The sequence below is a fragment of the Nocardia mexicana NBRC 108244 genome, from assembly GCF_001613165.1.
Classification (GTDB): domain Bacteria; phylum Actinomycetota; class Actinomycetes; order Mycobacteriales; family Mycobacteriaceae; genus Nocardia; species Nocardia mexicana.
In genome coordinates this window covers 1-56,028 of sequence record NZ_BDBV01000073.1, presented here as the reverse complement: position 1 = coordinate 56,028, position 56,028 = coordinate 1, and the positions used below count along the sequence as shown (strand labels likewise).

Genomic DNA, 56,028 nt, shown 5'->3' with positions numbered 1-56,028 from the left:
TGTAGTTGCGGGTCGACGTCGCCGATGCGGACGTCGACGCGGATCGAGAACGGTTCGTACGAGTTCGCCACGCCACCACCCTGGCAGACGGCACCGACAAGTCTCGATCAGCGCAGGTGGGCGGCGAAGGCGTCATAGGCGTCCGCGGAGAACAGCACGAACCGGGCCTCGGTGACGGCGGTGTCGGCCTCGCGCACGGTCTCGATGGCGATCCGGGCGCCGTCGTCGATCGGCCAGCCGTAGATGCCGGTGGATATCGCGGGGAAGGCGACCGTCGCGGCATCCAGCTCGTCGGCCACGCGCAGGGATTCGCGATAGCAGGACGCCAGCAGGTCCGACCGGTCCTCGCGCTTCGCCCACACCGGGCCGACGGTGTGGATCACCCAGCGTGCGGGCAGGTGCCCGCCCGTGGTCGCCACGGCTCGGCCGGTCGGCAAGCCCTCGCTGTACGTCGACGCGCGCAGCTCCCGGCATGCGGCCAGGATCGCGGGGCCGCCCCTCCGATGGATCGCCCCGTCCACGCCGCCTCCCCCGAGCAGTGTCGAGTTCGCCGCGTTCACGACAGCGTCCACGTCCTGCTCGGTGATGTCGCCCCGCACCAACACGATCTCGGCCATCCCGCCATTCTCCGCGCACCGTCCGGGCTGGGTGGGGATGCCGACAGATTGCTCGGGTGTGGTGACGGAGTTGACATTGCCGGGTTGTACCGGGTGTGACAGCTTGGAGGTGAGCCCGGCAAGGGGGCTTCCGGACGAGGGTGCCGTACCCGGTGTGCGACAAGACGGCCTTTCAGGAGGCTGTGATGGCGTGGCTCGTTCTGGTGTTCTCCGGCGTGCTCGAGGCGGTGTGGGCGACCGCGCTGGGAAAGTCCGAGGGTTTCAGTCGGCTGGGCCCGTCGGTGGTCTTCTTCATCGCATTGATCGCGAGCATGGCGGGTTTGGCCTATGCGATGCGCGACCTGCCCGTCGGCACGTCCTACGCGGTCTGGGTCGGCATCGGCGCGGTGCTCACCGTGGTATTCGCCATGGCCACCGGCGAGGAACCGGTCACCGCTCTGAAGGTCGTATTCCTCGCGATGATCGTCGGCGGCGTCACAGGACTCAAGCTCCTGCACTGACCGCACGCGCAAACTCTCGTTCGCGGCACGCGCCAACCTCCCCTATTCCTGGGTGACTACTCCAGCAAGGCAGCGAGGGTGGCGCGAGATCCCTTGGCGTGCAGGGATTCGAGGATCTCGGTGTAGGTGTCGACGAAGCGGGGATGGTCGATCAGGTCGCCGAAGATGTCGTCGGTGAGGAAGGCGGTGGGGTCGGTGCGCTGGCGGTGGGCCAAGGGCTGCAACCGTTCCCGGAGGCGATCCACGACCTCGATCGGGTCGCCGTGTTCGTCGACGCCCTCCGCGTAGCGCGCCCAGCTCGCGACAATCGCGGTCGCACAACGAATCTCGCCGCCCGACGCGAGCTGTTCCCGGATCACCGGCAGCACCCACTTGGGGATCCGGTCGGAGGATTCGGCACACAGGCGGGCGATGGTGTCGCCGATCGCCGGGTTGGCGAAGCGCTCGAGCAAGGTGCGGCGATAGTCGCCGAGGTCGACACCCGGCACCGGGCGCAGCGTGGGCGTGGCCTCATCGACCATGTAGCGCAACAGGAATCGTTCGAACAGCGGATCCGCCGCCGCCTCGTCGACCATCCGGTAACCGCAGAGATGACCGAAGTACGCCAGCGCCTGGTGGCTCGCGTTGAGTAGCCGCAGCTTCATCGACTCGTACGGCGCCACGTCGTCGACCAGCTGCACGCCGACCTCCTCCAGTGCCGGACGACCGAGCCCGAAGGAGTCCTCCAGCACCCATTGCGTGAAGGGCTCCGTCAGCACCGGCCACCAATCCTGAACGCCGTAGCGCCGCTTGATCTCGATGGACGCCTCCGCCGATGTCGCCGGAGTGATCCGATCCACCATGGAGTTCGGGAACCGGACGTGCCGTTCGATCCACTCCCCCAGGCCCGGATCCCGCAGCCGCGCAAAGGAACCGAACGCTCGCCGCGCGACAGTCCCGTTGCCCTCGATGTTGTCGCACGACATCACCGTGAACGGGGGCAGGCCCCGCGCCCGCCGCCGCGCCAGCCCCTCCACCACGAAACCGAAGACCGTGCCGGGCCGGGCGCCCGGCACCAGGTCCGCGGCGATCGCCGGATCTCCCGCATCGAATTCGCCGGTGCCCGGGTCGATGCCGTAACCGCCCTCGGTGATGGTCAGCGAGACGATGCGCGTCGCCGGATCGGCGAGCCGCTCCAGCACGGCCTCCGGATCATCGGGGGCGTACAGATAGTCGACGATGGAGCCGATCATCCGGGTCTCCCAGCGGTCGGGCCGGACCACCGACAGCGTGTACTCGAAGTCCTGCAGCACCAGCACATCTCGCATCGCCCGGTCGCCCGGCAGCACTCCCACGCCGCAGATCGCCCACTCGCGGGAACCACCGCGTTCCAGCAGCCGGTCCAGGTACATGGCCTGGTGCGCGCGATGGAAGCCACCGACGCCGAAATGCACGATCCCGGTGGCCAATCCGGTGCGGTCGTAGCTGGGTCGCGAAAGTGTTGTCTGCGTCACACCGACGATGGTACCGTGATCTGAGCAACAGCTCACACCGTGAGCATATGATCACTCGCCGAGGAGTGCCGTGGCGCCCGAACCATCCCGGCAGCAGCATCCGGACGATGTCCGGCTCGCCCTGCGCGCCGCGCAGCTCTACCACCTCGAGGGCGCGACGCAGGCGGAAATCGCTGGGAAGCTCGGGGTTTCGCGTCCCACCGCGGGCCGGCTCATCGCCCGGGCCCGCGCCCAGGGCCTGGTGCGCATCGAGATCTCCGTCCCCGACGAGCTGAGCGCGGCCGTCCACACCGAGCTCGAGAGCGAGCTGGAGGCGGGCTTCGGGTTGACCGAGGCGGTCGTGCTCGGCGAGGTGCCCGACGGCTCCCCCACCGGTTTGCAGCCGCTCGCGCAGGCGGCGGTCGGCGTGCTGTCGCGCCGGTTGCAGGCCGCGGACACGCTCGGATTCACCTGGGGCCCCGAGACGATCGCGATCGCGCGCGAGCTGCGCCCGAGTTCCGCCCGCTGCGCCACGGTCGTACAGCTCGACGGCTCCATGACCTCCTCCGACTATCAGACCGGCGTCGATTACACCCTGGGCCGCTGCGCCGACCGGCTCCGGGCCACCGCGGTCCGGCTGCATGCCCCGCTGTACGCGGATGCCGCGACAGTCACGGCGCTGGAACAGGATTCGGTGCTGGGCCGGGCCATGGCCGTCGGGCGCGAGGCCCAGGTGATGATGTTCGGCGTCGGCCCGGTCTCCACCGCCACCACGTTGTTCGAGGGCAGCTACCTCGACACCGCGATCCTCGGCGAACTGCGCGGCCTCGGCGCCGTCGGGGAGATCGGCGGCCGGTTCTTCCGCGCCGACGGCGGTGATGTCGCCGGGCCGCTGTCCGACCGCACGGTATCGGTGAGCCTCGACGTCATCCGATCCTGCCGCTCGGCCCTGCTGATCTCGGGCGGACCGGACAAGCACGAGGCCGTCCTGGGCGCGCTGCGCGGCGGGCTGGCCTCGATTCTCGTCACCGACGTCGACTGCGCGCGGTGGCTGCTCGAACAGAAAGAGGGGTAGCGCCCGATGACCGAATACGGCCCCCGATATCGACCGAAGCGCACGAGAACGCTTGCTGCCCTGGCGGTTACCACCATGCTGGCGCTGTCCGGCTGCGCCGGCGCCGGATCGTTCACCTCCGGCGGCGGCGACACGGTGACCATCGCGATGGTGTCCAACTCGCAGATGCAGGACGCCATCGCGCTGTCCGGGGAATTCGAACGCGAGAATCCGGGCACCAAGCTGAAATTCGTCTCCCTGTCGGAGAACGAGGCCCGCGCCAAGATCACCGCGTCGGTGGCCACCGGCGGCGGCGAATTCGACGTGGTGATGATCAGCAACTTCGAGACGCCGCAGTGGGCGGCCAACGGCTGGCTGGTCGACCTGTCCGAGCATGCGCGCCGGACGCCCGGCTACGACACCGAGGATTTCATCCCGTCGCTGCGAAAGTCGCTGTCCTACAACGGGAATATGTACTCGGTGCCGTTCTACGGCGAGTCGTCGTTCCTGATGTATCGCAAGGATCTGTTCGAACAGGCGGGCCTCGCCATGCCCGCCGATCCGACCTGGGAGCAGGTGGCCGACTTCGCCGCGAAGCTCGACGATCCGGCGGACGGCCGATCGGGAATCTGCCTGCGCGGCAAGCCCGGCTGGGGTGAATCGCTCGCCCCGCTCAACACCGTGATCAACACCTTCGGCGGGCGCTGGTTCGACGAGCAGTGGAATGCCCAGCTGACCAGCCCCGAAGTCGTTCGCGCCGTGCAGTTCTACGTCGACCTGGTGCGCGCGCACGGCGAACCCGGCGCCTCCACGAGCGGTTTCAGCGAATGCGCGACGCAGTTGTCGCAGGGGAACACCGCCATGTGGTACGACGCCACCTCGGCGGTGTCGGTGCTGGAGGATCCCGATTCCAGCAAGGTGGTCGGCAAGATCGGCTACGTCCCCGCCCCGGTGGCGCAGAAACCGAATTCGGGCTGGCTCTACACCTGGTCGCTCGGAATCCCGACCTCCAGCGAGAAGCCGGACGCGGCATGGAAATTCATCTCCTGGATGACCGGCAAGCCCTACATCCACATGGTCGGCGAGCGGCTCGGCTGGTCACACGTGCCACCCGGAAGCCGCCTGTCGACGTACGAGATTCCGGAGTACCGCGAGACATCGAAGGCCTACGGGGAGCGCACGCTGTCGGCCATGGCGGGCGCGGATCCGGAACACCCCACGGTGCAGCCGGTTCCGTACACCGGGGTGCAGTTTCTCACCATTCCCGAATTCCAGGATCTCGGCACCCGGGTGAGCCAGCAGATCAGCGCCGCGGTCGCGGGCCGGATCAGCGTGCGCGACGCGCTCGAGCAGGCCCAGCAGTACGCCGACACCGTCGGCAAGTCGTATCGAGGGAAACAGTAGCCATGTCCGAGACAACCGCCGCCCCGGCCGTCCTCGCGACGACCGCCGTCGCATCACCGGTGACGAAAACACACAAGCCACACCGGGTCTCGCGCGGCGAGGCCTGGCGCCGGCGCGGCCCGCTGCTACCGGCCCTGATCTTCCTCATCGTGGTCACGCAGGTGCCGTTCGTGTTCACGCTGTACTACTCGACGCAGTCGTGGAACCTCGTGCGGCCCGGCTCCCGGGAGTTCATCGGCCTGCAGAACTACGCGGATGTGTTCCGCGACAGCCAGTTCCGTCAGGTCACGCTCAATACGGTGATCATGATCGTCGGCACGGTGATCGTCGCGGTCGTGCTCGGGCTGCTGCTGGCGCTGCTGCTCGACCGCGCCTTCCTCGGCCGCGGCATCGTCCGCACCCTGTTGATCACCCCGTTCCTGGTGACACCCGTTGCGGCGGCACTGATCTGGAAGACCACGATGCTCGATCCGGTGTTCGGCCTGATCAACTTCGTCCTGCAGCCGTTCGGGGTGGACCGGATCGACTGGGTGAGCAGGTATCCGCTCCCCGCGGTCATGGCCGACCTGGTGTGGCAGTGGACGCCGTTCATGATGCTGCTGATCCTGGCGGGGCTGCAGTCGATGCCGCGCGATGTCGTCGAGGCCGCCCGCGTGGACGGCGCCAACTCGCTGCAGATCTTCCGCGAGCTCACGCTGCCGCATCTGCGCCGGTTCATCGAGCTCGGCGCCGTACTGGGCGCGATCTACCTGATCAACACCTTCGACGCGGTGTACATGATGACCTCGGGCGGGCCGGGCATCGCCAGCTCGAACCTGCCCTTCTACATCTATCAGCGCGCCTTCCTCGGCTTCGACATCGGCCAGGCCGCCGCCATGGGCGTGGTCACCGTCATCGCCACCACCGTCGTCGCGACCTTCGCGCTGCGACTGCTGTTCAAATCCTTCACCGGGAAAGAGGAGGCGGCCTGATGACAACCACCGCTCCCACCATCGAAACCGCTGCCGCACAGCAGATTCCGGCGCGCAGGCGGCGCTGGGGCGTCGGCATGCTCTGGGGTGTGCTGGCGTGGGTGGTCGGCATCGGGATGTTCTTCCCGGTGCTGTGGATGGTGCTCACGGCGTTCAAACAGGAGGGCGACGCCTACACCGATCCGCCCAAGCTGTTCTTCACGCCCACCCTCGACCAGTTCTCCGCCGTCCTCGACAGCGGCATCGGCACGGCGCTGCTGAACTCCACCTTCGCCACGGCGATGTCCACGATTCTGGTGCTGGCCCTGGGCATTCCGGCCGCGTTCGCGCTGTCCCTGCGCCCGGTGCGCAACACCCGCGACGCCATGATGTTCTTCATCGGCACCAAGATGCTGCCCATCGTGGCCGCCATCGTCCCGCTGTATGTGATCGTCGGCGATATCGGCCTGCTGGACAACATCTGGGCGCTGGTGGTGCTCTACACCGCCATGAACCTGCCGATCGCGGTGTGGATGATGCGCTCGTTCTTCCTGGAGGTCCCGGGTGAGCTGCTGGAGGCCGCGAGTATGGACGGTGCGAGCCTGTGGACCGCGGTGCGCGAGGTGATCCTGCCGCTGATCTCCCCCGGGATCGCCGCGACGGCGCTGATCTGCGTCATCTTCTCCTGGAACGAATTCTTCTTCGCCGTGAACCTGACCGCCGTGCAGGCCCAGACGATGCCGGTGTTCCTCGTCGGCTTCATCACCGGCGAGGGACTGTACTGGGCGCGGCTGTCGGCCGCGGCCGTCCTCGCCGCCCTCCCCGTCGTCCTCGCCGGGTGGCTCGCGCAGAACAAGCTCGTGCGCGGCCTGTCCTTCGGTGCCATCAAGTAAGGAAAAGACCGTGGCCACAATTCATTACGATCAAGCCTCCTGCGTCTACGCCGGTGCCGACACCCTCGCCGTCGACGCGCTCGATCTCGATATCGACGACGGGGAGTTCATCGTCCTGGTCGGTCCCTCCGGTTCGGGCAAGTCCACCGCGCTGCGCATGCTGGCCGGGCTGGAGGAGATCGACGCGGGATCGATCCGCATCGACGGCCGGGACATGGTCGGGGTGCCGTCGAAGGATCGCGATATCGCCATGGTGTTCCAGAACTATGCGCTGTATCCGAACAAGACCGTCGGCGAGAACATGGGTTTCGCGCTGAAGATGATGAAAGTCCCTGTCGCCGAACGCAAGAAGCGGGTCGCCGCGGCCGCCGAGCTACTCGGTCTGACGCCCTTCCTGGACCGCAGGCCGGCGAAACTGTCGGGCGGGCAACGCCAGCGGGTGGCCATGGGCCGCGCCATCGTGCGCGAGCCGCGGGTGTTCTGCATGGACGAGCCGCTGAGCAATCTCGACGCCAAGCTGCGCGTGCAGACCCGCACCCAGATCGCGGCCCTGCAGCGGCGGCTGGGCACCACCACCGTGTACGTCACCCACGACCAGGTCGAGGCCATGACCATGGGCGACCGGGTGGCGGTGCTGCGCGACGGGCGGCTGCAGCAGTTCAGCACACCGGCCGAGCTCTACGATCGGCCCGCCAACGCGTTCGTGGCCGGATTCATCGGGTCGCCGTCGATGAATCTGTGCACGGTGCCGGTCGTCACCGGCGGGGTCGACCTGGCGGGCAGCACGGTGGAGTTGCCGCGGGAGCGGATGACCACGATCGCGGCGGCGGGGCTGGACCGGGTGACCGTCGGTATCCGCCCCGAACATCTCGAGTTGCGCCGCGACGGGACCGGCTTCGCCGTCACCGTGGAACTGGTGGAGGAACTGGGCAGCGAATCGTTCGTCTACAGCCGCCTACCCGAGGCCGCGGGTTCCGCCCTCGACGGCGATTCGCCGACGCTGGTGGCCCGCTCCCCGCACCGCGCCCCGGCCCGGCTCGCCGAAACCGTCACCCTGCGGGTCACCGACCCTGCGGCGGTGCATGTGTTCGACCCCGTGACCGGGGATCGAGTCGGCGGATGAGCCGTCGGGCGCATCGGTGACCGGGAGTGGACCGCGGGCGAGCCAGCGATGAGGGCCGGCCCGCCCGCGGTCTGCGTCCGGCATGGTTGCGTGCGGCCGAGGCTAATGCTCGGCGATGTATCCAAATCCCAGGTGGCGACCATGTAGTCGCCTACGGTGGCTGCCATGACCTGGATTCTGCTCGTCGTATCGGGATTCATGGAAACCGCGTGGGCGATCGCGCTGGAGCGGTCGCACGGGTTCAGCAAACCGCTGCCGACCGTCATCTTCGTGATCACGCTGGCGCTCAGCATGGGCGGACTGGGGCTGGCCCTGCACAAGACTCCGGTGGGCACCGGGTATGCGGTGTGGGTCGGCATCGGCGCGGTCGGCACCGCGCTGGTGGGGATGATCTGGCTCGGGGAATCCACCTCCCTCCCCCGCATCCTGTGCCTGCTGCTGATCATCGCGGGCGTGGTGGGACTGAAGATCTTCCACTGACAGCCTGGCCCACCAGCCATCTCCGACAGCTGCCCCAATCTGTCATTTCCGGCACGCTTTTGGCCGGAATCCACCACTTCCAGCAGATTCCCACCCGATCCACAGCAGATCTCGAGGAAGCGCGTCCACAGTGGCGCCGTGCTCCCTGCGCCGATGGATGTGCCGACCGCACCCGCACCACCCGCCACCGCGCCGCCTCCCCCACCGCTGCCGTCGGCGAATCTCCACCCCTACAACGATTTTCACCACGGAATGTCGCTGCTGCACGGTTGGCTGCCGACGACGATCGAGCTGGTCGCGCTGACGCTGCTGGTTATCGCGGTGATCCGGCGCACCCGGCACTGGTGGCTGATCTGGATGCCCCTGTGCGCCATCGTCGGCGGCGCCGCGGCGCTCGCCGCGTGGTCCTACGTGAACGATCAAGGGCTCGCATCGGATCCGGCACCCGGCCTGCTCTGGGTATGTGTCGGCGCGACCGGGGGCGCACTCGCCGTCGCGGTGTTCGGCTGGCCGGGCGCGCGGTGGTGGCGGCGCGCGGTGGCCGTGGCGGCCGTCCCGCCGGCGCTGCTCAGCACCGGCGTGGTGCTCAACCAGTGGGTCGGCTACTACCCGACCGCGCAGGGGGCGTGGAATGCGCTGACGGCCGGTCCGCTACCCCATCAGACCAGCCTCGACGCGCTGCCCGGAATGCGAAATTCGCACCCCGCGACCGGAGTTGTGGTCCCGGTGCGAATTCCCGACTCCGCCAGCGGCTTCCGGCATCGCACCGAATACGTGTACCTCCCGCCCGCATGGTTCGCCGGTGAGCGTCCGCCGAGCCTGCCGGCGGTCATGATGATCGGCGGCGAATTCAACACCCCCGGCGACTGGTTGCGCAGCGGCCGGATCATGCCGGTGCTGGACCAATTCACCGCCACCCACGACGGACAGGCGCCGATCCTGGTGTTCGCCGATTCCAGCGGCAGTTTCAACAACGACACCGAATGCGTCGACGGCCCGCGCGGCAATGCCGCCGACCACCTCACCGAAGACGTTGTGCCGTATGTGGAGTCGACGTTCGACGCCTCGGCCGATCCGGCGCGCTGGGCCGCGGTCGGGTGGTCGATGGGCGGCACCTGCGCGATCGACCTGACCGTCATGCATCCGGAGCTGTGGCACACCTTCGCCGATATCGCCGGGGACCTCGGCCCGGCCTCCGGCACGAAAGAGCAGACCGTGCAGCGTCTCTACGGCGGGGATCCCGCACGGTGGGACCGGTTCGACCCGCTCACGGTCATGTCCCGGCACGGGCCGTACACCGGTGTGGCGGGACTGTTCGACGACCTCACGCCGCCTCACAGACCGGGCAATCCGGCCCCGCACGAGGGACCGCCCGTGGACGACGACGCGGTCGGTCTGGGCGGGCGCGACGGCGCCGCCGACCCCGGCGAGGTCGGCGCCGCCGAAAAGCTGTGCGCGCGTGGGCGCGAGGTCGGCATCGACTGCACCGTGCACACCACAGAAGGCGGGCATACCTGGCAATTCGCCGCCGCCGCATTCGCCTCGTCGCTTCCGTGGGTGGCGGCGCGGGTCGGCATACCGGCGCCGACCCTCGAGTGAGGAGCGGCCTCGCTGTCGGACGCTCTATTCCGTTGCAGAGGAAGGATCTCGAATCCCGCTGAGCGGGATCAGTTCGAGGTGGTCCGAGACCGGCGCGGATCGCGCGCAGGCGCCGCGGGCCGCGATCACGCTCACCCCGCCTCCGTGCGCGGCCAGCCACCTGCCGCACACACAACGCAGATAACGCACCGAACCGTGCGAGGACACATGCATCGGCGACGGCCAGGAGCAAGACGGGCAAGCGACGGACATACCAGCCCACCCTGCGCACCGAGCGACCGATTTGCAATCACCTCGGCGGCGTGGCGTCCGAAGTCGCAGCGAACGCCCCTGGGCCTGCGGCACATTCACGCGATCTCGGCGAGGGCCGCGCGGAGTTCGTGCGCCAGCTCGTCCGCCTGTTCCTGCGACCATGGCAGCACACCGTTCTCCGCCATCAGCGCCTGGAGTTGCTGCTCCCGGTACGGCACACCCGGCGGCAGCGGGGCGATATGCCAGTGCAGATGCGAATTGCCCTGGTGGCTGCCCAGACTCAGCACGTAGGTCCGTTCGGACGGCACCACCGACTCGACCGCGAGGGCGACGCGGCGGACCAGTGCCATCAAGAACAGGTACTCGTCCTCGGCGAAATCGCGCACCACATGCTCGCGGTGCGACCTCGGCGCTACCAGCACGTGCCCGAGCAGCGTCGGGTACCGGCACAGGAAGGCGAGGTTCTCGCCGTCGTCCGCGATGATCCGCTCGAGTGTGGAGTCGTGCTCACCGGCCACGATCGCGCAGATGAAGCACGGGCTCGACCGCACCCGGCGCTCGTAGTCGTCGACATCGAACGAAATTCGGTCCATTCCGCGATCATGCCGCAGGTCGTCGGCGGCCCGCGCCCGAAAGTGGTTGCCCCTCCGGCAAACCCGTCGCACGCCCGACCCTAGTGTACGTTTGTACATGTACATCTGCACACTAGAGGATGGGCCGTGGGATATCTACTTCTTGCCGGTGCGATCGTGGTCGAGGTGATCGCGACCAGCCTGATGAAGAGCACCGAGGGGTTCACCCGGCTGTGGCCGACGCTGGCGGTCCTGGCCGGTTACACCGTCTCGTTCACGCTGCTCGCGCAGGCGCTGACTCGGGGGCTCCAGGTGGGCGTCGCGTACGCGGTGTGGTCGGCCGTGGGGACCGCGGCGATCGTCGCGGTGGGCGTGATGTTTCTGCGAGAGCCGTTGTCGGCGGCCAAGATTGCGGGTGTCGCGCTGGTCGTGGCGGGGGTCGTGACATTGAATCTGGCGGGTGCCCATTGACCCGCGCACGGCGGGCCGCCCGCGATCCGGAGGGACGTCGGCGCGCCATTATCGAGGCCGCGGTGCAGGTCATCGCCGAGCGAGGCGTCGCCGGGGTCACCCACCGGCGGGTCGCCGAGGTAGCCCAGGTGCCGGTCGGGTCGACCACCTACTACTTCAAGGATCTGGACGAACTCGTCCGGCTCGGCCTGCGGCACGCCGCGTTCGCCTCGGTTCGCGCACTGCAGCAATGGGATCAAGCCCTCGCCACGAGCGACGACCTCTCGGCCACGCTGGCCGGATTCGTCTCCGAAACCGTCGCCGAGGTCGACCGCGGCCGCAGCCTCAACGAGCTCTACGCCGCGGCGGCGCACCGCCCCGAACTGCGGCCGATGGCGCGGGAGTGGTCCGACGGCCTGGTCGACATCCTGACTCCTCGGATCGGCCCCCGCGCGGCGCGTGCGGTCACCGTCTACCTGGACGGCATCCTGTTGCACGCCTTGATCAACGACGAGCCGGTGGACGTCCACACGCTGTCTGCCGGTGTGTCGGCACTGACCGCCCTGAGCGACTGATCGGCACCGCCCCCTCGGGACGGCACGCGCGCACCGGCAGGTTCGGTGAAACCGGCAGTGACCCGCCGGACACATCTTCGCAAGCCGGTCGGTGCCGACGCCTCGCGGTGTCTTGACCTGGCGTGGATCGGCTCAGCAGCCCAGCAGATCGGCTAGCTCGAAGAAGCTCGCGGCGGTCAGATCGCTGCGGGTTTCCTCCGGGCGGTCGGCCTTGCGGTGCGGGCCCTTCTCGTCCGGGCGTTCGAGGAAAGCGGTGCGCAGGCCGGCGGCGCGGGCGCCGTCGATATCCCAGGTGTGCGCCGCGACCATCAGCACCCGGCCGGGATCGACATCGAGCAGGCTCGCGGCGGTGCGGTATACCTCCGGCGCCGGTTTGTAGGTGCGCGCGAGTTCCGCGGAGACGAGGCAGTCGAAGGGCAAACCCTCGTTCTTGATCATGCGGGTGAGCAGTGCGAACCCGCCGTTGGACAGCGCGGCCAGAGTGTAGCGCTCGCGCAGGCGGCCCAGACCCGCGAACGCGTCGGGCCAGGCGGGCAGCAGGTGCCAGGCGAGCACCAGCCGGGCGCGCGCGGCCTCGTCCAGTACCACCCCGTGACGGTCGAGCAGGACGTCCAGCGATTCGCGATGCAGGGTGTCGAGGTAGGCCCACGATCGCTCGCCGTCCCGAACTCGTTGCATCGCAGGCAGATACATGTCCCGCCACTCGTTGGCGAAGACACCCGCGTCCAGATCGACACCCGCCGAACGGAATTCGGCAGCCGCCTGCTCGCTGACGCCGGTGAACCAGTCCACCGTCGTTCCGAAGATGTCACAGGCCACCACTTGGACGCTGTCGCTGTCGAATTCGGTCATGGAGCATCTCCTTCGAATCGTCCGGCACGTCGGCGAGCGGACCCGAGGCAGCCGTGCGAACGGGACACGCCCACCAACGATTCTGCGCCCCCGCACCCGGCACCCACCACCCCCGCGATCGAGACGGCACGCGCGGCGGGTCCGGGGCACTTTCTCCCGCGGTGGAACGTTGATACTGGTAGGACGATGCGCCCCGGGCCATGGGGCCGGTTGGGAAGGTGACGGCATGAGTCTCATCGGGACCCTGCTCGGCTGGATCTTGACGATTTTTCTGCTCCTGCTCATCGCTCGGCTGGTCGTGGACTGGGCGGAGATGCTGGGCAACAGCCCCAGGTGGCTGTGGAAGGTCCGCAGGTTCACCCACGCGGCGACCGAGCCCGTGATCGCGCCGGTGCGGCGCGTGCTGAAACCGGTCCGGATCGGAAATGTCGGGCTCGACCTGGCCTTCACCGCGGTGTTCATCGCCGTCCTGATCCTGCGATCGATCGCCTTCAGCCTCTGATACGACCGGTGGGACCGCCCGCGACGGAACTACAGGCCCGCGGGCGGCGACCCGACTCTGGACAAACGCGTAACTAGGTCGTTACGCTTTCCGTGTGGACGATGTGGCGGGCGCGATCGCCGATCCGGTCCGGCGAGAGATCCTCGAGATGTTGCGCGGGGCGCAGCTCACCGCGGGCGCGATCGCTGCGGAGTTCAGCATCAGCAGACCCGCCGTCAGCCGGCACCTGCGCGTGCTCCGTGAGAGCGGGTTGGTGCGGGACGAGCTCGTGGGAAGACAGCGGTACTACCGCCTGAACATCGAGCCCCTGCGCGAAATCGCCTCGTGGCTGGCGCTGTTCGACCGCGCCGACACCTGGGAGCACCACCTCGACGCCTTGGCGACCGAGGTCTACCGGACGCGTCGCGAACGTCGCGCCCCGGATCCGCACAGCACAAGGGAGAACACGGCATGACCACCCCACCCACCGGCCGCCTCACCACCACCGCCACCGGCCGCGACCTCACCCTCAGCAGGACCTTCCGGGCACCGATCGACGACGTCTGGGCCAGCGTCACCGAATCCGACCGCACCGCACGCTGGTTCGGTCCGTGGGAAGGCGAGGGCGGACCGGGCCGGAACATCAAGATCCAGTTGGCCCTGGAGGACGGCATGCCCTGGACCGAGGCGCATATCGACGCCTGTGAGCCGCCGCGGCACCTGGCCATCACGACCATCGACGAGCACGGCACCTGGCGGCTGGAGCTGCACCTGTCCGAGCGGGCCGGAACCACGGAGCTACTGCTCACCCACCACCTGGAACCGGGCGACGACATGTCCGGCGTCGGCCCCGGCTGGGAGTACTACCTCGACGCACTGGTGGCCGCACGGACCGACAGCGAACTCCCGGACTTCGACGACTACTACCCGGCGATGAAGGCGTACTACGAGGAGCTGGCGGCGCAGTAGGGATGGATCCCGAAACAACGAAGGGCCGCCCCTGTCCGAGGCGGCCCTTCGTTGCGTGGACTATGCGTCGAGCTCGGCGAGGATCTCGTCGGAGACGTCTACGTTGGTGTACACGTTCTGCACGTCGTCGCTGTCTTCCAGCGCGTCGACCAGCTTGAACACCTTGCGGGCGCCGTCGGCGTCGACCGCGACAGTGGTCGAGGGCTGGAAGCCGGAGTCGGCCGACTCGTAGTCGATCCCGGCGGACTGCAGCGCGGTGCGCACCGCGACGAGATCGCCCGGCTCGCTGATGATCTCGAACGACTCGCCGAGATCGTTGACCTCTTCGGCACCGGCGTCGAGCACCGCGACCAGCACGTCGTCCTCGGACAGACCGTTCTTCTCGAGGATGACCACGCCCTTGCGGCTGAACAGGTAGGACACCGATCCCGGATCGGCCATGTTCCCGCCGTTGCGCGTCATCGCGACGCGCACCTCGCCCGCGGCCCGGTTCCGGTTGTCGGTGAGGCATTCGACCAGCACCGCGACGCCGTTGGGCCCGTAGCCCTCGTACATGATGGTCTGCCAGTCGGCGCCACCGGCCTCTTCACCGCCGCCGCGCTTGCGGGCCCGCTCGATATTGTCCAGCGGCACCGAGTTCTTCTTCGCCTTGGTGATGGCGTCGTACAGCGTCGGGTTGCCTTCCGGGTCACCACCGCCGGTCCGGGCCGCCACCTCGATGTTCTTGATCAGCTTCGCGAACAGTTTGCCGCGCTTGGCATCGAGGGCGGCTTTCTTGTGCTTGGTGGTGGCCCATTTGGAGTGGCCGCTCATTCCCTACTTCCTTCAGGTCGATGTGCTCGGGTCGAGGCAGTAAAACTGCATCAGTCTACTGCCCCGCCCGCCTGTCTCAACTGGACGGTTGCGGCGTCTGTGCGCCACGGACCGGTCACACTGTGGCGCGCTCCCGCACCGAGTCGACGAACATCCGGTGCACCCGCAGATCGCCGGTCACCTCCGGGTGGAACGAGGTCGCCACGACGCCGCCCTGACGCACCGCGACGATCCGTCCTTGCGCCGGACCAGACGGTACCTGCGCCAGCACCTCGACGCCGTCGCCGACACGCTCGACCCACGGGGCGCGGATGAACACCGCGCGCATCGGGCCGTCGTCGATACCGGCGAAATCCAGATCGGTCTCGAAGGAGTCGACCTGCCGCCCGAAAGCATTGCGCCGCACGGTCATATCGATGCCCGACAGCGACCGGGCGTCGGGCCGGGTGTCGAGCACCTCGGCGGCCAGCAGGATCATCCCCGCGCACGAACCGAATGCGGGCATGCCGTCGCGCAGCCGCTGCCGCAGCGGTTCCAGCAGGCCGAACACCTCCAGCAGCTTGCTGATGGCGGTGGACTCGCCGCCGGGCAGCACCAGCGCGTCGACGGCGGCCAGCTCGGACTCCCGGCGCACGTTCACCGGATCGGCGCCGCAGGCCTCGAGCGCGTGGAAATGCTCGCGGACATCGCCCTGCAACGCCAGCACACCAATCGTCGGTCTCACGACTCGAGCATACGTTTCCGCGGCTACCGCCCTGTTCGCGGCCGCCGCGGGTGTGGGCCTGCTCACCCGCCCGTCAAGGTTCCGCAAGGAAGCTGTTCGGTCGTCCAGCACGAGGGGAACACTCGCGCTGTGACTGAAGTACTGCCGAAACCCGAGCCCGCGCCCGCGGCCACTCGCCCCGCGGCCCCGCGGCGCGGGCTCACTGTTTCCACCGGCCTGGCCGGACTGTCCCTCGACGCGATGGCGTCGGTGTCCTACGGTCCCGAGGCGATCGTGCTCGTGCTGGCCGCCGCGGGCAGCGCGGGTCTCGGCATGACGCTGCCGGTGACCCTGGCGATCGTCGTGCTGCTCGCCGTCCTCATCGCCTCCTATCGCCAGGTGATCGCCGCCTTCCCCGACGGCGGCGGCGCCTACGCGGTGGCGAAGAAGCACCTCGGGCATCGCACCAGCCTGGTGGCCGCGGCCTCGCTGATCGTGGACTACGTGCTCAATGTCGCGGTGTCGCTCGCGGCCGGCACCGCCGCACTGACCTCGGCATTCCCGCAACTGCTGCCGTACACGGTGTGGATCTGCCTGGCGGTGCTGGCCGGTGTCACGGCGTTGAATCTGGCCGGGATCCGGGAGAGCGCGCGGGCGTTCATGGCCCCGACCATGCTGTTCGTGGTCGGCATCCTGGTCGTGATCGTGGCCGGACTGCTGCGGTCGGAGCCCGCGCTCACCGAGACCGGGGCGGCCGTCGCCACCGACAGCCGCACCATCGGAATCCTGTTGCTGCTCAAGGCCTTTTCCAGCGGGTGCGCCGCGCTGACCGGCGTGGAGGCGATCGCGAACGCGGTCCCCAGCTTCGAGCAGCCGCGGGTGCGCCGGGCGCAGCGCGCCGAGGTGGCGCTGGGTGCGCTGCTGGGCGTGATGCTCATCGGCCTGGCGACGCTGATCGGCAAGTTCTCCGTGCACCCGATCGAGGGCACCACGGTGCTGTCGCAGCTGACCGAGGCGGCCCTCGGCCACGGAATCGGTTACTACGTCGTGCAATTCGCCACCGTGGCGCTGCTGGCGCTGGCGGCCAACACCTCCTACGGCGGCCTGCCGACGCTGACCAAGATCCTCGCCGACGACAACTGCCTGCCGCACCGGTTCGCCGTCGCCACCCCGCGGCAGGTGTACCGCTACGGCGTTCTGACACTGGGCATTTCGGCGGCCGTGCTGCTGATCGCCTCGGGCGGCAATATGAACGCGCTGGTGCCGCTGTTCGCGATCGGCGTCTTCGTCGGGTTCACCATCGCCCAGGTCGGCATGGTGGTGCACTGGCGCCGGAACGGTGTCGGCGGTTGGCGATTGGCGCTCAACGGATTCGGTGCGCTGCTGACCTTCGTCGCGGCGATCGTGACCACCGCGATGAAATTCACCGAGGGCGCCTGGCTGATCGTGCTGGTGCTGCCGCTGCTGGTGCTGGGCATGGAACGGATTCGGCGCACCTATCGCAAGATCGATAATCGGCGCGGTACCGGCTGCGTGCCCGCCCGGCCGCAGCCGACCGGGACCGTGATCGTGGTGCCGGTGTCGGAGGTGTCCGAGCTCAGCCGCGAGGCGCTGTCGGCGGCCCTGTCGCTGGGCCACGACGTGGTCGCGGTGCACGTATGCCTGCCCGAGGAGAACACCACGGTATTCACCAAGGCCTGGGAGGCCTGGCATCCGGAGGTGCCGCTGGAGATCATCGACGCCGGTGACTGCGAGGTCGGCGGCCCGGTGGCCCGCTACGTGCGCGACAACTTCGACGGGCGGCGCAAGGTGGTGCTGATCGCCGAGGTGGATCCCCCGACCGGCTGGGACCGGCTGCTGCCCAGTCATCGCAGCGACGAACTCGAGCGGCAGCTGCGGCGCCTGCCCGATACGGTGGTGTGCCACTTGCGCGTTCAGACGGCGTAAGCGCCTGCGGGGCCGGGCCCACCGGCCCCGGTTTTCGGGACCTTCCTCCCACTGCCGTCCGGCAACTGTCCAGGCAATCTGACGGAGGCAGATACATTTCGATATGGAAGGACCCGCCGACGCATGGCCCGCACCCGGCCTGACGCCGACACCATCGAGGTCGCCCTCGGCATGGCTGTCCGCGCGCCCTCGGTACACAACACCCAGCCGTGGCGATGGCGGGTCACCGGCGACCACATCGAGCTCTGGGCCGATGTGGACAGGCATCTGCCGTGCACCGATCCGCAGCAGCGCGCGCTGGTGGTGAGCTGTGGCGCGGCCCTGCATCACCTGCGCGTGGCCCTCGCCGGTCTGGGCTGGGCGCCGACGGTGACCCGGCTGCCCGATCCGGAGCGCCCCGACCTGCTGGCGGTCGTCGAGACGACACCGCACCAGCCGACGGACACCGATATCGAGATGACCGCCGCGATCCTGCTGCGGCAGAGCGATCGCCGCCGATACGCCGACTGGCAGGTGCCGCCGGGTTACCTCCGGACGGTGTCCGCCCAGGCCAACCGATTCGGCGCCGCAGTCCGGCATGTGCCCCGCGGCCTGCGGACGCTGCTGGCCGGACCGATGCGTTGCGCCACGGACCGCCACGCCGACGATCCGGACTATCTCCGGGAACTCACGGCGTGGAGCGGACGGCACGGCACACCGGACGGTGTACCGGCCCGCAATACGCCGCCACCGCGTCTCTCCGACGAGATCCCGAGCCGCCCGTTCGCCGACCCGATCCTGCACGACGCCGATGCCACCTCCGACGGGGCGGAATGGCTGGTGGTGTGCACCGCCGCCGACGGTCGGCGCTTCCAGCTCTCCGCGGGCGAGGCGACCAGCGCACTGCTGCTCACCGCGACCGATCTCGGCCTGTCCACGTGCGTTCAAACCGAACCACTCGGTATGCAGGATCTCCGGCACGAGATCCGGCGCGCGGTCCTGCACGATTGTGCGTTCGCGCAGACGATGGTGCGGATCGGCTGGGTTCCGGCCAACACTCCCCCGCTGCCCACCACTCCGCGCCGGGCGATCGGCGAGATCCTCGACGAGGGCTGAACTCACCCGTTGCGGGTATGCACCAGCCCCATCCGGGCGGCGAGCACGGCCGCCTCGGTGCGGCCCTGCACGTCGAGCTTGCGCAGCACCCTCGACACGTAATTCTTGACCGTCTTCTCGGACAGGTACATTCGCTGCGCGATCTGGCGGTTGGTCATGCCGCGGCCCAGCAGTCCCAGCACGGTCCGCTCGCGGTCGGTGAGTTCGGCGAGCGGGCCGCCGTGCCATTCGGCCTGCGCGCGCAGCGCCGCCATCACCGCGGCCGTCGCGCGGGAGTCCAGCAGCGAGCGCCCGGCCGCGACCTGCCGGATGGCGTCCACGAGTTCCGGCCCGCGCACGTCCTTGACCAGGTATCCGGAGGCGCCCGCGAGCACCGCGCCGATCATCGACGGCTCGTCCGCGAACGCGGTCAGCATCAGGCAGCGCACACCCGGCACGGCCGCCAGCAGTTCCCGGCACAGCTCGTCGCCGCTACCGTCAGGCAATCGGACATCGAGCAGAACGACGTCCGGCCGGGCCGCGGGCACGCGCGCACGGGCCTGGGCACAGGTTCCGGCCTCCCCCACCAGCGTGAGATCCGCCGCCTCGTCGATGAGATTGCGCAGTCCGCGCCGGACGATTTCGTGATCGTCGACGATGAACACGTCGACCATCGCAGCCTCCTCCCGTCGAGGGTCCGCCGATTCCTGCCCGGATCCGCGGCAAACGGACAGCAGGAACCGGCCTGGCGGCTATCGATCGGCTACCCGCCGCACCGGCGCTCAAACTGTCGCCCGGCCGCGGGGCGGCTGTCAGGCCTCGCGCAACGTGCGGATGAGCCCCTCCTGGACCACGGCCGCCACCAGCTGACCCTCCTGGTTGAAGATCCGCCCGCCGGTCAGCGCGCGGCCGAATCCCGCCGAGGGCGAGGCCTGGTCGTAGAGCAGCCAGTCGTCGGCGCGGAACGGGCGCAGGAACCACATGGCATGGTCGAGCGAGGCGTTCTGTGTCGGCTCGTCGGGGTGGATGACCTTCGACGATCCGAGCAGCGTCATATCGCTCATATAGGCGAGCGTGCAGACGTGGAACAGCGGATCGTCCGGCAGCGGGTGGCGATAGCGGAACCACACCTGCTGCTGGGCGGCGAGGCCGCTCTTGCGGGCCACCTGCTCCTGCGGGATGGTGCGGATATCCCAGTGCTCCCACTCCCGCATGGCCCACAGGCGCTCCGGGCTCATGGAGGTGCGGGCGTCCGGAAGTTCGTGCGGCGGCGGCACTTTCGGCATCTCGTCCTGATGCTCCGGGCCCTCGTCGCCGACGTGGAACGAGGCCGACATCGTGAAGATCGCCTCGCCGTTCTGCACGCCGGTCACCCGGCGGGTGCAGAACGACCGGCCGTCGCGGATGCGCTCGACCAGGTACACCGTGCGCTCCTGCGGGTTACCCGGCCGCAGGAAGTAACCGTGCAGGGAATGCACCTGGTAGTTCGGCTCCACCGTGCGCACCGCCGATACCAGCGCCTGCCCGGCAACCTGCCCGCCGAACGTGCGCGGCAGCTGGGTCTTCGTGGACGCGCCACGGAAGATGTCCCGCTCGAGCCGCTCGATCTCGAGGGCCTCTTCGATCGTCGCCATCAACCGTCCTTCCGGAATTGAACCAGCTCAGGTTAAACAATGGCGAACGGTGGACGACCTCCGGCTCACCGGGGCGGCGCCCTCGAATCAGCGAACGGTGCTGGTGGCGAGGATTCCGGCGAGTACGACGCGGAGACCGTGGTCGAATTCGGCGTCGAAGTCCGAGGGGAACAGCCCGGCCATCATCTGCGCGGTGCGCGGATACCGGTCGGGATCGACGCTGCGCCGGACCTTCTCGCGGTCGTAGGGATTGCCCCCGGCGTAGTCGACGCCGGTCCGGGCCTGTTCCTCGATGACGTAGCCGACGGTGTAGTGCAGCAGGATCGGGAAGACCCGCACGGCATCGGCGGACTCGAACCCCGCGTCCTCGAGCGTACGCAGCGTCAATTCCACTGTGCGAAACATGGTGTCGTCGGTGACGTAGGTGCCCGCGAGCACCTTCGCCCCGTCCCGGTAGCCGAGCATCGCCCGCCGCAGCCGCCGCGCCAGCGCGATCACCCAGTCCTGCCAGTCCTCGCCCCGCCGCGGCGCCTCGACGTCGGCGACGGCGGAGACGAAAACGGCGCGGGCCATCGCGTCCAGCAGTTCGCGTTTGTTCTTGACGTGCCAGTACAGCGCGGGCGCCTGCACATCCAGGGCCGTGGCGACCTTCCGCATCGTCAGCCCGTCGAGTCCGACCTCGTCCAGCAGGCCGAGCGCGGCCTCCGCGATCGCCGGGGTATCGAGCTTCACCGTCCACCTCCTTCGTGCACCGCCTCGACCGGTTCAGCGCCTTGACAGCTTAACAACATCCTGTTGTCCTTAACGTTGTTAAATTGTATTGAACGAAGTTAAGGGAGTGGGTCATGGAATCGACGGACGTGGTGATCGCCGGTGGCGGCCCGACCGGGCTCATGCTGGCCTGCGAGCTGCGGCTGGCCGGGGTCGGGGTGGTCGTGGTCGACGGCCTCCCGGCACGCACGGGCGAATCCCGGGCCGGGGGCATCCATGCCCGCACGATGGAGATCCTCGACCAGCGCCGGCTGCTGGATTGCCTACTGGCACAGGGCCGTCCGCTGCAGGCCGGGCACTTCGCCGGGCTGCCACTGGATTTCAGCGACTTCGACACCCGCCACCCCTACCTCCTCGCCGTGCTGCAGTCGGTGATCGAGCGCGAGCTGGACAGCCGCGCAACCGAACTCGATGCGCCCGTGCGGTGGGGCGCACCGGTCGTCGGCCTCCGACAGGACGGCGCGGGTGTGACGGTCACCGTCGGTGGCCCGGAGGGCACCCGGGACCTCCGCGCCTCGTATCTCGTCGGGTGCGACGGTGCCCGCAGCGCGGTCCGCAAGCTTTCCGGTATCGGATTCGCCGGGACCGACGCCACCATGAGCGGCATGATCGCCGATGTCGAACTGGCCGATCCGCCCGCCGAACCGTTCTTCGCGCATCGGCGGGGTGCCGGTGACTTCTCGGCGGTGCAGTTCCAGCCGGGCTGGTACCGCTTGGTCGTGCAGCGGCACGACCTGGTCCTGGAGCGGGGCACGGAATTGACCTTCGACGATTTCCGCGGCCACTTCACCGAGATCGCGGGCACCGACTTCGGCATGCACAGCCCCCGCTGGGTGTCGCACTACGGCGACGCCGCGCGCCAGGCCGACCGGTACCGCGACGGGCGAGTCCTTCTCGCCGGGGATGCGGCGCACATCCACTATCCGGCCGGTGGCCAGGGGCTGAACCTGGGCGTACAGGATGCGGCCAACCTCGGGTGGAAGCTCGCGGCCGCCGTGCGCGGCGACGCCCCCGACGGATTGCTGGACACCTACGAGAGCGAACGCCATCCCGTCGCGGCGCGCGTCCTGCACAACACCCGGGCCCAGACCTCGCTGTCGCGCTCCGGGCCGCACACCGACGCGCTGCGCGACATCGTGGGCGATCTGATCGGCATGGACGAGGTGCGGCACCGGCTCGGCCTCATGATCACGGCCCTGGACCTCCGCTACGACACCGCGGGAGATCACCCGCTGGCCGGGCGGCGCGTGCCCGATGCCGACCTCGGCACCGCCGACGGCGATACCCGGGTCTGCGAACTCCTGCGCGCCGGACGTCCGATCCTGCTGAGCCTCAACGGAAATCGAGTCCCGGCGGTCCCGCAGTGGGGCGACCGCCTCGATCTCGTCGCCGCCCGGACCCGCGACGACCACTGGGCCGTCCCCGGCGTAGGCAAGATCCCCGTACCCGCCGCCGTCCTCATCCGCCCCGACGGCTACACGGCCTGGGTGACGGCGCAACCGGGAACCGACGGCCTGACCGAAGCCCTCACCACCTGGCTCGGCCCGGCATCCGCCCTCGTCCCGGCATCAGGCGCAGTCTGACCCCCAGCCGCGCAACGCCCCACTCCGGCCGTCACTCGTGCGGCTCCTGCCATCCCGACACGCACCACCCGTCCCGTCATTCCGGCATGCACCACCCGTCCCGCTATTCCCGGCATGCTTTTGGCCGGAATCCATGGCGAGATCCCGGCCAAAAGCATGCCGGGAATAGCGGGAGACAAGCATGCCGGGAATAGCGGGAGACGCGGGCATGTGCATCATGATCAGATGCCCAGGTTTGCGCCGATCACTGCCGAGGGGGTGGTGGAACTCGTCGCGGATCGCGCGGCCCGGATGACGGGGCGAGGCGTCGTCGCGGTGGACGGCGCGGATGCCGCCGATCCGCTCGCCCTCGCGCGGGCGGTCGCGGACGACCTGCGTGCCCGCGGTCGTTCCGCCGACGTGGTCTGGCTGCACGACTACGTTCGCCCGGCCTCTTTACGCCTCGAGTACGGTCGTGACGAGATGACCTACCGCACAGCATGGTTCGACTATGCGGGGCTCGAACGCGAAGTGCTGCAGGCACTGCGCGAGCGCGGGCGCTGGCTGCCCGCGCTGTGGGACGAGCGGACCGACCGATCCGCCCGCGCCACAACCGTTTCCGCCGCACCCGACGCCGTACTGTTCGTGGCCGGTCCCATGCTCCTCGGCCGCGGACTCGACTTCGACCTGTCCGTCGAACTCCACATGTCGGAAGGCGCCTTGCGCCGGACCACCGACCCCGCCGCCGAATTCACCATCGACGCACTGCTGTCACACCGCGCCGATCGAACCACCGAGCCCGACATCTTGATCGCCTGGGACCACCCGAACCGGCCCGCCGTCCGCATCTGAGCGACGGCGTTGAAAGGTTCTAGGCGAGTGCCTGTCCACGCATCGCGTAGGCGTCGAGGATCGGGACCGGGTCGAGTTCGTCGAGGTGGTGGCCGGCGTCGAGGTGGTCGGTGAGATCGTTGCCGTCGCGGGCCTGGACGATGCGGAGCTCGTGGACGAGGCGGATCAGGGAATCGGCGGCCTTGGCGGCGCGGCGGTAGCCGGGGGCATCGCGGTCGGTGACGATCCAGACGCGGTGCGCGCCGCGCAACCATGCGGCATGGGCCGGAGTCCACGCGTGCGCGCCACCGGCATTCGTCGTGGCGACGACTCCGGTGCGCAGCGCGCTGTGAACATCCCGCTCGCCTTCGCAGAGATAGATGTCCGCACCCGTCGCCACGGCGGCCGCAACCTCCGGAAGCCGATAGGGAATGTGCGCGAATCCACCGTGCCGCCAGCCGTTTTCGGTCATGCGCTGCTGCCAGAAGTGTTTGACGCGGCCGTGCTCGTGCGGCGTGTGGACCCGATGGACCCGGCCCTCCGGGCGGCGGTCGGGCCACCGGTAGAGATAGGCCGCCACCGCCCGGGGCGGGCCGATCGCGGGACCGACGCCGGGCTTGTGGACAGCCAGCGGCAGGCCCGCGGCCAGCAGTGCCCGATCCGCCGGGGACGGGCCCGGCCGATGCGTTCGCGGGATGCGCCCCGTACCGGCGATGCGGCGACGTGGCCGGTCGAACAGGTCTCGCACCCGCAGCCCGAGGCGGTCGAGCACCTCCTCGTCGGAGCACCCCGCGAAACAGCGCAGGACGGTGCGCTGCCCGGCCCGGTTGTAGATCACGCCGAGGGACGGATTGTGGTGGCGCCCATCGCCTTCGTGCACCGGGCACAGATAGCGGTACCACGCGCCCGACTTCTTACCGGGCCCGCTCACCCGGTCGAGCGCGGCGGTGATGACGTCGAAGGAGAGTGTGCTGTCCATGATGCGCTCCTCTGAGCCCATCATCCCCCGCCGCGCGACGACGGCTCCCGGGGAACAGCGGATCGCAACCATTCCGATAACGCGAGATCCGGCCCCGGCGTAAGCAATTCGTGCCGATCGATGCCGCGACAACCATCCGGTCGTCGGCATCGGCCACATGCACCAACGAGGGCGAGACCGGCGCCGCGCGGCGGTCAGTTCCGCGACGTGAGCGTGTCGCCGACGATCGGTGCCTGCCGCTACCGGCCGCGTGGCCGTGGCCTCAGGAACGGTCCGCGTTCGGCGTGGCCGCCGGCGCCGCACCGGCCGACCGCAGCCGTTCCGCCAGCTCGCGGCTGCGCGTCCGGAGTTCGGGAGGGTCGAGCACCTCGAAGTCGTGCCCCAGCACAGCCATATGGAGCAGGACGGCGTCGAGATTGTCTGCGCCACTGCGCACCTCGCAGCGGCCGCCCTCGCGCGGATCGATGACGGCCGCCGATGCCGGGATCTGCGCGCGCACCGTCTCCGCGGGCGCGTGCACGAGGAAGCGGGCCTGCCGCGAGTACACCCGGCTGGCCACGCCCTCCTGTACGTACGGCGCCGCATCGGGCGCCGCGCGCGGGCGGAAGCGCCAGGTCCGGGCGGTCACGGCGGCCATCCGGTCGACGCGGAAGCTGCGCCAGTCGTCGCGGTCGAGATCGAAGGCGAGCAGGTACCAGCGCCGGTCGGAGGCGACCAGGCGGTAGGGCTCGACACGCCGCGGCCGCACCGCGCCACCGGAGGAGTAGTCGAATCCGGCCTCGACCTCGTCTCGGCATGCGCGCGCCAAGGTCATGAGCGGCTCGGGGTCGACCGGCGTGCGGCCGCCGCCGAAGGACTCCACCGAGCCGGACAGCGCGCGCACCTCGTGCCGCAGCCGCGTGGGCAGCACCCGGTCGAGTTTCGTCAGCGCGCGGAGGGCGGCATCACCGGCGCCCGCGACCGCGCCGCCCGCCCCGGCGAGCAGCGCGACCGCGGTGGCGATCGCCTCCTCGTCGTCGAGCAGCAGCGGCGGCAACTCCTGGCCCGGGCCGAGCTGATATCCGCCGCCGACGCCCTGGCTGGCATGCACGGGATAGCCCAGTGTCCGCAGCCGCTCGACATCGCGCCGCACCGTGCGCGGGGTGACGCCGAGCCGCTCGGCGAGTTCGGGGCCGGTCCAGACCTGTCGCTGCAGCAGCCCGAGCAGTGTGAGCACGCGCTCCGTCGTGCCTCGTTCGTCGCCCGCCGCGTCCACATCACCACCTTGCCAGAAATAGCGGACCAATTCTGTCCGCTAGCCGTGCCAGGGTGAAGCCGTGAAGCACACACGCCACAGCCGCGACCGGTCGGTGCGGACCCGGCGGGACATCCGGCCTGACGGGTGCACGTCGGCCCCCGCGATCCCAAACCGCAAGAACGAGTCCGGCCCGGAGCAGACTCGGTGCAGCACATCCACCATGAGTCGATTCACGACGTCCGCCCACCACACATTCCCCATGACGAACGGAGTCACCCTATGAGCCGCGACATCCAGATCACCTTCGACGCCCACGACCCGGCAGCGCTGTCGACGTTCTGGCGCGATGCCCTCGGCTACGTCCACCCCGCGCCGCCCGGAGTCGACCTGCCCGAGGGCGCCGACCCGCTGGCCGCGTGGGACGAATTCCTCGCACGGCTCGGCGTACCCGAGGACCAGCGCAATACCCGGTCCGCCATCGAGGATCCGGAGGGGCGGCGCCCCCGGCTGTTCTTCCAGCAGGTGCCGGAGGACAAGGTCGCCAAGAACCGCGTCCACCTCGACGTGCGCGCGGCCCCCGGGCTCCAGGGCGAGCAGCGGATGGCGGCCCTGGAAGCCGAGTGCGACCGGCTCACCGCGCTGGGCGCGAAACGGCTGCACCGCCACGACCCCGAGCCCCCGCTGGACTTCGGCCACATCGTGATGGCCGACCCCGAGGGCAACGAATTCTGCCTCGACTGACGCACCTCGGCCGGATCAGGATCGGGCCACTGTCGGGTCCGCTGCGTGCAGGTCCAGGCGCGCCCAGTCCCGCACGTCGCGTTGCAGTTGCCGGTCGTGGGTGGCGACGACGACGGCCGCTGCGGTCGCGTGCAGCGCGTCGGTGAGCTCGTCGACCAGCGCGATGGACAGGTGGTTGGTGGGCTCGTCCAGCAGCAGCGCGTGCGGGCGAGTCGCCAAGGCGCAGGCCAGATCCAGGCGGCGCTGCTGCCCCATCGACAGGTCGCCGATCCGCTTGTTCACCTCGCGGGAGGACAGCAGGCCCAGCGAGGCGAGTCCGATCACCTCGCCCTCGGCGAGCAGCCCCGCCGTCACCGCCCGTGCCAGGTACGCCTCGTAGACCTCGCGCGCGCGACGATGCGTCGAACGCCGAGATTCCTGCTCCAGCAGCTGGATTCGCGCCTTCCGCGCTCGGTGCAGCCGCCCCGTCGTCGGCTCCAGCGCGCCGGACAGCACGTGCAGCAGCGTGGACTTGCCGGCACCGTTGGCACCCGTGATCACCAGGCGGTCACCGGAATTCAGTGACAGCTCGACCGGTCGCGGCAGTCGTCCCGCGACCGTCACCTCCTCGGCCCGCACCAGGGTGACGCCGGGCCGCGCCGGAAGTTCGGGCATGGTGAACCGCCGCGGCGGCGTCGGCGCGGTGATGCGATGCCGTTCCAGGTCGTCCTGGCGGCGATGCACGGCACGCGCCAAAGACCCCGCGCGCGTGGCACGTTGGTGCTTGCCGGTGCCCTTGTCCGGCCGCCAGCCGGTGACCAGCCGATTCTGCGCCGACGACAGGTCGTTCGCGAGGCGCACGCGCTCGGTCTGCTGCTGTTTGTACTCCTCCTCCCAGCGTTCGCGTTCGGCGCGGCGGCCGTCCCGGTACCCAGCGTAACCGTCGCCGTAGCTGCGCGGCAGGCCGTCGCGGGTCGGATCCAGGTCCAGGATCGTCTCCGCCACATCGGTCAGCAGCGCCCGGTCATGACTCACCACCACGACGCCGCCGGGGAAGGCCCGCAGCCGCGCGGTCAGGAATTCCAGTGCGGCGCGGTCGAGATGATTGGTCGGCTCGTCCAGCAGCAGGAAATCGTCCCCGGCGGCCAGCAGCACCGCCAGGCGCACGCGATACCGCTGCCCGACCGACAGCGTGGCGAGCGGCCGGTCCCGATCCGATACCGCCCCGAGACCTTCCAGCGCCACATCGACGCGGCGGTCGGCGTCCCAGGCATCCAGTAGTTGCACGAGATCCAGCGCGTCGCCGTATTCCCGGTCGGCGCCGGGACGTTCGTCGGTGAGGGCCGCGGTCGCCGCGTCGAGCCGTCGCATCGCCTCCCGGGAGGCGGCCAGGTGCTCGTCGACGACGTCGCCGACGGTCCGCGCGTCGTGGTCCGGCATCTCCTGTGTGGCCAGCGCCAGCGTGCCGACCCGCTGTACGCTGCCCGCGTCGAGGGTGAGCAGGCCCGCGAGCACGTGCAGCAGCGTGGACTTGCCGCGCCCGTTCTCGCCGACGATCCCCCACCGCGAACCGGGCGACACGGTCATCTCCACGCCGTCGAGCACGGTGTGCTCGCCGCGCTGCACGCGAACGGCCGAACAGGTCAGTTGCGCCCGCCCGCGGGCAGGCTGAATCCAGATGGTCATGAAACTTCCTCCGGGCACACGTCATCCGCGATGCGGGAAAGGGATGTGCCTTGGTCGATGAGTGCGCGCGACCGCGCGACGGGACATCGAATGCGGGGCCGTCAGCGATCCGTCGAGGATGCGGGCCCGGAGCCGTTAGAGGAAGTACAAGTGCACGACAGCGAGGGTAGCAAGGCCCGCCGATCCGGCGCGAAGGATTTTCCGGTGGGGGTTGTCACAGCCCCCTGACCTCGCCGGTCGCGGGGAGTTAAGCATCCGTTATGCCGCCGGAAAGACGAAAGCCCGATGCTCGACGGTGTCGCACCTCGCGACCTATGCGGATGAGGGGAACGGATCGATGGGTGGGTGGAATCTACCGGCACCGGATACGCAGCGGGTCCAGGATGCGCCCGGTTCCGACGACGGCACGGCCCGCACCGTCCGGATGGTCGTCGACGCCGAGAACTGGCTGCGGCCGGTCGTCGTGTACGACGAAGCGGCCATCCTGCGGGCATACGCCGCGGCCCTGGAAAAGCCCCGGTGACCCCACCCGCTTTCATTGCCGGGCAACGTAATTCGACACCTACCGTAGATGCTTCCGGCCGCGATCGTCGATGAGCGCGAATGCCGCACGCAGATCGCGTCCGCGATAACTGTGCGAGGCGACATCGCGCACGTGATGGTCGGCATTGATCGCCACCGACAGAGGGACGGCGGCGAACAGGGGCGCATCGGACATGGAGTCCCCGTAGGCGATGCAGTCCGCGCGGTCCAGCCCGAACTGCGCACACAGTTCGTCCGCGATCCGCACCTTCGCCGCCGGGTCGAGGATTCCGGCCGGATCGAGCCGCTCCCGGAACGGCACGGCGGGCCAGCGCGAGCCACGCGCCGCGTCGGCGCCCCAGCCGATCAATCGCTCGACGAAGAATCCGGGCGACAGCGAGATCACCGCGCACCGCTCACCGCGGGCGCGGATCTCCGCCCACACCTCCCGGATCCCCGCCAACCACGGCGCGCCGTCGAACGCGGCGGCGACGTGGGCCTCGGTCAGTTCGCCCCACAGCTCCGCGGCCAGCTCCGCGAACCTCGACGTCGTCAGCTCGCCCGCCGCGAAAGCCCGTTCCAGCTCGGCGATTTCGACCTCGAGCCCGAGTTGCCGCGAGATCTCGATGGCCGCGGCCGAGCCGTGGATGAGCGTGCCGTCCAGGTCGAACAAGTGCAGTCTGCTCACTGCCTCGAGACTAGTGGACAGAACAGCGGACGATCGGGCGCGGGGATCCAGCAGTCGGCCGCGAGATCGTTGTTGTAGTTGTCGCGGAAGTAATCGACCAGGTGCGGCAGACCCGGATGGGTGTTGGTGGTGGACCACAGCAGCGCGTGCGGGTAGGCGGGCGTCGGGTCGACGATGGGCAGCCGCCGGATACGCGGATGCCACGGGTTGCGGAAGTTGTCGCCGCTGACGGTGGCCAGACTGTCGGAGGCGGCGATGAGGTCGAGCATGGCCGTGATGCCGTCGCCGCCCGCGCCATCCCCTCCCGACTGCCGCGACTTGGGCGTGGTATCGATTGTGACACCGCAGAATTCGCTCAGCTCGCGGTAGAAGTCGGCCCATTCCGAGGGGATCGCCGCGCCCGGAATCCACACCGTCATATCGCCGAGCTCGCGGAGCGGCACCGACGATCGCCTGGCCAGCGGGTGATCCTTCCCGACGAGCAGATGCGCCGCATCCAGATAGGCCGGGGCTGCGGCGATTTCCGGCGGCAGCGGATGCGGACCGCCGTGCGGCCGCGCGAATGCCGCGTCGGCGCGGCCGCTGACCAGCATGTCTCGCGAGGTGACCGATACGTTCGAGATGACGATCTCGGTATCGGATTCGAGATTGTGGTCCAGGTAGAACCGCATCTGCTCGAACGCCCCCTGCCGCTCCCCCTGGATGGCCACCCGCAGCGGGCGCGGCTGCTCCCGGACCGCCGCCACCGCCGCCTCCGCCACCGCCAGCAGCGACCGTGCGTGCGGTAGCAGGCGGACACCGGCAGCGGTCGGCGCGATCCCGGCGGGTACGCGGTCGAACAGCGCCGCACCGAGTTGCGCCTCCAGCTTGGCGATCCGCTTGGACACCGCCTGCTGGCTGAGGCCGAGGACGGCCGCGGCATGACTGAACTGTCCCTCGTCGAACGCCGCGACGAACGCGCGGACGGACGCCGGATCGAGATCCATCGGATCACCTCTCCACACAACTGATGGTTGTCCACCCTAGCGTGTCGCTTGTTCGACTCGCTCCCCTGCCACCTGGTCATATCACTGCGAAACGACACGGTCGGCACCGCTTTCGGCACAACCGAGAGGCGGTTGCGGGCCCCGATCGACGGCACAGGGTGATTCGATGAGCGACGCGTCCTTCGTCCATCTGCACAACCACACCGAGTACTCGATGCTCGACGGCATGGCGAAGGTGGCGCCACTGTTCGCCGAGGCCGAACGCCTGGGCATGCCCGCGGTGGGGATGTCCGACCACGGCAATATGTACGGCGCGGCGGAGTTCTTCCGGCAGTCGCAGCGCGCCGGGATCAAGCCGATCATCGGGATCGAGGCCTATGTGGCGCCGGAGTCCCGGTTCTCGAACAGGCGGGTGCGGTGGGGAGATCCGTCGCAGAAGTCCGACGACGTCTCCGGTTCCGGCGCCTACCTGCACATGACCATGTTCGCGAGAAACGCTGCGGGACTGCGGAATCTGTTCCGGCTGTCGTCGCTGGCGTCGTTCGAGGGGCAGCTCGGCAAGTGGCCGCGCATGGACGCCGAACTGATCGCCGAGCACGCCGAGGGCATCGTCGCCACCACCGGATGCCCGTCCGGCGAGGTCCAAACCCGTTTGCGGCTGGGGCAATTCGATGCGGCGTACGAGGCGGCGGGCCGGTGGCGGGAGATCTTCGGCGCGGAGAACTTCTACCTCGAGGTCATGGATCACGGGCTGTCCATCGAGCGGCGCGTCCGGGAGGACCTGCTGGCCGTCGGCGAGAAGGTCGGCCTGACTCCGTTGGCCACCAACGATTGTCACTACGTGGTGCGGGCGCAGGCGGCGGCGCACGAGGCCATGCTGTGCGTGCAGACCGGCAAGACCCTGTCGGATCCGACCCGGTTCCGTTTCGACGGCGACGGCTACTACCTGAGGTCGGCCGCCGAGATGCGCGCGCTGTGGGACGGCGAGGTCCCCGGCGCCTGCGATGCCACCCTCGCCGTCGCCGAGCGCATCGAGCCGTACGACGAGGTGTGGGAATTCCGCGACCGCATGCCGGTGTTCCCGGTCCCGGGCGACCACACCGAGGACAGCTGGCTGCGGCGGGAGGTGGACGCAGGCCTGCGCTGGCGCTTCCCGTCCGGCGTACCCGACCACTATGCGCACCGGGCACGGTTCGAGCTGGACATCATCCGGGACAAGGGATTTCCCGCCTACTTCCTGGTCGTTGGCGACCTGGTGGCACACGCCCGCGAGGTCGGCATCCGGGTCGGGCCGGGACGCGGGTCGGCGGCGGGTTCGCTGGTCGCCTACGCGCTCGCGATCACCAATATCGACCCGATCGAGCACGGCCTGCTGTTCGAGCGGTTCCTCAATCCCGAGCGGCCGTCGGCACCCGATATCGATATCGACTTCGACGACCGGCGCCGCGGCGAGATGATCCGCTATGCCACCGAGCGCTGGGGTGCGGACAAGGTCGCGCAGGTCATCACGTTCGGCACCATCAAGACCAAAGCGGCACTGAAGGATGCGGCGCGCGTGCACTTCGGCCAGCCCGGATTCGCGATCGCCGACCGCATCACCAAGGCGCTGCCGCCCGCCGTGGCCGCCAAGGATATTCCGGTCGCGGGCATCACCGATCCCGCGCACGAGCGCTACGGCGAGGCGGCCGAGGTGCGCGCACTGCTCGAGTCCGACCCCGATGTGCGCCGGATCTACGACACCGCGGTGGGTTTGGAGGGCATGGTGCGCGGCGCGGGCGTGCATGCCTGCGCCGTGATCCTGTCCAGCGAACCGCTCATGGATGTGGTTCCGCTGTGGAAGCGGCCGCAGGACGGGGCGGTCATCACCGGCTGGGACTATCCCTCGTGCGAGGCCATCGGCCTACTCAAGATGGACTTCCTGGGCCTGCGCACGCTCACCGTGATCGGCGACTGCCTGGCCAACATCCGCGACAATCGCGGCCTCGATATCGACCTGGACACGCTCGACCTCGACGATGCGAACACCTACGCCATGCTCGCGGGCGGCGACAATCTCGGTGTGTTCCAGATGGATTCGGCCGGGATGCGAGAACTGCTGCTGCGCATGGCGCCCACCGAATTCAACGACCTGATCGCCTCCAACGCGCTCTACCGGCCGGGGCCGATGGGGGTCGGCGCGCACTGGTCCTACGCCGACCGCAAGAACGGCCGGGAGTCGGTCACCCCGATCCACCCCGAACTCGACGAGGCGCTGCGCGACATCCTGTCGGAGACCTACGCCCTGATCGTCTATCAGGAACAGATCATGCAGATCGCGCAGCAGGTGGCCGGATACTCGCTGGGGCAGGCGGATCTGCTGCGCCGCGCGATGGGCAAGAAGAAGCCGGAGGTGCTGGCCCAGGAGTTCGAGAACTTCCGGAAGGGCATGCGCGACAAGGGGTACAGCGATGCGGCGATCACCGCGCTGTGGGAGGCCGTGCTGCCGTTCGCCGGATACGCCTACAACAAGTCGCACGCCGCCGGGTACAGCCTGGTCATGTACTGGACCGCCTACCTCAAGGCCAACTATCCCGCCGAATTCATGGCGGCGCTGCTGACCTCGGTCGGCGACGACAAGGACAAGTCGGCGATCTACCTGGCGGACTGCCGCAAACGCGGTATCCGGGTGCTGCCGCCGGATGTCAACGACTCCGCCGCCACCTTCACCTGCGTCGGATCCGATATCCGATTCGGGCTGGGTGCCGTGCGCAATGTGGGCGAACCGGTCGTCGAATCCATTGTGCGGGCCCGCGAATCGGCCCGGTTCGCGAGTTTCTCCGACTACCTGGCCAAGGTCGACGCCACCGCCTGCAGCAAGAAGGTGGTCGAATCCCTGGTCAAGGCGGGCGGTTTCGATTCGCTGCGGCATCCGCGCCAGGGGCTGTACCTGGTGCACGCCGAGGCGGTCGACGCGGCGATGAGTACCAAGAAGGCCGCGGCGCGTGGGCAATTCGACCTCTTCGCCGATTCGATGGACGAATGCCGGGACGCCGCAGCGGTTTTCGAGGTTCCGGTGCCGGATCAGGAATGGGATGCGCGGCAGCTGCTCGGATTCGAGCGGGAAATGCTGGGGCTGTATGTATCCGGGCATCCGCTCGACGAGGTGGCACCGGCGCTGGCCGCGCGGTGCGACACCTCGATCGCCACGCTCGCCGAGGGCGGACTCGGGCACAGCCGCAAGGTGGTCGTGGGCGGCCTCGTCGTCTCCGTCGATCGCCGGATCACGAAGAAGGGGGAACCCTGGGCCATCGTGCGCCTGGAGGATCTGGAGGCGGCTGCGGAGGTGCTGTTCTTCCCCGCCGCCTACGCCGCCGCGGCCACCTCGCTCGCGGAGGACGCCGTCGTGCTGGTCACCGCACACGTCAGCGTCCGCGAGGGACGCACGTCCCTGCTGGGCGACCAGGTCACCGTGCCGGACCTCGCGGGATCGTCGGGACCGGTCACGGTCACCATCCCGGTACCGGCGTGCACGCCGGGCACTGTCCGCACCCTGCGCGAGACCCTCCAGCAGCACCCGGGACCCACCGAGGTGCGTATCCGCTTGGTGGGCAAGAACGGTCCCCAACTCCTCGCCATCGACCCCCGCTTCCGAGTCCAGCCCTCCCCCGCCCTCATGGGCGAACTCAAAGCATTGTTCGGCCCAGCCTGCCTGCGATGAGTGCCTGGACGGCATGCCGCACACCCTCCGTCATTTCCCGGCATGCTTTTGGCCGGAATCCGCCCGCAGGCAATGGCCCCGGCAAAAGCGCGCCGGGGATGAGAGAGGACAGAGCGCGCCGGGGGTGAGAAGGCCGAGCGTGCCGGAGGGGACAGGCGACAGAATGCGCCGGATGACAGGTGGGTGCGTGGCTCAGCAGGTCGGGGCCGCTCCACGCTGCCAGGCGTATTCGTAGCGGGTTGCGCCGGGGCCGGTGCGGGGTAGGACGATTGCTGCGCCGTCGCGCGGGGTCCAGGTGCGTGGGAGGAGGACCAGGTTGTCTGTTGTGGTCATGATCAGGACCAGGCCGTCGTAGCGGAAGCGGTAGGCCGCATCGGGTTCGGCGCAGCGCACGGTGGTGACGCCGCGGACGCCGAGGGCGAGGTTCTTCTCGCTGTAGATGGTGACGCCCGGGTCGGTGCGCAGCGTCAGCCGCGCGATGTCGTCGGCGCGGCCGCGGCCCACGGCCATCGAGTAATCGGTTGCGCCCCAGAAGAATGCGCCGCCGACCAGCAGCAGGATCAGGCCCCATTCGAGTGGGGTGCTGGTGCGGGCGGACGAATCCTCCGCGTCGTCGCTGTTCTGTTTCCGGCGCTCGAGCACCACCGCCCACAGCAGCAGCACGCCGATGATCAGGCAGATCGGCGCGACTCCGAGGGAACGGTTCAGCGGTGTCTCGAACTGCGGCCTGGACAGCCCGTTGAGCATCAGCAGAAAGCCGACGACGGTCAGGATCGCGAGCATCCACCGCGGCCAGGAGGCCCCGCGAATCCTGCTCGGCAGCACCGCCCACAGCCACAACAGCCCGAGGGCCGTCGCACCGCACAGCGCCAGCGGAACGAAAAGCCCATCGGCGCTGCGCATCACGTAATCGGTGGTGCTGAGCCCGAGGACGGACGAATCCACCCCGAAGTACTTGCAGAATCCGCGGGCATGGAAGAAGCCCCAGTAGAACAGCAGGCCCGCCAGAAGCGTTGCCGGAGCGACGAATTGGCCGATGATCGGGGCGACCACGGCGAGCCCCGCGAACGGTCCCGCCCGGTCTTCGGCCTTGTCGGCGGATTCGGTCTCAGCCACCGGAACTCTCCGTCGTGGTCGCCGTAGGACCATCGACAGTAGCCGACGGTCGCGCCACTTCCGGCGAAATCGTCGAGACCGTCGAAGGTTTCAGGGCAGCGGTGGTGGTTGTCGTGATCGCAGGAGCGGTGGTCGGCGGGACAGTTGTCGTCGATGGAACGACTGTGGTGGTCGTCCGTGGCACGGCACTCGTCGTTGTCGTCACCGCGGCCCGGCAGTGGGTCCAGTACACGTGCACGACGTCGGGCGGCTTGCTGCCTCCCATGGCGAAGGCACGCTCGCCGTCACCGCTGCCCGACGGCAGTCGCCTGTCGATGCCGCTCTCGCCGTAGCTCGCGAGCAACTCCACGCTGTCCGGGAACTGCTCGCGACCCTGCGCCGGATTCTCCGGACAGGGCGGAATCTCCACGCGGTCTTCGACATTGACCAGTTGCACCGTCACACAGTCCTCCGGCATGCCCTTCGCCCGGCAGCCCGGGGCGGCCGCGGTCAGGATCCGATACCGAACGTAGGACGCGAGGGTAGTTCCCGGGTTGAAGTCGTAGGTGCCCAGATCGATCGGCAGGCCGCGCGCGGAGACCTCACCGGAATTACCGCCCGGGTTCCCCGGCGCCCCACCGGTATTGCCCGAACCCGCCGGATTTCCGGGGGCTCGGCCGCCGGAATCCGGACCGCCGCCCGTCGAGCCGCCCGGACCCTGCGCCGTCCCCGAACCGCCGGAATCCGGACCGCCGGACCCCTGAACCCCGGTAGCCGGGCTCCCGCTCGGCCATTCGCTCGAATTGCGTCCCGTCTCCGGGCCGAAATCGGGGTTTCCGCTTGCCGAGCTGCCGTCCCGGCAACCGGGTACCAGCAGCAGGCAGGCCGCGACGGCCGCACCCACCGCGAGCACACGCCCGGACCGCGCCGCGCCCCCGATCGCGCGAGACGGCCGTCTCCACCCGTCATACTCTGTGCGCCAAGGCGATCCGATGATGCGCATGACGTCTCCACCCCGTTTCCGCGAATTTGCTGTCGACTGAACAATCGCCCCAGCTCCGGGGAAACGCACCGGCACCGTGTCGCTCAGTGACACACCCGCCCGGAAACAAGCGCCGAGTACCGGTAGATCCGGCGCCGGTTCCGGCCTACGAGCCCACCGTCGTGCCCGGCACCTCGTCGTTATCGGCCTCGGTGTCGCGTGCGAGCTGTGTCCGGAGTGTGGCCGCGGCAGCCTGCCGGAGATCGCGGACGCTACTGTCCGGCAGCCGCGCTCCGGTTCGCTGCACCGTCGGCCAGACGTAGCCGATACCGGTGCGGCCGTGAAAGTGCGGCAACTCCAGCGGCGGGTCACCGACGAGGTCGGAAGCGCGTAGCTCACGCTCCAATGCCTGTGCGGACCTGCGCAATTCGACGTCCAGACCGCGGGCCTCGATGCGGTCGCAGCGCCCGGTGATGCCGAGCGCGCCGATCATCGCGCCGGTGCCGTCCCGCAGGACCGCGCCGATACAGCTCCAGCCGAGCGTGAATTGTTCGACCTCGCGGGCGAATCCGGTATCGCGGGCCTGCGTCAGCAGATCCCGCATGCGCCGCCGATCCATCAGCGAGTACCGGGTCAGCGGCGCCCAGCCGCCCGCCAGCACGGCATCGGCCCGCTCCGGCTGGTGCGCGATCTGCAATCGGCCGGAGGCGAGCAGCACCATGCTCGGCCCGAGCAGCTCGGTGCTGGGCCAGCACGCCGCCTTGATCGCCGGGACGTGTGGGCGGCCGAACGCGGCCCCGGCGACGGTCAGCTCGCCGTCGTTCATGGTGGCGAACCAGGCCAGTTCGCCGCGCGAATGCCGGTGCAGATCCTGCAGATACGGCTGCACCGTCAGCGCGTGGCCGCTCTGGAACGCCGACCGCGGCCCCTGGTGGATCAACCGGCTTCCGGCGGCGTAGCCCTCCGGCGTGCGCGCCAGCATGTCCCGCTCCGCGAGATCGTTCGCTATCCGGCGCACGGTCGGCTTCGGGATCCCGGTCCGCCGGGTCAGCTCCGCCAGCGGCACCGGCCCGGCCGCCTCGGTGACCGCGTCCAGGATCGCCACCGCGCGGCCGATCACCGTGTGGTCGTCAGCCATCGCCGCCCGCCCCGCGAATCGTCGTGCCGCGCATCGCCGTTCCCTCCGTCGCAACGCGTCCATACCCATTGTCGGCCCGTTGCCGGTGCACCACCCGGGTATTCGGATACTCGATTCGGTGACGAACGTCCACCCGAAATACGCCGACGCCCCTCCGGCGATCGTGCCGGAGGGGCGTCGGGAGAGTACGGGCGCTTACCAGCCGCGCTCGGCGAGCCGGTGCGGCTCCGGGATGTCGTCGACGTTGATGCCGACCATGGCCTCGCCCAGGCCGCGCGACACCTTCGCCAGCACGTCCGGATCGTCGTAGAAGGTGGTGGCCTTGACGATCGCGGCCGCGCGCTGGGCCGGATTGCCGGACTTGAAGATGCCCGAGCCGACGAAGACGCCCTCGGCGCCCAGCTGCATCATCATCGCGGCGTCGGCCGGGGTGGCGATGCCGCCGGCGGTGAACAGCACGACCGGCAGCTTGCCGGACTCGGCGACCTCGCGGACCAGTTCGTACGGCGCCTGCAGCTCCTTGGCGGCCACGTACAGCTCGTCCTCGGGCAGCGACTGCAGGCGGCGGATCTGCTGGCGGATCTTGCGCATGTGGGTGGTGGCGTTCGAGACGTCGCCGGTACCGGCCTCGCCCTTGGAGCGGATCATCGCCGCGCCCTCGGTGAGGCGGCGCAGCGCCTCGCCCAGATTGGTGGCGCCACACACGAAGGGCACGGTGAACTGCCACTTGTCGATGTGGTGCTCGTAGTCGGCGGGAGTCAGCACCTCCGACTCGTCGATGTAGTCGACGCCGAGGCTCTGCAGCACCTGCGCCTCCACGAAGTGGCCGATCCGCGCCTTGGCCATCACCGGGATGGAGACCGCGTTCACGATGCCGTCGATCAGGTCCGGATCGCTCATGCGCGCCACGCCGCCCTGCGCGCGGATGTCGGCCGGGACCCGCTCCAGCGCCATGACGGCCACCGCGCCCGCGTCCTCGGCGATCTTGGCCTGCTCGGCGGTGACGACGTCCATGATCACACCGCCCTTGAGCATCTCGGCCATGCCGCGCTTCACGCGGGCGGTGCCGGTCGTCGGGGTGGTTTCGGGCGTAGCCACGGCAAACTCCTGATCATCGGGGAATCGGACCGTTCGGGAATCGAACGCCACAATTCTAGGCGGGTGGATCAGGCCACTTCATAGCCAGTCGGAGAGGACTGGACTGATGACCCGATGTCACCCGCCGTGACCAGGGATTCTGGCTATCTCGCCGCTACGGTCCGCTAGATCGGATTGACGACGAGCAGCTGCGCCCAGTAGGTCGCGGCCTCCTGACCCAGGTGGGGCAGCAGGAAGTCGTACAGCAAGTAGGACATCGGCATTCGGAACTTCACCTCCACAGCTCGGTTCGCCGCAATGCGCCGACGGCGAACCGGTTCCGACCATATCCGATCATGACGGGTCTCACAGCGCGGTCACCTACAGTCGTGACCATGACTGACGACAGCCTGCGGTCGGTACGAATCGAACGGACCGCTCCCGGACGGTTCGCCGCCACCAATCCGCGCGGCGGGCGGGTCGTGTTCGGGTCCGGGGACGATGCCGACTTCACGCCGGTCGAACTGCTGCTCGCGGCGCTCGGCGGCTGCACCGCGATCGATGTCGACATCGCGACCGCGCGTCATGCGGAGCCGGTCGAATTCACCGTCTCCGTCAGCGGCGACAAGATCAGCGACGAGCTCGGCGCGCATCTGGCCGACCTCGAGGTCCGCTTCCAGGTCTCCTTCCCCGAGGGCACCGGCGGCGACAACGCCCGCAAGGTTCTCCCGCGCGCGGTCCGCGCCTCGCACGACAAGCTGTGCACGGTCAGCCGGACCATCGAGATCGGCACGCCCGTGACGTCGACGGTCAACGGACAGGACTGACCACCCGCGCCCGCGGGCTCGCTCGGCACGCCTAGGTCGCGGCCGACGACTCTCCCCCGAACAGCCCGCCGATCACGAAACCGATCTGGCCGACGGCTCGCTCGGCGGTGCCGGTGGGCTGGAAGATATGGCTCAGCGCAAGGCGCACAACGGTTTCCAGCCGCGCGTCCAGGTCGTCGTCCGTCAGCGCGTCCATTCCGTACTGGGCGCGCACCGCGGCGGTGACGGCCGCGATCGCCCGGCCCAGCAGCGGCTCGGGTTCGGTCATCAGCACCGGCAGCAGCGTGGTGTCGGTCGCCGTGCGGCCCGCCAGCACCGCCTTCAGCAGCGCGTTGTCGGCTCCGGCGCGCAGGGCGTACTCCACCGCCCGCGTCATCCCCGCGACGGCGTCGCCGGGGTGGGCCGCCAGGCTGTCGGCGATCCCCACCAGGAAGCCCTCGAGCTCGTGCCGGATGACGGCCTCGGCGAGCTCCTGCTTCGTGCCGATCTCCTTGTAGAGCACCGGGCGGCTGACACCCACCTCCTTCGCCATCCGTGACATGTTCACCGCGCCCCAGCCCTCGGTGCAGACGAGGCGGCGGGCGGTGTCGATGACGCGCTCGCGCAGGAGTTGACGCATCTCGGTCTGGAAGTTCGGCGCTGCAGCCACGCTCCGATGTTACATGAGCTCCTCGAACGTTCCATCGTTGACATTCATGGTCTATGTGTATTCAATGAAGACACTTCGAGCTAAAGTGTAAACGGAGATCGACGATGACGACTTCTCGAGCCGGAGCATCCGCACCGGCGACGCCCACGCAATGGCACGACCGCAAGCGCTATCTATGGCTGTTCGGCCTCGTACCCCCGACCGCGATCCTGCTGGCCGTCGCGCTGGTTTGGGCCTTCAACAAGGTCGGCTGGCAGGCCGTCGCCCCGGTATGGTGGTGGATCGGCCCGCTGCTGGTCTATGTGCTGCTGCCGATCCTGGACCGCTTCTTCGGGCCGGACGGGCAGAATCCGCCGGACGAGGTGATGGAGCAGCTGGAAAACGACCGGTACTACCGGTACTGCGTCTACGCCTACATCCCGTTCCAGCTGCTGAGCCTGGTTCTGGCGGGCTATCTCTGGACCGCGGACACCCTGTCGTGGCTCGGCATCGACGGCGGCCTGGGGCTGATCTCGAAGATCGGTCTCGCGTTCAGCATCGGCGCGATGGGCGGGGTCGGCATCAACGCGGCGCACGAACTCGGCCACAAGAAGGACGAACTGGAGCGCTGGCTGTCGAAAATCACACTGGCGCAGACGTTTTACGGGCACTTCTACATCGAGCACAATCGCGGTCACCACGTCCGGGTCGCCACCGCGGAGGATCCGGCCAGCGCCCGCTTCGCCGAATCGTTCTGGGCCTTCCTGCCGCGCAGCGTGTGGGGCAGCCTGCGGTCGGCCTGGCATCTGGAGCGGACCCGATTGCAGCGACTCGGCAAGCGGCCGTGGACGATTCGCAACGATGTGCTCAACGCCTGGCTGATGTCGGTGGCGCTGTGGGGTGCGCTGGCCGCCGTGTTCGGCCCGGAAGTGCTGCCGTTCCTGGTGATTCAGGCCGTGTACGGATTCACGCTGCTGGAGACCGTGAACTACCTCGAGCATTACGGCCTGCTGCGGCAGCGGACATCGTCGGGCCGGTACGAGCGCTGCGCGCCGGAGCACAGCTGGAACTCCGACCACATCGTCACCAATATCTTCCTCTACCACCTGCAGCGCCACAGCGACCATCACGCGAATCCGACCCGGCGCTACCAGACGCTGCGCAGCATGGACGGCGCGCCGAACCTGCCCAGCGGCTACGCCAGCATGATCACCCTCGCCTATCTGCCGCCGCTGTGGCGCCGGGTGATGGACCACCGCGTACTGGCGCACTACGACGGCGACATCACCCGGGTGAACGTCCATCCCCGCCACCGGGATCGGGTGCTGGCGAAGTACGGGGCACGGTGATGGCCCGCTATCGCTGCCCGGTCTGCGACTACGTCTACGACGAGGCCGCCGGCGCGCCGCGCGAGGGTTTCCCGGCGGGCACGGCCTGGTCCGCGGTGCCCGACGACTGGTGCTGCCCCGACTGCGGCGTCCGCGAAAAGCTCGACTTCGAATCCACGACAGGAGATTGAGATGACCGACTACAAGCTCTTCCGCTGCGTGCAGTGCGGCTTCGAGTACGACGAGGCATTGGGCTGGCCCGAGGACGACATCGCGCCCGGCACCCGGTGGGACGACATCCCCGACGACTGGTCGTGCCCGGATTGCGGCGCGGCCAAGGCGGATTTCGAGATGGTCGAGGTCAGCCGCGCGTGAGGGGGCAGATCGTCGTCGTCGGCACCGGAGTCGCCGGGGCCACCGCCGCCCGCACCCTGCGCACCGAGGGCTACACCGGCCGCATCGTGCTCGTCGGCGGTGAGGACCGGCTGCCCTATCGGCGCCCGATGGTGTCCAAGGAGCTGCTCGCGGGCACGGCCGTCGAACGCCGCGCGCTGATCGAATCCGCCGAGTCCTGGCGCGGCCACGACATCGATCTCCGCATCGGCGCCACCGTCGCGGACATCGATGCCGCCCGCGGGCATATTCGATTACACGACGGCACCGTCGTGGGCTACGACAGCCTGCTCCTGGCGACCGGGGCCCGCGCGCGGCAGCTGCCCGGCCCGCAGCGCGGAATCCATACGCTGCGCGGCCGGGCCGATGCCGAGGGGCTGCGGAGCGCGATCCTCGGCGGCGGCTCGCTCCTGGTCGTCGGCGGCGGGCTGATCGGCTGCGAGGTCGCCGCGACCGCCCGATCGCTCGGCGTGGACGTCACCGTGGTGCACAGCGGACCGCATCCGCTGGACCGGATCGTTCCGGCCGCTGTCGGCGCGTATGTCCGGAATCTGCACGCCGACAACGGTGTGGCGGTGCACGACTCGACATCCCTGCACCACATCATCGGCGACGGAATCGGCGCCTTGGCCGAGACCGACGACGGTCGACGCTTCACCGCGGCCGTCGCCCTGGCCGCCATCGGTTCGATTCCCGATACCGAGCTTGCGGCCGCGGCCGGGCTGGACATCGGCAACGGCATTCGCGTCGACGAGCGGTACCGGACGTCCGCCGCCGGGATCTTCGCCGCCGGTGATGTCGCCGACCGCTACGACCCCGCACTCGGCGCGCACGACCGCGGCGAGCACTGGAACAGCGCGCAGGCCCAGGGCGCCGCCGCGGCCAGGTCGATGCTCGGCGCACCGGTCCCGCCCGCCGAGGTCACCTGGGGCTGGACCACCCAGTACGGTCGCACGCTCCAGTTCGCCGGTCGCCTCGGCCCCGACGACGACATCGTGCTGCGCGGCGCACCGGACGAGGACCGGTTCACCGCCCTCGCCCTGCGCGCCGGACGCCTGGTGGGCGCGGTCGCAGTCGGCCGTCCCGCCGACCTCCGCGCGGCCCGCACCCTCATCGCCCGAGGCGCGGCGCTCGACCCCGCCGCCTGCACCGACCCCGCCGTCGACCTGTCCACCGCGGCCCTCGACCACGAGGATTTCGCGACCAGGACATGACGACCGGTTGCAGGTGTCGTGCGTGGACGGCGGGTGCAAATCGGTTGCGGGGCAAAGTGTTCCCTCGGGGACCTGCGGGTTCTAGGGTAGGGGCGTGGAGTTCGAGGAGATCGTGGTCGAGACCGAGCGGCTGAGTTTTCCGGCGCTGGCGGCCGGGGACGGGCCGGTCGTGGTGTGCTGGCACGGATTTCCCGATCATCCCGCGACGTTCGCGCCGCTGGCGGAGCATCTCGTGGCCGCGGGGCGGCGGGTGGTGGCGCCGTTCCTGCGCGGCCATCACCCCGCGACCGCGACCGCGATGACCTATGCCGACGGCATCACGCTGGCCGCCGACGCCGCCGCGGTCGCGCGGGCCCTGGATCCCGGCGGCGTGGATATGGTGGGCCACGATATCGGTGCGGGCATGGTCGCCCGCGTCGCCGCGGCCTGGCCGGACTGTCTGCGGCGAGGCGTCACCATGGCGGTACCGCCGCCCGCCGCGCTGCGCGCGCTGTTCGGCGATCCCGCGCAGTTGCAGCGCTTCTTCTATATCTGGCTGTTCCAGGTGCACGGCGTCGCGGAGTCGGTCCTCGCCGCGAACCGCGATCTCGTCGACTACCTCTGGTCGGCGTGGTCACCGGGCCTGGATCCGGGCGCACACCGCGAGCGCGTGCACGCGCTGTACGGCGATCCGGCGGGCATCGCCAATGCGCTGCGGGTCTATCGGGCCAATTTCGATACGTCCCTGCACGATCCGCAGTTGGCCGCGCTGGCCGCCACCACGGAGACGCCCGCATCCACCCCGCTCCTGGTGCTCGGCGGCGCCGACGACGGCTGCATGCCGCCCTCGGTATTCGCCGACGCGCCCGCCGGACTCGCTCCCGGCTCGCGGGTCGAGATCATCAGCGGCGCTGGGCATTTCATGCAGCTCGACCGCCCCTCCGAGGTGGCAAGGCTCGTCATGGACTGGTTGGACGAGCGGTAGCGCGCATTATCCACACACGCGCCCTCCTGTGATACATACGCGCGGGATATCCTCTGCCCCACCGAGAGTCGCACCGCGAACCCCTCACGTTCCTCACACCGGCGGCTGGCGATTCTGATCCGAATTGCCCACAGCAGCAGTGGTTTCCATATATTCCACGCCGGTGACGATATCGGGGTAGATGCGGATGATCCGGTCGCGGGAGCCGGGCAGGGTGGCCGGTAGCATCTCCCGGCAGCGCGCGATCTCGTCCGGATCTTCGACCTCCTCGGCGGTGCCGGTGACAATCACGCACCAGCCGAGCAGGGTGTCGTGGTCGATGGTGTCGGCCTCGTAGGCGACGACCTGGCGATCGGAGGTCAGGCTGATACCGGGGTTGGCATGGATGACGATGGTGTCGTCGTCGATGAAATGGTTCACGGGCCGGATGGTGGGCAAGGCGTAGCGGGAGAACACCACACGACCGAATCGCACGCAGGCCAGGAACTGCAACGACTGCGCGGTCGACAGTTCCCGTGATCCGTGCGTTTCCTCCACTGTGCCACCCTGTGGTCTTCGAACCCGTTGTGTCACCGATACTTCCATGTTCGAGAAGCCGGGGCGAGGGAAATCGGCAAGTGTCGGGAAAGTACGGGTTCGCATCGGCGCGAAACAGAACACCTGCAACGACGCAGGTACCCGTGCCGAATCCGCCGCTAGGGACCAACGACCCTAGTGACTACCGGACAGGAACGTAACCTATGTATCAGATCCTCGTGTACAGCGGCGTCCCGATCCCCGAACCGCGACTGGGGATCGCGTTCGAACCCGAACCAGGAGACGGACATGGAAGATGTCCTGCTGCCCACCCGGCCCACCGGTTCGAGCGTGGATGCGGTCGAGACGATGCTGCCGCCACACCCCTTCTTTGAGCCCGTGCCCATGGCCGTCGCCGACACCGCGGCCTTCGCCGATTCCAGCGACCGGCTCGTGCGCCACCTGTTCGACGTCGGCCTGCAATTGCACACGCTGCGTGCGGTATTCGACCGGCGCGACGCGACCGCGGCGGAGGTCAAGGCCGCGGGCGAGGCCGTCGGCGTGCTGGTCGACGACCTGGACATGCTCATCCGCGATGCCGGTCTCGCCATGCTCGCGCTGACTCTCGAACGCACCGCCGCGGAATCCGGGAACGGCAACGGCAACGGCTATTCGGGACGCAGGCGCCGCCGCCACCGGATCAGGTGACCCGGCCCGGACCGGATCAGCGGATCGACCGCACCTCCGGCTCGTCGTCGCCGCCCGCGACGACCACCGCCTCCGGCAGCAACTGGTCGAGGTGGTACGGGTAGACCGTCTCCCCCATGCCGTCGAGCCGGGCGATCTCCTCGGCCGTACACCACCGATTGTCGGTGACACAGCGGCGCTCCCACACCGTGGGGTTGGTCGCCTTGGGTTCGAAAGCCGTTGTGCGGGCGACGAAGAACAGCTCCTCCGAGCGGACCAGCTCACCGTCGAACGGAAATACCGCCACCCGCCGCCAGATCGGTCCGCGCAGCGCCGTGGAATCCAGGGCGCGCCCCGTCTCCTCCCAGACCTCGCGAACCGCGGTGGTGCGCAACGTTTCCCCGGGTTCCATACCCCCGCCGACGGTGAACCAGAACGGCAGATCCGGGGTCCTCGGGTCGTGGCCTCGCATGAGCAGCACCCGATCCTGTTCGTCGAGCAGCACCACGCGCGCCGAGGTGCGCACCGAATCCACCTCCAGCCCGGTGGTCGCGGCGGCCGTCACCCGCTCGGTGATCTCGAAATACGTCGGCAGCGGCGCGGTGCCACCCAGGTGCAGCAGCCGCACCAGGCGCCGGGTGCGCAGGGCGAGGGTGTCGCGCACGGCGTCGTTGTGGAAGCGGCGGGCGATCAGCACCCGGGCCTCGGCGTCGGCCAGCTCGGCCACCAGTTGCGGCGGCAGCAGCGAGATATCGATCGTGGACAGCGCCGCGGCGAGCTGATTCTCGGCGGTCTCGCGATCGGTCCAGTCCGCGCGCTCGGCCCGATCCGCCAGGGCGGCCAAGCGCCGCGCCTGCTCGACGACCGCGTCGGAACCCACGTTGGTCAGCGACAGCGCCACCGCGCGCGCCACCACCGCGCGCCGGGCCAGCGCCGCCTCCAGGGCGTGGCGGGCCTGGTCGCTGCGCACATGCAGGCGGTCGAGCCGGTTCGCCGTCGAGTACGCCCAGACACCGGCGGTGACGACGAGTGCCGCGACCAGCGCGAGGACGAGGATCGTGGTCGCGGAGAAGGTGATCATGCTGTGCTGTTCCTCCTCCGGACGCGGCCGGCCGCGCCGTGTGCCCGCTCGCTCATCCCGCGGTCCTCACCCGGATATCGCCGACGGTCACCGTTTCGTACACCCGCAGAATCTGCTCGGCAACCACGGGCCAGTCGTATTCGCCCACAACCTGATTCGCGGCGCGGACCAGATCCTCGCGGCGCCGCGTATCGCCGAGCAGCTCGTCGATAGCCGCCGCCGTCCGCACCGAATCCCCCACCGGGACCAGCACTCCCGCGCTGCCGTCGCGCAGCACCCGGCGGAAGGCGTCCAATTCGCTGGCCACGACGGCGGTTCCGGCCGCCATCGCCTCCACCAGCACGATGCCGAAGCTCTCGCCGCCGATATTGGGCGCGCAGTACACGTCCGCGCTGCGCATCGCCGAGGCCTTCTCCGCGTCGGACACCTGCCCGAGGAACCGCAGGTGCCCCGCCAGCTCACCGGCCTCGCGGCGCAGCCGCTCCTCGTCGCCGCGACCGACGATCAGGATCTGCACGTCCGGATGCCTGCGCGCCAGCTCGGGCAGCGCGCCCAGCAGTACCGCCATACCCTTGCGCGGCTCGTCGTAGCGGCCGAGAAACAGCACCGTGCCGCCGGGACGCGGGTAGCCGTCGAGCAGTGGCGCGTGCGCGAAGGCGGGGACGTCCACGCCGTTCGGGATCTCCACCGCGTCCCCGCCCAGCGCCTCCACCTGCCAGCGCCGCGCCAGCTCCGAGACCGCGATGCGGCCGCTGATCTTCTCATGGTACGGCCGCAGCACGCCCTGAAAGGTGCTGAGCACCAACGACTTCGTGGTCGAGGTGTGGAAGGTCGCCACGATCGGGCCCTCGGCGATCTTCAGTGCCAGCATCGACAGGCTCGGCGCGTTCGGCTCGTGAATGTGCAGCACGTCGAAATCGTTGTCGGCGATCCAGCGGCGGATCCGGTTGTAGGCGGTGGGGCCGAACGACAGCCGCGCCACCGACCCGTTGTACGGAATCGCCACGGCCTTACCCGCCGAGACCACGAAGTCCGGCAGCTCGGTCTCCTCGGACGACGGCGCCAGCACACTCACCTTGTGCCCGCGCTCGATCAGCACCTCCGCCAGCTCCACGACGTGGGACTGCACACCACCCGGCACGTCGAACGAGTACGGGCAGACCATGCCGATCCTCATTCCGCATCGTCTCCCGCGACCGCGTTGTCCGCCCGCGCCGCCTGCGCGGCGGCGATCCTGGCCCGGCGAGCGTCGGAGAGATCGGCCTCCCACAGCGGCTGCAGCATATGCCAATCGGCGGGATGCGCGGCGATATTCTCCGCGAACCGGTCCGCTACCGTCTGGGTTGCCGCCGCGACGCCACCCGAAACGTCCACGGCCGCACCGACCTTCATGCCCCAGCCCTCCCGGCCGTCGGCGTCGGTGGTGAACCAGGTGTGCACCGGCAGCAGCGCGGCGCCGGTCTCGATCGCGAGTTTGGCGGCGCCCGCGGGCAGCCAGGTGCGTTCGCCGAAGAACGTCACCGGCACACCGCGGCCGGTGAGATCGCGCTCCCCCAACAGACAGACGACCTTGTTGTGCCGCAGGCGATCCGCCAATTGCGGGAACGGTGGCTGTTCGCCGCCGGTGAGCGGGAACACCTCGAAGCCCAGGCGTTCGCGATAGGCGACGAACCGCACGAACAGCGACTCCGGCCGCAGCCGCTCGTTCACGGTCGTCAGTCCGCCGTGGTGCTGGACCAGCCACACCCCGGCCATATCCCAGTTGCCCGAGTGCGGCAGCACCAGCACCGCCCCGCGGCCCTCCGCCAGCGCCTGTTCCAAATTCTCGATGCCGAGCGGCATCGGCATCAGCGGCGACTTCACCAGCGCCGCGTGATCCATCGTCGGCAGCCGGAACGCCTCGCGCCAGTAGCGGGCATAGGACCGCATGCTGTCGCGGATCAGGTCGTCGGGCACGTCCATCGGATCGACACCGACAACTCGAGCCAGGTTGCGGCGCAACTGATTCGGCACACCTTCGCGGTGTGTGGCGGCGTTCGCCCGCCGTCCCGCCCAATTGCCACCGGCGTCGAACAGCCGGCGGGCCGTGCGCTCGGGCAGCGCCCGCACCAGCCGCCATCCGGCCGCGTACGCCTTATCGGTCAGCGCGGATTTCAGGTCAGTCATGTAGTGCGCCCTTACGTAGCCGACTCGGCCGCGGTCGTCCCGGCCCGCGCCGCTGTTGCCATCCCGGAACGACGGGGGCCGGTCACTGTCCCGCCTCGCGCGCCTTGCCCGGCATCGCGATCACGTCGCGCGCGCCCGCCGAATTGCGCACCGCCAGTACCCGCTGGACCACCGTCACCACGCTGAGCACCGCCAGCACGTACATCGCGAGATACACCGCGTAGCTGAGCCATTCGATGCCCCAGTAGCCCCCGATTCCGGTGAACCCCGCGCCGACCAGCACGATCACCAGGCGGTCCGGGCGCTCGATGAGGCCGCCGTCGGCCGACAGGCCGCTGGCCTCCGCGCGCGCCTTGGCATAGGAGATCACCTGCGAGGTCACCAGCACCACGAGCGTCGCGACGAACAGGTGCTTGCTCTGCGCGTGGTAGACCGACCACCAGGCCAGTCCGCCGAAGACGGCGCCGTCGGCCACCCGGTCGCAGGTGGCATCCAGCACCGCACCGTATTTGGTGCCGCCGCCGCGGGCGCGGGCCATCGCCCCGTCCAGCATGTCGAACATGACGAACAGCCAGATCACCATCGTGCCCCAGAACAGGTGACCGGTCGGGAACAGCGTCACCGCCGCCACGATCGAGGCCGTGGTGCCGATCAGCGTCACCGCATCGGGCGTGAGCCCGGTACTCACCAGTGCCTTGCCCAGGGGCGCAGTCGCTTTGGCGAATGTCTCACGACCGAAGAAGCTGAGCACGCTACCCGACGTCCTTCCAAGCTGTAGCCAGCAGAGCCCTGGTCTCCCGTAACAGTTGCGGCATCACCTTCACCCCGCCGACGACGGTGATGAAGTTCGCGTCGCCGCCCCAGCGCGGCACGATGTGCTGATGCAAGTGATCGGCGAGCGAACCGCCCGCCACCCCACCGAGATTCAGCCCGACGTTGAAACCCTCGGGCCGCGACACCTGCTTCATCACCCGGATCGCCCGCTGCGTGAACGCCATCAGTTCGGCGCTCTCCTCGGCGGTGAGGTCCTCGAGGTTGGCCACCCGGCGGTACGGCACCACCATCATGTGGCCGGGGTTGTACGGGTACAGGTTGAGCACCGCGTACACCCATTCGCCGCGCGCGACGACCAGGCCGTCCTCATCGGTCATCTTCGGAATCTCGGTGAACGGATGCCCGGACTTCTTGGGCTCCTCCGCCTTTCGCGCGTCGCGGTCCGCGACGGCTCCGGTGATGTAGGACATCCGGTAGGGCGTCCAGAGCCGCTGCAGCCGGTCCGGATCACCCGCGCCGGTATCCATGATCTGCTCCGGGTGAGCCGGATCCGGCGGTGGCGTCGAATTCTGTGGTGACACGGCCTCGTCCACGGTCCGTTCTCTCATTCCCCACCGGTCCGGATCTGGAATCCTTCCGCGGTGGGCGAGGCGTTCTCGCGCCGCCGGATCCAGTCCACGATGGTGGCGACCGCATCGGCCACGGGGACGCCGTTGACCTTGGTGCCGTCGCGGAACCGGAAGCTCACCGCGCCCGCCTCCACGTCGCGCTCGCCAGCGAGCAGCATGAACGGCACCTTCTGGCCGGTGTGGTTGAAGATCTTCTTCTGCATCCGGTCGTCGCTGCGATCCACCTCCGCGCGCACCCCGGCCGCGCGCAGCCGGGCCACGACCTCGTCCAGGTGCGGCAGGAACGCGTCGGCGACCGGGATGCCGACCACCTGCACCGGCGCCAGCCACGCCGGGAACGCACCGGCGTAGTGCTCGGTCAGCACGCCGAAGAACCGCTCGATCGAGCCGAACAGCGCGCGGTGGATCATCACCGGGCGCTTCTTGGTGCCGTCGGAGGCGGTGTATTCCAGCTCGAACAGCTCCGGCTCGAAGAAGTCCAGCTGGATGGTCGACATCTGCCAGTTGCGGCCCAGCGCGTCCTTGACCTGCACCGAGATCTTCGGGCCGTAGAACGCGGCACCGCCCGGATCGGGCACCAGGTCCACGCCGGAGCCCTCGGCCACCCGCGCCAGGGTGGCGGTGGCCTCCTCCCAGACCTCGTCGGAACCGACGTACTTCTTCGGATCCTTGGTCGACAGCTCCAGGTAGAAGTCGTCGAGGCCGTAATCCTTCAGCAGGCCCAGCACGAACTGCAGGATGCGGGTGAGCTCCTCGCTCACCTGCTCCTGGGTGCAGTAGATGTGCGAATCGTCCTGGGTCATGCCGCGCACGCGGGTCAGGCCGTGGATCACGCCGGACTTCTCGTACCGGTACACCGACCCGAACTCGAACATCCGCAGCGGCAGCTCCCGATACGACCGGCCGCGCGACCGGAAGATCAGGTTGTGCATCGGGCAGTTCATCGGCTTGACGTAGTAGTCCTGGCCGGGCTTGCGGACGGTGCCGTCCTCGTTGTACTCCGCGTCCAGGTGCATGGGCGGGAACATGCCGTCCGCGTACCACTCCAGATGTTTGGAGGTCTCGAACAGGTGGGCCTTGGTCAGGTGCGGAGTGTTGACGAATTCGTAGCCCGCATCCACATGCCGCTGCCGCGAGTAGTCCTCGAGCTCCTTGCGGATGATCCCGCCCTTGGGGTGGAACACCGGCAGGCCCGAACCCAGCTCGTCCGGGAACGAGAACAGGTCCAGCTCCAGGCCCAGTTTGCGGTGATCGCGCTTCTCGGCCTCCTCCAGCAGGTGCAGGTATTCGTCCTGCGCCTCCTGCGACTCCCACGCGGTGCCGTAGATGCGCTGCAGATCCTCGCGGTTCTGGTCACCGCGCCAGTAGGCGGCCGAACTGCGGGTCAGCTTGAACGCCGGGATGTACTTGGTGGTCGGGATGTGCGGGCCGCGGCACAGATCGCCCCACACCTTCTCGCCGCTGCGCGGGTCGAGGTTGTCGTAGATGGTCAGCTCGTTGCCGCCGACCTCCATGACCTCCGGATCGTCGATGCCCGACTTGTCACCGATCAGCTCCAGCTTGAACGGCTCCTTCGCCAGTTCGACGCGCGCCTCCTCGACCTCGACCACCCGGCGCGAAAACCGCTGCGCGCCTTTGACGATCTTCTTCATCCGCGATTCCAGCTTGGCCAGATCCTCGGGGGTGAAGGGGCGGTCCACCTGGAAGTCGTAGTAGAAGCCGTCCTTGACCGGCGGGCCGATGCCCAGCTTGGCCTCCGGGAACTCCTGCTGCACCGCCTGCGCCAGCACGTGCGCGGCGGAATGCCGGATCACGCTGCGACCGTCCTCGGTGTCGGCGGCGACGGGCTCGACCTCGGCGTCCGCGTCGGGAACCCAGGTCAGATCCTTCAGGTTTCCCTCGGCGTCACGGACGACGATGATCGCATCGGGTCCCTTGCTCGGCAGGCCCGCCTCGCGCACCGCGGCGCCCGCCGTCGTCCCGGCCGGCACCCGAACGAGGGCGGCTGGGGTTATGCGGGCTGAGGTGGTCACGGCTGCGCTCTCCTTGGTATTCGGGGCGGGCGGGTGCCCGCGGCTTCGGGTGCGGGGAGATTCCCCGCGGCTGGAACTCCTGGAAGTCCAGGCCGGACACGCAAAAGTGCCCCGGCGCGACCATGCTATCGGGAGCATGCCGAGTGCGCGCCGATGGACCGGCCTGTCGCGCCTCGAGATCGGCGCGGGGTGGCTCGAAAAGCCCTAACCGGCGTGCGAAGACGTGCCGGACCGCGATCCCGCCGTCACACGCCGGACGGGCGTTCGACGTCGCGCGGTGTGGTCTCTCGGCATGTCCACCATCATCACCGCCGTGCCGCGGACCCGGCAATCCGTTTTCGAGGTCAACGCTGCGCCGCCAGTTCGCTCAGCAGCGTATGCCGCTGCGCCGCGGGACGTTTGGGGCAGCTGGTGCACATCTCGCAGCCCGGCACCTCGAATACCAGGCAGCACGAGATGCGCCGGACGAACGTCCGCCCGCCGAAATCGGCGAACCGCGGGACCGGGAGCCGTCCCGCCACCTCGCGGGCCAGGCGCGCCCCGGCCTCCGCGTCACCGGCGTCGATGGCCCGATTGCCGATCGCGTCGGCCACCACCGCCCACAGCGAGGCGACGCCCGCACCGGAGACCTCGGCGACGGCCGGGATGATGCGCCCCAACGTCTTTCGCAGGGCCTGGCCGACATCGCCGCCCTCGTCGGCACCGCACTCGGGACCGACGGCATCGGCGGCACGACAGCACACGGCGGTATAGGAATCCGTCTCCGGACGATTCGCCGGGGACGATTCCCACTCCGCGGGGACCACGCGCTCGACTCCCCCGTCCGGGCGGATCTCGCACAGCAGGTGTTCGAGTTCGGGGAGGTGCGCGGCACGGCCCTCGGCGTAGGCGGTGGCGATCGGGTCCACCAGCGAGGACGCGGCCATGCACCACCAGAGCGTGCCCGCCACCCGCGAATTGCCGGTCCCCCACGAGATCCCCATATCCGCGATGCGCTCGGCCAGCCACTGCGGCCGCGTCAGCATGGTGCCCGGCACCACGGTGCCCCGCGACACCGCCGACTCCGCAACCATGTCCATCCGACTCCGATCCCGGCCGACTCGCCGAATATCTGCAACTACCACCCTGGCACGCCCGCGGCGGTCGAGCCACCGCGATTGCCTCCGTAACTCCGGGCCGCGGACGTGCGACGCGGAAGAATCTGAACTGGTCGCGCAGAGCGGCGTCCGACCGCGCCGACCGTCGCGCCACAGCCTAGGACCGTCCGACAGCCGAACTCCGCAGGCACGCCCGCAACCGCCGAAAACCCTGTGCTACCTGGGACGATCGCCCGTCGCGCAGATTGCGGCCGCACACCCGAATCACTCCCGCGCGCACGGAACGCCTACCACCGGCAGGTGTTCAGGACAGCGGGCCGCGCAGCCAGCCCCAGTCGAGGCCGATCCAGCCGCCGACCAAGCCGAAGGTGCCCAGCAGCGACAGCGTCGCCACCACCACGGCCGCGGTCAGCAGCGCCCCCAGCACCTTCACCACGACGCCCTGCGCGGCGTACCAGTCCATCACCCGCCGGTACCGCCCGCGCGTCCAATGCAGGGTGCGGTGCGCCCACACGAATTCCGTCGCCAGAATGCCGAGCCCCGCGAACACGATCAGCCACCCCGGCCCCGGGTACGGGATCGCCAGAATCCCCACCACCAGCACCGCGACACCGACCACGCCGACCGCGATCCGATAGGCGAGATTCAGTGTCGGCCGCTCCGCGACCGATGCCCGCAGTGTCCGCAAGCGATTGGAATCCGTAACCACCCCGCCCAGCCTACGGACATTTCCCCCACCCGCCCACAGGCCCTGACATGCCCTTCTCGGCGGACATCCCGTCACCGTCGGCGATTGTCGATGACGATGTCGCCATCGAGCATCGTCATGCCGAGTAGGCGAAGGTTGCGGATGTCCCGGGTGGGATCGGCGGTCAGCATGATCAGGTCGGCGCGGGCGCCGGGTGCGACCCTGCCGAGATCGGGGCGGTCGCAGTGGTGTGCCGCTGCGCTGGTTCCCGCGACGAGCGCCTGGAGGGGCGTCATTCCCGCCGCGACCATCAACTCGGCCTCCTCCAGCGTGTTGGCCCCGTACATGCCTCGACCCGCGAAGGTGTCGCTGCCCAGAGCGACGCGAACGCCGGCGGCGCCGACTTTTTCGAGGTTGCCTCGCGAGTCCGGATGGATTGTGTCGTGGATCCAGAGCGTCGGCGTGTAGGTGATATCGCGCTCGACCATCAGGTCGACGAGGGCCGGGTCGGTGAGGGGCTCGACCGTGACGCCGTGCTCCAGACCGTCCGCGCCCGCCTCGATCGCTTCGCGTGCCGCGGCCTGCTGGTTGGTGTGGACGGTCACCCGCAGACCCCGCTCGTGCCCGGCCTCGATACCCGCCCGAAGCTGATCGAGCGGAAGCCGTACGAGCTCGACGTCGCCGGGAAAGGCGGCGTTGCGCCAGACGTACTTCGCTGCGCCGTGGCTCGCGCACGCACCCTCGGACAGGAGTTTGATCGCGTCCGCTTTCCGGTCGGCCAGATGATGCACCAGATCACGCATCTGCCTCACACTGTCGACCTCACCCGTGAATCGTGCACGCGCCCAGCGATTGCCGCCGAAGATCGTGGCCGCGGGATGCCCGTCACGGCCGGTGATGCCACAGCCCGTCGCCAGCAGGCGCGGGCCCCGTAGCGTGCCCGCGGCGATCTCGGATCGTGTCCGCAGTATCGCCTCGGTCGGGTCGCCCACCGACTTGACGGTGGTGACTCCGTGCCGAAGGAACGACTCGAGCCGTCCGGGGACCTCGTTCTCCTCGAACGTTCGCATCGATCCCGGGTCGGTTACCCCGACAACATCGTAGAAGTGGATGTGGGTGTCGATCAGTCCCGGCAGCACCCAGCCTTCGGCCGCATCGACCTCCTGTCTGCCACGCAGCGGCCGCGCCGAGATCGCGGCGATCTCCGCGCCGTCGATCGCGATGTCGTGTAGCCCGGCACGCACCTGGCGGCCGTCGAAGACGTGTGCACGATGGATGACGAGGTCGTGCACGAAGTCGGGAGTCTCGACCTGCGCGAGGTCACCGGGCCCACAGTTCATTGCGCCACAATTTCATACTAGGTTACTTTTTACAACCAGAGAGGAGAATGTTCCTACGCCCGTATCCTGAGAGTTGTGACCGAAAGCCAGCCGCCGCTGAACGTCTGCTCGTACACCGAGGTGGCGTTCGGCGTGCTCGGCAAGCGCTGGACGGGCCTGCTCATCGATCTGCTTCTCCAACGCCCGGCCCGTTTCAACGAACTGCACGCCGCGTTGCCGACGCTGTCCAAGCGGGTGTTGAGCGAGCGGCTCGCCGAACTCCAGAGCGCCGGCCTGGTCGAGCGCGAGGTCGATCCCGGGCCGCCGATCACCGCGACCTATCGGCTCACCGAATCCGGCCGAGGGCTCGGCCCGGCGATGGACGCACTGCGCGTATGGGCCGGCGCCCCCGTCGACGACGAGGGCCGACCCGTCCCGCCCGAGCTGTATCAATAGGCGAGTTCGCCGATGCCGCCATCGACGCGCAGCACGGTACCGGCGGTGTAGGCGGACTCGTCCGAGGCGAGGTAGACGGCCGCCTTCGCCATCTCGGTGGCGGCAGCCTCTACGGAACCTTCGGCGACAAGCGCCGCTTCTATCTCGACGCCGTCCGGCTCTACTGGGAGGTCTACGAGCGGCACCTGACCACCGCCCTGGGCAGCGATCCCGTCCTGCCGGCGCTTCGCGAGATCCTCACCCACCCGGCACGCCTGGACGAACTCATCTCCGATGTGGGCACACCGCGCGGCTGCATGGTCGGCAACACCACCGCCGAACTCGTCCCCGGCGACGCCGACGCCACCGAAGTGGCCACCAGCTGCTATCGCCGGTTCACCGAGATCGTCGCCGACGCGCTCCGCCGTGCCCAGGCCACTGGGGAAGTCACCCGCACCACCGATCCCGAAGCTCAGGCCCAGCTGCTGCTGTACGTAGTACAGGGCCTCTCGCTCGTATCGAGGGCAGGTCTGGACAAAGCAGCGGCACTGGCCGCGATCGACACAGCAATCGAGGCATTGCGAGCGTAACGATCCGCGGGCTCCCGCCGCGAGAGAACCGCTGTGGACGAACATCACGGCGAGGAGAGTGAGACACCTTCACCGCGGGCGTGTGCGACGGAGAGTCCGACCAGCCAGGCCCGGAGAACCGTTGGCGCACTGCGCAAACGCATACACCCGCCCCGGCCCGCTGGCGAAACGGGACAGGACGGGTGCATGCACGGACGGCACCCGGGCGCGAGTTCGATTGGTGGGCAGGTGAACCCGCGCCCGCGTTCTCAGACCGGGGCCGGGGCGACGACCT

Annotated in this window: 59 protein-coding genes and 1 riboswitch (1 of these 60 only partly in view); of the genes, 29 read left to right on the top strand and 30 right to left on the bottom strand. The window is 69.2% G+C overall.

Translation table 11 applies throughout. The annotated features are described in order from the left end of the window. Both NM1_RS27275 and NM1_RS27270 read right to left on the bottom strand, forming a co-directional pair. A protein-coding gene (locus tag NM1_RS27275) for an acyl-CoA thioesterase (protein WP_068025820.1) crosses the window boundary here: on the bottom strand, window positions 1-71 show its beginning. It extends 379 nt beyond the left edge of the window; the window shows 71 of its 450 coding nt (coding positions 1-71); it begins with the start codon at window positions 69-71; the stop codon falls past the left edge of the window. Between the two features lie 36 nt (window positions 72-107). Next, complete coding sequence (locus NM1_RS27270; RefSeq protein ID WP_068025817.1) at window positions 108-617, bottom strand: O-acetyl-ADP-ribose deacetylase; 510 nt, start codon at window positions 615-617, stop codon at window positions 108-110. Between the two features lie 108 nt (window positions 618-725). Next, window positions 726-791, top strand: a riboswitch (guanidine-III (ykkC-III) riboswitch). Window positions 792-802: 11 nt separating this feature from the next. Between NM1_RS27270 and NM1_RS27265 the strand changes: the two genes are divergently transcribed. After that, the gene (locus NM1_RS27265) at window positions 803-1,117 is read left to right on the top strand and encodes a DMT family transporter (protein WP_068026009.1); all 315 of its coding nucleotides are present in this window, start codon (window positions 803-805) and stop codon (window positions 1,115-1,117) included. 56 nt (window positions 1,118-1,173) lie between these two features. Here the strand turns inward: NM1_RS27265 and NM1_RS27260 are convergent, their stop codons facing one another. Next, window positions 1,174-2,610 carry a mannitol dehydrogenase family protein gene (locus tag NM1_RS27260; protein WP_246011245.1) on the bottom strand — a complete coding sequence of 479 codons (1,437 nt, stop codon included), beginning with the start codon at window positions 2,608-2,610 and terminating at the stop codon, window positions 1,174-1,176. 70 nt (window positions 2,611-2,680) lie between these two features. On the opposite strand from NM1_RS27260, the gene NM1_RS27255 reads away from it, so the two are divergent. The 7 genes from NM1_RS27255 (at window position 2,681) to NM1_RS27225 (ending at window position 10,092) form a co-directional block, all read left to right on the top strand. After that, window positions 2,681-3,664, top strand: coding sequence for a sugar-binding transcriptional regulator (locus tag NM1_RS27255; protein WP_068025813.1), 984 nt, complete (start codon window positions 2,681-2,683; stop codon window positions 3,662-3,664). 6 nt (window positions 3,665-3,670) lie between these two features. After that, complete coding sequence (locus NM1_RS27250; protein ID WP_084520100.1) at window positions 3,671-5,047, top strand: ABC transporter substrate-binding protein; 1,377 nt, start codon at window positions 3,671-3,673, stop codon at window positions 5,045-5,047. Window positions 5,048-5,049: 2 nt separating this feature from the next. Continuing rightward, window positions 5,050-6,018 carry a carbohydrate ABC transporter permease gene (locus tag NM1_RS27245; protein ID WP_084520099.1) on the top strand — a complete coding sequence of 323 codons (969 nt, stop codon included), beginning with the start codon at window positions 5,050-5,052 and terminating at the stop codon, window positions 6,016-6,018. Between the two features lie 77 nt (window positions 6,019-6,095). Beyond that, window positions 6,096-6,890, top strand: a complete 795-nt coding sequence (locus tag NM1_RS27240; protein ID WP_246011335.1) for a carbohydrate ABC transporter permease — start codon at window positions 6,096-6,098, stop codon at window positions 6,888-6,890. Between the two features lie 10 nt (window positions 6,891-6,900). Then, entirely contained in the window at window positions 6,901-8,013 is a 1,113-nt protein-coding gene (locus NM1_RS27235; RefSeq protein WP_068025804.1) for an ABC transporter ATP-binding protein, read from the top strand. A 165-nt stretch (window positions 8,014-8,178) separates the two neighbouring features. After that, the gene (locus NM1_RS27230) at window positions 8,179-8,493 is read left to right on the top strand and encodes a DMT family transporter (RefSeq protein WP_068025798.1); all 315 of its coding nucleotides are present in this window, start codon (window positions 8,179-8,181) and stop codon (window positions 8,491-8,493) included. Window positions 8,494-8,646: 153 nt separating this feature from the next. Further along, a complete protein-coding gene (locus tag NM1_RS27225) occupies window positions 8,647-10,092 on the top strand; it encodes an alpha/beta hydrolase (protein WP_246011334.1) in 1,446 nt (481 codons plus the stop codon). Between the two features lie 347 nt (window positions 10,093-10,439). Here NM1_RS27225 and NM1_RS27220 read toward each other — a convergent pair whose 3' ends face one another. Then, window positions 10,440-10,937 (bottom strand): HIT family protein, encoded by a 498-nt coding sequence (locus tag NM1_RS27220; protein ID WP_068025796.1) that lies wholly within the window; start codon window positions 10,935-10,937, stop codon window positions 10,440-10,442. Window positions 10,938-11,063: 126 nt separating this feature from the next. Between NM1_RS27220 and NM1_RS27215 the strand changes: the two genes are divergently transcribed. Continuing rightward, the gene (locus NM1_RS27215; protein WP_084520096.1) at window positions 11,064-11,387 is read left to right on the top strand and encodes a DMT family transporter; all 324 of its coding nucleotides are present in this window, start codon (window positions 11,064-11,066) and stop codon (window positions 11,385-11,387) included. Continuing rightward, a complete protein-coding gene (locus tag NM1_RS27210) occupies window positions 11,384-11,941 on the top strand; it encodes a TetR/AcrR family transcriptional regulator (RefSeq protein WP_068025794.1) in 558 nt (185 codons plus the stop codon). Before NM1_RS27215 ends, NM1_RS27210 begins: the two co-directional genes overlap by 4 nt. A 132-nt stretch (window positions 11,942-12,073) precedes the next feature. Here the strand turns inward: NM1_RS27210 and NM1_RS27205 are convergent, their stop codons facing one another. Beyond that, window positions 12,074-12,793: a haloacid dehalogenase type II gene (locus NM1_RS27205; RefSeq protein WP_068025791.1), complete on the bottom strand. Its 720-nt coding sequence runs from the start codon at window positions 12,791-12,793 to the stop codon at window positions 12,074-12,076. 226 nt (window positions 12,794-13,019) lie between these two features. Here NM1_RS27205 and NM1_RS27200 point away from each other — a divergent pair, with 226 nt between their 5' ends. The 3 genes from NM1_RS27200 (at window position 13,020) to NM1_RS27190 (ending at window position 14,243) form a co-directional block, all read left to right on the top strand. Beyond that, window positions 13,020-13,295, top strand: coding sequence for a YggT family protein (locus tag NM1_RS27200; protein ID WP_068025788.1), 276 nt, complete (start codon window positions 13,020-13,022; stop codon window positions 13,293-13,295). 94 nt (window positions 13,296-13,389) lie between these two features. Next, on the top strand, window positions 13,390-13,749 hold the full coding sequence (locus NM1_RS27195; protein WP_068025785.1) for a metalloregulator ArsR/SmtB family transcription factor: 360 nt from the start codon (window positions 13,390-13,392) through the stop codon (window positions 13,747-13,749). Further along, window positions 13,746-14,243 (top strand): SRPBCC family protein, encoded by a 498-nt coding sequence (locus NM1_RS27190; protein WP_068025783.1) that lies wholly within the window; start codon window positions 13,746-13,748, stop codon window positions 14,241-14,243. Before NM1_RS27195 ends, NM1_RS27190 begins: the two co-directional genes overlap by 4 nt. A 60-nt stretch (window positions 14,244-14,303) precedes the next feature. On the opposite strand, the gene NM1_RS27185 is transcribed toward NM1_RS27190, so the two are convergent. Continuing rightward, the gene (locus tag NM1_RS27185; protein ID WP_068025781.1) at window positions 14,304-15,056 is read right to left on the bottom strand and encodes a YebC/PmpR family DNA-binding transcriptional regulator; all 753 of its coding nucleotides are present in this window, start codon (window positions 15,054-15,056) and stop codon (window positions 14,304-14,306) included. Window positions 15,057-15,171: 115 nt separating this feature from the next. Continuing rightward, window positions 15,172-15,780: a pyridoxal 5'-phosphate synthase glutaminase subunit PdxT gene (pdxT, locus tag NM1_RS27180; RefSeq protein WP_068025779.1), complete on the bottom strand. Its 609-nt coding sequence runs from the start codon at window positions 15,778-15,780 to the stop codon at window positions 15,172-15,174. A gap of 240 nt (window positions 15,781-16,020) precedes the next feature. Between pdxT and NM1_RS27175 the strand changes: the two genes are divergently transcribed. Both NM1_RS27175 and NM1_RS27170 read left to right on the top strand, forming a co-directional pair. Further along, window positions 16,021-17,706, top strand: a complete 1,686-nt coding sequence (locus tag NM1_RS27175) for an APC family permease (protein WP_084520108.1) — start codon at window positions 16,021-16,023, stop codon at window positions 17,704-17,706. Between the two features lie 123 nt (window positions 17,707-17,829). Further along, window positions 17,830-18,801 carry an Acg family FMN-binding oxidoreductase gene (locus NM1_RS27170; protein WP_068025776.1) on the top strand — a complete coding sequence of 324 codons (972 nt, stop codon included), beginning with the start codon at window positions 17,830-17,832 and terminating at the stop codon, window positions 18,799-18,801. A 2-nt stretch (window positions 18,802-18,803) separates the two neighbouring features. Here NM1_RS27170 and NM1_RS27165 read toward each other — a convergent pair whose 3' ends face one another. From NM1_RS27165 to NM1_RS27155, 3 genes are all read right to left on the bottom strand, one after another. Further along, window positions 18,804-19,454 carry a response regulator gene (locus NM1_RS27165; RefSeq protein WP_068025769.1) on the bottom strand — a complete coding sequence of 217 codons (651 nt, stop codon included), beginning with the start codon at window positions 19,452-19,454 and terminating at the stop codon, window positions 18,804-18,806. A gap of 138 nt (window positions 19,455-19,592) precedes the next feature. Continuing rightward, the gene (locus NM1_RS27160; protein ID WP_068025767.1) at window positions 19,593-20,414 is read right to left on the bottom strand and encodes an acyl-CoA thioesterase; all 822 of its coding nucleotides are present in this window, start codon (window positions 20,412-20,414) and stop codon (window positions 19,593-19,595) included. 87 nt (window positions 20,415-20,501) lie between these two features. Next, window positions 20,502-21,146 (bottom strand): TetR/AcrR family transcriptional regulator C-terminal domain-containing protein, encoded by a 645-nt coding sequence (locus NM1_RS27155; protein WP_068025758.1) that lies wholly within the window; start codon window positions 21,144-21,146, stop codon window positions 20,502-20,504. Between the two features lie 113 nt (window positions 21,147-21,259). On the opposite strand from NM1_RS27155, the gene NM1_RS27150 reads away from it, so the two are divergent. Further along, window positions 21,260-22,768, top strand: coding sequence for an FAD-dependent monooxygenase (locus tag NM1_RS27150; RefSeq protein ID WP_068025756.1), 1,509 nt, complete (start codon window positions 21,260-21,262; stop codon window positions 22,766-22,768). A 225-nt stretch (window positions 22,769-22,993) separates the two neighbouring features. Next, window positions 22,994-23,599: a nucleoside/nucleotide kinase family protein gene (locus NM1_RS27145; RefSeq protein ID WP_068025993.1), complete on the top strand. Its 606-nt coding sequence runs from the start codon at window positions 22,994-22,996 to the stop codon at window positions 23,597-23,599. A 19-nt stretch (window positions 23,600-23,618) separates the two neighbouring features. Here NM1_RS27145 and NM1_RS27140 read toward each other — a convergent pair whose 3' ends face one another. Further along, window positions 23,619-24,557: a toprim domain-containing protein gene (locus NM1_RS27140; protein ID WP_147288966.1), complete on the bottom strand. Its 939-nt coding sequence runs from the start codon at window positions 24,555-24,557 to the stop codon at window positions 23,619-23,621. A gap of 262 nt (window positions 24,558-24,819) precedes the next feature. Further along, window positions 24,820-25,812, bottom strand: a complete 993-nt coding sequence (locus NM1_RS27135) for a helix-turn-helix transcriptional regulator (RefSeq protein ID WP_068025751.1) — start codon at window positions 25,810-25,812, stop codon at window positions 24,820-24,822. A gap of 261 nt (window positions 25,813-26,073) precedes the next feature. Here NM1_RS27135 and NM1_RS27125 point away from each other — a divergent pair, with 261 nt between their 5' ends. Continuing rightward, complete coding sequence (locus tag NM1_RS27125) at window positions 26,074-26,535, top strand: VOC family protein (RefSeq protein ID WP_068025740.1); 462 nt, start codon at window positions 26,074-26,076, stop codon at window positions 26,533-26,535. Between the two features lie 15 nt (window positions 26,536-26,550). Here NM1_RS27125 and NM1_RS27120 read toward each other — a convergent pair whose 3' ends face one another. Then, window positions 26,551-28,200, bottom strand: a complete 1,650-nt coding sequence (locus NM1_RS27120) for an ABC-F family ATP-binding cassette domain-containing protein (RefSeq protein ID WP_068025736.1) — start codon at window positions 28,198-28,200, stop codon at window positions 26,551-26,553. A gap of 337 nt (window positions 28,201-28,537) precedes the next feature. Here NM1_RS27120 and NM1_RS27115 point away from each other — a divergent pair, with 337 nt between their 5' ends. Next, the gene (locus tag NM1_RS27115; protein WP_147288965.1) at window positions 28,538-28,723 is read left to right on the top strand and encodes a hypothetical protein; all 186 of its coding nucleotides are present in this window, start codon (window positions 28,538-28,540) and stop codon (window positions 28,721-28,723) included. Window positions 28,724-28,762: 39 nt separating this feature from the next. Here NM1_RS27115 and NM1_RS27110 read toward each other — a convergent pair whose 3' ends face one another. Both NM1_RS27110 and NM1_RS27105 read right to left on the bottom strand, forming a co-directional pair. Next, window positions 28,763-29,410, bottom strand: a complete 648-nt coding sequence (locus NM1_RS27110) for an HAD family hydrolase (protein WP_068025731.1) — start codon at window positions 29,408-29,410, stop codon at window positions 28,763-28,765. Further along, window positions 29,407-30,396 (bottom strand): LysR family transcriptional regulator, encoded by a 990-nt coding sequence (locus NM1_RS27105; protein ID WP_068025985.1) that lies wholly within the window; start codon window positions 30,394-30,396, stop codon window positions 29,407-29,409. Before NM1_RS27105 ends, NM1_RS27110 begins: the two co-directional genes overlap by 4 nt. 166 nt (window positions 30,397-30,562) lie before the next feature. Between NM1_RS27105 and dnaE the strand changes: the two genes are divergently transcribed. Continuing rightward, window positions 30,563-34,093 (top strand): DNA polymerase III subunit alpha, encoded by a 3,531-nt coding sequence (gene dnaE / locus NM1_RS27100; protein WP_068025729.1) that lies wholly within the window; start codon window positions 30,563-30,565, stop codon window positions 34,091-34,093. Between the two features lie 192 nt (window positions 34,094-34,285). Here dnaE and NM1_RS27095 read toward each other — a convergent pair whose 3' ends face one another. The 4 genes from NM1_RS27095 to pdxS all read right to left on the bottom strand — a co-directional run bounded on the left by NM1_RS27095 (window position 34,286) and on the right by pdxS (window position 38,406). After that, entirely contained in the window at window positions 34,286-35,209 is a 924-nt protein-coding gene (locus tag NM1_RS27095; protein ID WP_246011243.1) for a hypothetical protein, read from the bottom strand. Next, window positions 35,202-36,191: a hypothetical protein gene (locus NM1_RS27090; RefSeq protein ID WP_147288964.1), complete on the bottom strand. Its 990-nt coding sequence runs from the start codon at window positions 36,189-36,191 to the stop codon at window positions 35,202-35,204. Before NM1_RS27090 ends, NM1_RS27095 begins: the two co-directional genes overlap by 8 nt. 145 nt (window positions 36,192-36,336) lie before the next feature. Then, complete coding sequence (locus NM1_RS27085; RefSeq protein ID WP_068025725.1) at window positions 36,337-37,308, bottom strand: IclR family transcriptional regulator; 972 nt, start codon at window positions 37,306-37,308, stop codon at window positions 36,337-36,339. 195 nt (window positions 37,309-37,503) lie between these two features. Beyond that, entirely contained in the window at window positions 37,504-38,406 is a 903-nt protein-coding gene (pdxS, locus tag NM1_RS27080; protein WP_068025714.1) for a pyridoxal 5'-phosphate synthase lyase subunit PdxS, read from the bottom strand. Window positions 38,407-38,780: 374 nt separating this feature from the next. Here pdxS and NM1_RS27075 point away from each other — a divergent pair, with 374 nt between their 5' ends. Further along, complete coding sequence (locus tag NM1_RS27075; RefSeq protein ID WP_068025980.1) at window positions 38,781-39,212, top strand: OsmC family protein; 432 nt, start codon at window positions 38,781-38,783, stop codon at window positions 39,210-39,212. A 31-nt stretch (window positions 39,213-39,243) separates the two neighbouring features. Here the strand turns inward: NM1_RS27075 and NM1_RS27070 are convergent, their stop codons facing one another. Continuing rightward, window positions 39,244-39,861: a TetR/AcrR family transcriptional regulator gene (locus tag NM1_RS27070; protein WP_068025712.1), complete on the bottom strand. Its 618-nt coding sequence runs from the start codon at window positions 39,859-39,861 to the stop codon at window positions 39,244-39,246. Between the two features lie 104 nt (window positions 39,862-39,965). Here NM1_RS27070 and NM1_RS27065 point away from each other — a divergent pair, with 104 nt between their 5' ends. The 5 genes from NM1_RS27065 to NM1_RS27045 all read left to right on the top strand — a co-directional run bounded on the left by NM1_RS27065 (window position 39,966) and on the right by NM1_RS27045 (window position 43,739). Further along, on the top strand, window positions 39,966-41,189 hold the full coding sequence (locus NM1_RS27065; RefSeq protein WP_068025709.1) for an alkane 1-monooxygenase: 1,224 nt from the start codon (window positions 39,966-39,968) through the stop codon (window positions 41,187-41,189). Then, entirely contained in the window at window positions 41,189-41,359 is a 171-nt protein-coding gene (locus NM1_RS27060) for a rubredoxin (RefSeq protein ID WP_068025707.1), read from the top strand. Before NM1_RS27065 ends, NM1_RS27060 begins: the two co-directional genes overlap by 1 nt. Window position 41,360: 1 nt before the next feature. Further along, on the top strand, window positions 41,361-41,543 hold the full coding sequence (locus NM1_RS27055) for a rubredoxin (protein ID WP_068025705.1): 183 nt from the start codon (window positions 41,361-41,363) through the stop codon (window positions 41,541-41,543). Beyond that, entirely contained in the window at window positions 41,540-42,775 is a 1,236-nt protein-coding gene (locus tag NM1_RS27050; protein ID WP_068025700.1) for an NAD(P)/FAD-dependent oxidoreductase, read from the top strand. Before NM1_RS27055 ends, NM1_RS27050 begins: the two co-directional genes overlap by 4 nt. 94 nt (window positions 42,776-42,869) lie before the next feature. Then, on the top strand, window positions 42,870-43,739 hold the full coding sequence (locus tag NM1_RS27045; RefSeq protein WP_084520093.1) for an alpha/beta fold hydrolase: 870 nt from the start codon (window positions 42,870-42,872) through the stop codon (window positions 43,737-43,739). Window positions 43,740-43,832: 93 nt separating this feature from the next. Here NM1_RS27045 and NM1_RS27040 read toward each other — a convergent pair whose 3' ends face one another. Beyond that, window positions 43,833-44,276 carry a pyridoxamine 5'-phosphate oxidase family protein gene (locus NM1_RS27040; RefSeq protein ID WP_068025698.1) on the bottom strand — a complete coding sequence of 148 codons (444 nt, stop codon included), beginning with the start codon at window positions 44,274-44,276 and terminating at the stop codon, window positions 43,833-43,835. Window positions 44,277-44,564: 288 nt separating this feature from the next. Between NM1_RS27040 and NM1_RS27035 the strand changes: the two genes are divergently transcribed. Continuing rightward, window positions 44,565-44,963: a hypothetical protein gene (locus NM1_RS27035; RefSeq protein WP_068025696.1), complete on the top strand. Its 399-nt coding sequence runs from the start codon at window positions 44,565-44,567 to the stop codon at window positions 44,961-44,963. A gap of 16 nt (window positions 44,964-44,979) precedes the next feature. On the opposite strand, the gene NM1_RS27030 is transcribed toward NM1_RS27035, so the two are convergent. The 9 genes from NM1_RS27030 to NM1_RS26990 all read right to left on the bottom strand — a co-directional run bounded on the left by NM1_RS27030 (window position 44,980) and on the right by NM1_RS26990 (window position 54,750). Further along, on the bottom strand, window positions 44,980-46,020 hold the full coding sequence (locus tag NM1_RS27030; RefSeq protein WP_068025975.1) for an NUDIX hydrolase: 1,041 nt from the start codon (window positions 46,018-46,020) through the stop codon (window positions 44,980-44,982). A gap of 55 nt (window positions 46,021-46,075) precedes the next feature. After that, entirely contained in the window at window positions 46,076-47,200 is a 1,125-nt protein-coding gene (locus NM1_RS27025) for a glycosyltransferase family 4 protein (RefSeq protein WP_068025694.1), read from the bottom strand. Then, the gene (locus NM1_RS27020) at window positions 47,197-48,189 is read right to left on the bottom strand and encodes a phosphatidylinositol mannoside acyltransferase (protein ID WP_068025692.1); all 993 of its coding nucleotides are present in this window, start codon (window positions 48,187-48,189) and stop codon (window positions 47,197-47,199) included. The genes NM1_RS27025 and NM1_RS27020 overlap by 4 nt, the downstream gene beginning before the upstream one ends. A gap of 82 nt (window positions 48,190-48,271) precedes the next feature. Then, window positions 48,272-48,940: a phosphatidylinositol phosphate synthase gene (pgsA, locus tag NM1_RS27015; RefSeq protein WP_068025690.1), complete on the bottom strand. Its 669-nt coding sequence runs from the start codon at window positions 48,938-48,940 to the stop codon at window positions 48,272-48,274. Between the two features lies 1 nt (window position 48,941). Then, the gene (locus tag NM1_RS27010) at window positions 48,942-49,571 is read right to left on the bottom strand and encodes an ATP adenylyltransferase (RefSeq protein WP_084520091.1); all 630 of its coding nucleotides are present in this window, start codon (window positions 49,569-49,571) and stop codon (window positions 48,942-48,944) included. Continuing rightward, window positions 49,568-51,625, bottom strand: a complete 2,058-nt coding sequence (gene thrS / locus NM1_RS27005) for a threonine--tRNA ligase (RefSeq protein ID WP_068025688.1) — start codon at window positions 51,623-51,625, stop codon at window positions 49,568-49,570. The genes NM1_RS27010 and thrS overlap by 4 nt, the downstream gene beginning before the upstream one ends. Before the next feature lie 344 nt (window positions 51,626-51,969). Beyond that, on the bottom strand, window positions 51,970-52,704 hold the full coding sequence (locus NM1_RS27000; RefSeq protein WP_068025686.1) for a (2Fe-2S)-binding protein: 735 nt from the start codon (window positions 52,702-52,704) through the stop codon (window positions 51,970-51,972). A 322-nt stretch (window positions 52,705-53,026) separates the two neighbouring features. After that, the gene (locus tag NM1_RS26995; protein WP_068025970.1) at window positions 53,027-53,440 is read right to left on the bottom strand and encodes a TIGR02611 family protein; all 414 of its coding nucleotides are present in this window, start codon (window positions 53,438-53,440) and stop codon (window positions 53,027-53,029) included. 62 nt (window positions 53,441-53,502) lie between these two features. After that, window positions 53,503-54,750, bottom strand: a complete 1,248-nt coding sequence (locus NM1_RS26990) for an amidohydrolase family protein (protein WP_068025684.1) — start codon at window positions 54,748-54,750, stop codon at window positions 53,503-53,505. Window positions 54,751-54,825: 75 nt separating this feature from the next. Between NM1_RS26990 and NM1_RS26985 the strand changes: the two genes are divergently transcribed. Continuing rightward, complete coding sequence (locus tag NM1_RS26985) at window positions 54,826-55,185, top strand: winged helix-turn-helix transcriptional regulator (RefSeq protein ID WP_068025681.1); 360 nt, start codon at window positions 54,826-54,828, stop codon at window positions 55,183-55,185. Next, window positions 55,125-55,754, top strand: coding sequence for a TetR family transcriptional regulator C-terminal domain-containing protein (locus NM1_RS26980; protein WP_114699549.1), 630 nt, complete (start codon window positions 55,125-55,127; stop codon window positions 55,752-55,754). Before NM1_RS26985 ends, NM1_RS26980 begins: the two co-directional genes overlap by 61 nt. Window positions 55,755-56,028 lie beyond the last annotated feature (274 nt).

Coding starts and splice junctions, on each gene's coding strand:
- NM1_RS27270 (WP_068025817.1), bottom strand. CDS start 617: ATGGCCGAGATCGTGTTGGTGCGGGGCGACATCACCGAGCAGGACGTG.
- NM1_RS27265 (WP_068026009.1), top strand. CDS start 803: ATGGCGTGGCTCGTTCTGGTGTTCTCCGGCGTGCTCGAGGCGGTGTGG.
- NM1_RS27250 (WP_084520100.1), top strand. CDS start 3,671: ATGACCGAATACGGCCCCCGATATCGACCGAAGCGCACGAGAACGCTT.
- NM1_RS27245 (WP_084520099.1), top strand. CDS start 5,050: ATGTCCGAGACAACCGCCGCCCCGGCCGTCCTCGCGACGACCGCCGTC.
- NM1_RS27240 (WP_246011335.1), top strand. CDS start 6,096: ATGCTCTGGGGTGTGCTGGCGTGGGTGGTCGGCATCGGGATGTTCTTC.
- NM1_RS27230 (WP_068025798.1), top strand. CDS start 8,179: ATGACCTGGATTCTGCTCGTCGTATCGGGATTCATGGAAACCGCGTGG.
- NM1_RS27225 (WP_246011334.1), top strand. CDS start 8,647: ATGGATGTGCCGACCGCACCCGCACCACCCGCCACCGCGCCGCCTCCC.
- NM1_RS27220 (WP_068025796.1), bottom strand. CDS start 10,937: ATGGACCGAATTTCGTTCGATGTCGACGACTACGAGCGCCGGGTGCGG.
- NM1_RS27205 (WP_068025791.1), bottom strand. CDS start 12,793: ATGACCGAATTCGACAGCGACAGCGTCCAAGTGGTGGCCTGTGACATC.
- NM1_RS27200 (WP_068025788.1), top strand. CDS start 13,020: ATGAGTCTCATCGGGACCCTGCTCGGCTGGATCTTGACGATTTTTCTG.
- NM1_RS27190 (WP_068025783.1), top strand. CDS start 13,746: ATGACCACCCCACCCACCGGCCGCCTCACCACCACCGCCACCGGCCGC.
- NM1_RS27185 (WP_068025781.1), bottom strand. CDS start 15,056: ATGAGCGGCCACTCCAAATGGGCCACCACCAAGCACAAGAAAGCCGCC.
- NM1_RS27175 (WP_084520108.1), top strand. CDS start 16,021: ATGGCGTCGGTGTCCTACGGTCCCGAGGCGATCGTGCTCGTGCTGGCC.
- NM1_RS27170 (WP_068025776.1), top strand. CDS start 17,830: ATGGCCCGCACCCGGCCTGACGCCGACACCATCGAGGTCGCCCTCGGC.
- NM1_RS27165 (WP_068025769.1), bottom strand. CDS start 19,454: ATGGTCGACGTGTTCATCGTCGACGATCACGAAATCGTCCGGCGCGGA.
- NM1_RS27160 (WP_068025767.1), bottom strand. CDS start 20,414: ATGGCGACGATCGAAGAGGCCCTCGAGATCGAGCGGCTCGAGCGGGAC.
- NM1_RS27150 (WP_068025756.1), top strand. CDS start 21,260: ATGGAATCGACGGACGTGGTGATCGCCGGTGGCGGCCCGACCGGGCTC.
- NM1_RS27145 (WP_068025993.1), top strand. CDS start 22,994: ATGCCCAGGTTTGCGCCGATCACTGCCGAGGGGGTGGTGGAACTCGTC.
- NM1_RS27140 (WP_147288966.1), bottom strand. CDS start 24,557: ATGGACAGCACACTCTCCTTCGACGTCATCACCGCCGCGCTCGACCGG.
- NM1_RS27125 (WP_068025740.1), top strand. CDS start 26,074: ATGAGCCGCGACATCCAGATCACCTTCGACGCCCACGACCCGGCAGCG.
- NM1_RS27120 (WP_068025736.1), bottom strand. CDS start 28,200: ATGACCATCTGGATTCAGCCTGCCCGCGGGCGGGCGCAACTGACCTGT.
- NM1_RS27115 (WP_147288965.1), top strand. CDS start 28,538: ATGGGTGGGTGGAATCTACCGGCACCGGATACGCAGCGGGTCCAGGAT.
- NM1_RS27105 (WP_068025985.1), bottom strand. CDS start 30,396: ATGGATCTCGATCCGGCGTCCGTCCGCGCGTTCGTCGCGGCGTTCGAC.
- dnaE (WP_068025729.1), top strand. CDS start 30,563: ATGAGCGACGCGTCCTTCGTCCATCTGCACAACCACACCGAGTACTCG.
- NM1_RS27090 (WP_147288964.1), bottom strand. CDS start 36,191: ATGCGCATCATCGGATCGCCTTGGCGCACAGAGTATGACGGGTGGAGA.
- NM1_RS27085 (WP_068025725.1), bottom strand. CDS start 37,308: ATGGCTGACGACCACACGGTGATCGGCCGCGCGGTGGCGATCCTGGAC.
- NM1_RS27075 (WP_068025980.1), top strand. CDS start 38,781: ATGACTGACGACAGCCTGCGGTCGGTACGAATCGAACGGACCGCTCCC.
- NM1_RS27065 (WP_068025709.1), top strand. CDS start 39,966: ATGACGACTTCTCGAGCCGGAGCATCCGCACCGGCGACGCCCACGCAA.
- NM1_RS27060 (WP_068025707.1), top strand. CDS start 41,189: ATGGCCCGCTATCGCTGCCCGGTCTGCGACTACGTCTACGACGAGGCC.
- NM1_RS27055 (WP_068025705.1), top strand. CDS start 41,361: ATGACCGACTACAAGCTCTTCCGCTGCGTGCAGTGCGGCTTCGAGTAC.
- NM1_RS27035 (WP_068025696.1), top strand. CDS start 44,565: ATGGAAGATGTCCTGCTGCCCACCCGGCCCACCGGTTCGAGCGTGGAT.
- NM1_RS27025 (WP_068025694.1), bottom strand. CDS start 47,200: ATGAGGATCGGCATGGTCTGCCCGTACTCGTTCGACGTGCCGGGTGGT.
- NM1_RS27020 (WP_068025692.1), bottom strand. CDS start 48,189: ATGACTGACCTGAAATCCGCGCTGACCGATAAGGCGTACGCGGCCGGA.
- NM1_RS27010 (WP_084520091.1), bottom strand. CDS start 49,571: ATGAGAGAACGGACCGTGGACGAGGCCGTGTCACCACAGAATTCGACG.
- NM1_RS27000 (WP_068025686.1), bottom strand. CDS start 52,704: ATGGACATGGTTGCGGAGTCGGCGGTGTCGCGGGGCACCGTGGTGCCG.
- NM1_RS26990 (WP_068025684.1), bottom strand. CDS start 54,750: ATGAACTGTGGGCCCGGTGACCTCGCGCAGGTCGAGACTCCCGACTTC.
- NM1_RS26980 (WP_114699549.1), top strand. CDS start 55,125: ATGGGCCGGCGCCCCCGTCGACGACGAGGGCCGACCCGTCCCGCCCGA.